This is a genomic window from Teichococcus vastitatis (genome assembly GCF_003604215.1).
Classification (GTDB): Bacteria; Pseudomonadota; Alphaproteobacteria; order Acetobacterales; family Acetobacteraceae; genus Pseudoroseomonas; species Pseudoroseomonas vastitatis.
This window is the reverse complement of record NZ_QXGS01000019.1, coordinates 1-51,467: the sequence shown is the minus strand read 5'-3', so window position 1 is coordinate 51,467 and position 51,467 is coordinate 1. Positions and strand designations below refer to the sequence as shown.

At 69.7% G+C, this 51,467-nt stretch carries 38 protein-coding genes and 2 pseudogenes; 26 read left to right on the top strand and 14 right to left on the bottom strand.

Annotation, left to right across the window (positions count from 1 at the left end; genetic code table 11):
* Window positions 1-634, top strand: a pseudogene (locus D2K64_RS25570) (IS5 family transposase); the annotation flags it as partial.
* 566 nt (window positions 635-1,200) lie between these two features.
* Here the strand turns inward: D2K64_RS25570 and D2K64_RS16945 are convergent.
* The 4 genes and pseudogenes from D2K64_RS16945 to D2K64_RS16930 all read right to left on the bottom strand — a co-directional run bounded on the left by D2K64_RS16945 (window position 1,201) and on the right by D2K64_RS16930 (window position 5,886).
* Window positions 1,201-1,641, bottom strand: a complete 441-nt coding sequence (locus D2K64_RS16945; RefSeq protein WP_157985899.1) for a Crp/Fnr family transcriptional regulator — start codon at window positions 1,639-1,641, stop codon at window positions 1,201-1,203.
* Between the two features lie 80 nt (window positions 1,642-1,721).
* Window positions 1,722-2,440, bottom strand: a pseudogene (locus D2K64_RS16940) (IS5 family transposase); the annotation flags it as partial.
* Window positions 2,441-2,949: 509 nt separating this feature from the next.
* Window positions 2,950-3,993 carry a blue-light-activated histidine kinase gene (lov, locus tag D2K64_RS16935; RefSeq protein ID WP_120009568.1) on the bottom strand — a complete coding sequence of 348 codons (1,044 nt, stop codon included), beginning with the start codon at window positions 3,991-3,993 and terminating at the stop codon, window positions 2,950-2,952.
* A 372-nt stretch (window positions 3,994-4,365) separates the two neighbouring features.
* Window positions 4,366-5,886, bottom strand: a complete 1,521-nt coding sequence (locus tag D2K64_RS16930) for a CYTH and CHAD domain-containing protein (RefSeq protein ID WP_120009567.1) — start codon at window positions 5,884-5,886, stop codon at window positions 4,366-4,368.
* A 556-nt stretch (window positions 5,887-6,442) separates the two neighbouring features.
* Between D2K64_RS16930 and D2K64_RS16925 the strand changes: the two genes are divergently transcribed.
* Both D2K64_RS16925 and D2K64_RS16920 read left to right on the top strand, forming a co-directional pair.
* Entirely contained in the window at window positions 6,443-6,622 is a 180-nt protein-coding gene (locus D2K64_RS16925) for a hypothetical protein (RefSeq protein WP_120009566.1), read from the top strand.
* Between the two features lie 91 nt (window positions 6,623-6,713).
* Window positions 6,714-6,944, top strand: a complete 231-nt coding sequence (locus tag D2K64_RS16920) for a hypothetical protein (RefSeq protein ID WP_120009565.1) — start codon at window positions 6,714-6,716, stop codon at window positions 6,942-6,944.
* Between the two features lie 305 nt (window positions 6,945-7,249).
* On the opposite strand, the gene D2K64_RS16915 is transcribed toward D2K64_RS16920, so the two are convergent.
* Complete coding sequence (locus D2K64_RS16915; RefSeq protein WP_120009576.1) at window positions 7,250-8,605, bottom strand: MmgE/PrpD family protein; 1,356 nt, start codon at window positions 8,603-8,605, stop codon at window positions 7,250-7,252.
* Window positions 8,606-8,607: 2 nt separating this feature from the next.
* Window positions 8,608-9,579: a Bug family tripartite tricarboxylate transporter substrate binding protein gene (locus D2K64_RS16910; protein WP_120009564.1), complete on the bottom strand. Its 972-nt coding sequence runs from the start codon at window positions 9,577-9,579 to the stop codon at window positions 8,608-8,610.
* 127 nt (window positions 9,580-9,706) lie between these two features.
* Here D2K64_RS16910 and D2K64_RS16905 point away from each other — a divergent pair, with 127 nt between their 5' ends.
* The gene (locus tag D2K64_RS16905; protein ID WP_120009563.1) at window positions 9,707-10,486 is read left to right on the top strand and encodes an SDR family oxidoreductase; all 780 of its coding nucleotides are present in this window, start codon (window positions 9,707-9,709) and stop codon (window positions 10,484-10,486) included.
* Window positions 10,487-10,514: 28 nt separating this feature from the next.
* Here D2K64_RS16905 and D2K64_RS16900 read toward each other — a convergent pair whose 3' ends face one another.
* Window positions 10,515-11,324: an N-acyl homoserine lactonase family protein gene (locus D2K64_RS16900; protein ID WP_120009562.1), complete on the bottom strand. Its 810-nt coding sequence runs from the start codon at window positions 11,322-11,324 to the stop codon at window positions 10,515-10,517.
* Here D2K64_RS16900 and D2K64_RS16895 point away from each other — a divergent pair.
* Both D2K64_RS16895 and D2K64_RS16890 read left to right on the top strand, forming a co-directional pair.
* Window positions 11,323-12,390, top strand: coding sequence for a LacI family DNA-binding transcriptional regulator (locus D2K64_RS16895; protein ID WP_202910719.1), 1,068 nt, complete (start codon window positions 11,323-11,325; stop codon window positions 12,388-12,390). The genes D2K64_RS16900 and D2K64_RS16895 overlap by 2 nt on opposite strands.
* A gap of 100 nt (window positions 12,391-12,490) precedes the next feature.
* Window positions 12,491-13,429, top strand: coding sequence for an NAD(P)-dependent oxidoreductase (locus tag D2K64_RS16890; RefSeq protein ID WP_120009561.1), 939 nt, complete (start codon window positions 12,491-12,493; stop codon window positions 13,427-13,429).
* Here D2K64_RS16890 and D2K64_RS16885 read toward each other — a convergent pair.
* On the bottom strand, window positions 13,410-14,378 hold the full coding sequence (locus D2K64_RS16885) for a Bug family tripartite tricarboxylate transporter substrate binding protein (protein WP_120009560.1): 969 nt from the start codon (window positions 14,376-14,378) through the stop codon (window positions 13,410-13,412). The two genes, D2K64_RS16890 and D2K64_RS16885, sit on opposite strands and share 20 nt — an antisense overlap.
* A 134-nt stretch (window positions 14,379-14,512) precedes the next feature.
* On the opposite strand from D2K64_RS16885, the gene D2K64_RS16880 reads away from it, so the two are divergent.
* Entirely contained in the window at window positions 14,513-15,013 is a 501-nt protein-coding gene (locus D2K64_RS16880) for an NIPSNAP family protein (RefSeq protein ID WP_238384248.1), read from the top strand.
* Window positions 15,014-15,017: 4 nt separating this feature from the next.
* On the opposite strand, the gene D2K64_RS16875 is transcribed toward D2K64_RS16880, so the two are convergent.
* Window positions 15,018-15,743 (bottom strand): GntR family transcriptional regulator, encoded by a 726-nt coding sequence (locus D2K64_RS16875; RefSeq protein ID WP_120009558.1) that lies wholly within the window; start codon window positions 15,741-15,743, stop codon window positions 15,018-15,020.
* A 159-nt stretch (window positions 15,744-15,902) separates the two neighbouring features.
* Between D2K64_RS16875 and D2K64_RS16870 the strand changes: the two genes are divergently transcribed.
* The 9 genes from D2K64_RS16870 (at window position 15,903) to D2K64_RS16830 (ending at window position 25,376) form a co-directional block, all read left to right on the top strand.
* The gene (locus tag D2K64_RS16870; protein WP_120009557.1) at window positions 15,903-16,313 is read left to right on the top strand and encodes a carboxymuconolactone decarboxylase family protein; all 411 of its coding nucleotides are present in this window, start codon (window positions 15,903-15,905) and stop codon (window positions 16,311-16,313) included.
* A complete protein-coding gene (locus D2K64_RS16865; RefSeq protein ID WP_120009556.1) occupies window positions 16,310-17,218 on the top strand; it encodes an NAD(P)-dependent oxidoreductase in 909 nt (302 codons plus the stop codon). Before D2K64_RS16870 ends, D2K64_RS16865 begins: the two co-directional genes overlap by 4 nt.
* A gap of 270 nt (window positions 17,219-17,488) precedes the next feature.
* Window positions 17,489-18,853 (top strand): MmgE/PrpD family protein, encoded by a 1,365-nt coding sequence (locus tag D2K64_RS16860; RefSeq protein ID WP_157985898.1) that lies wholly within the window; start codon window positions 17,489-17,491, stop codon window positions 18,851-18,853.
* Window positions 18,853-19,800, top strand: a complete 948-nt coding sequence (locus D2K64_RS16855) for a branched-chain amino acid ABC transporter permease (protein ID WP_120009554.1) — start codon at window positions 18,853-18,855, stop codon at window positions 19,798-19,800. Before D2K64_RS16860 ends, D2K64_RS16855 begins: the two co-directional genes overlap by 1 nt.
* 5 nt (window positions 19,801-19,805) lie before the next feature.
* Window positions 19,806-21,590 carry a branched-chain amino acid ABC transporter ATP-binding protein/permease gene (locus tag D2K64_RS16850; RefSeq protein ID WP_120009553.1) on the top strand — a complete coding sequence of 595 codons (1,785 nt, stop codon included), beginning with the start codon at window positions 19,806-19,808 and terminating at the stop codon, window positions 21,588-21,590.
* Window positions 21,577-22,284, top strand: a complete 708-nt coding sequence (locus D2K64_RS16845) for an ABC transporter ATP-binding protein (RefSeq protein WP_120009552.1) — start codon at window positions 21,577-21,579, stop codon at window positions 22,282-22,284. The genes D2K64_RS16850 and D2K64_RS16845 overlap by 14 nt, the downstream gene beginning before the upstream one ends.
* A gap of 48 nt (window positions 22,285-22,332) precedes the next feature.
* Complete coding sequence (locus D2K64_RS16840; protein ID WP_120009551.1) at window positions 22,333-23,589, top strand: ABC transporter substrate-binding protein; 1,257 nt, start codon at window positions 22,333-22,335, stop codon at window positions 23,587-23,589.
* A 45-nt stretch (window positions 23,590-23,634) separates the two neighbouring features.
* Complete coding sequence (locus tag D2K64_RS16835; protein WP_120009550.1) at window positions 23,635-24,351, top strand: SDR family NAD(P)-dependent oxidoreductase; 717 nt, start codon at window positions 23,635-23,637, stop codon at window positions 24,349-24,351.
* A 32-nt stretch (window positions 24,352-24,383) separates the two neighbouring features.
* Window positions 24,384-25,376, top strand: coding sequence for an Ldh family oxidoreductase (locus tag D2K64_RS16830; protein ID WP_120009549.1), 993 nt, complete (start codon window positions 24,384-24,386; stop codon window positions 25,374-25,376).
* A gap of 23 nt (window positions 25,377-25,399) precedes the next feature.
* Here D2K64_RS16830 and D2K64_RS16825 read toward each other — a convergent pair whose 3' ends face one another.
* Window positions 25,400-26,392, bottom strand: a complete 993-nt coding sequence (locus tag D2K64_RS16825; protein ID WP_202910718.1) for a Bug family tripartite tricarboxylate transporter substrate binding protein — start codon at window positions 26,390-26,392, stop codon at window positions 25,400-25,402.
* Between the two features lie 147 nt (window positions 26,393-26,539).
* Between D2K64_RS16825 and D2K64_RS16820 the strand changes: the two genes are divergently transcribed.
* The 7 genes from D2K64_RS16820 to D2K64_RS16790 all read left to right on the top strand — a co-directional run bounded on the left by D2K64_RS16820 (window position 26,540) and on the right by D2K64_RS16790 (window position 42,512).
* Window positions 26,540-26,875, top strand: a complete 336-nt coding sequence (locus tag D2K64_RS16820) for a carboxymuconolactone decarboxylase family protein (RefSeq protein WP_120009548.1) — start codon at window positions 26,540-26,542, stop codon at window positions 26,873-26,875.
* A 5-nt stretch (window positions 26,876-26,880) separates the two neighbouring features.
* Entirely contained in the window at window positions 26,881-27,816 is a 936-nt protein-coding gene (locus tag D2K64_RS16815) for an NAD(P)-dependent oxidoreductase (RefSeq protein WP_120009547.1), read from the top strand.
* Window positions 27,813-28,607: an N-acyl homoserine lactonase family protein gene (locus D2K64_RS16810; protein WP_120009546.1), complete on the top strand. Its 795-nt coding sequence runs from the start codon at window positions 27,813-27,815 to the stop codon at window positions 28,605-28,607. The genes D2K64_RS16815 and D2K64_RS16810 overlap by 4 nt, the downstream gene beginning before the upstream one ends.
* A 602-nt stretch (window positions 28,608-29,209) precedes the next feature.
* Entirely contained in the window at window positions 29,210-30,907 is a 1,698-nt protein-coding gene (locus tag D2K64_RS16805) for an ATP-binding cassette domain-containing protein (protein WP_120009545.1), read from the top strand.
* Window positions 30,908-30,935: 28 nt separating this feature from the next.
* Window positions 30,936-33,068 carry a peptidase domain-containing ABC transporter gene (locus D2K64_RS16800; RefSeq protein WP_162306213.1) on the top strand — a complete coding sequence of 711 codons (2,133 nt, stop codon included), beginning with the start codon at window positions 30,936-30,938 and terminating at the stop codon, window positions 33,066-33,068.
* Window positions 33,065-34,426 carry an HlyD family type I secretion periplasmic adaptor subunit gene (locus D2K64_RS16795; protein WP_120009543.1) on the top strand — a complete coding sequence of 454 codons (1,362 nt, stop codon included), beginning with the start codon at window positions 33,065-33,067 and terminating at the stop codon, window positions 34,424-34,426. The genes D2K64_RS16800 and D2K64_RS16795 overlap by 4 nt, the downstream gene beginning before the upstream one ends.
* A 7-nt stretch (window positions 34,427-34,433) precedes the next feature.
* Window positions 34,434-42,512, top strand: coding sequence for a hypothetical protein (locus tag D2K64_RS16790; RefSeq protein WP_120009542.1), 8,079 nt, complete (start codon window positions 34,434-34,436; stop codon window positions 42,510-42,512).
* Between the two features lie 311 nt (window positions 42,513-42,823).
* Here the strand turns inward: D2K64_RS16790 and D2K64_RS16785 are convergent, their stop codons facing one another.
* From D2K64_RS16785 to D2K64_RS16770, 4 genes are all read right to left on the bottom strand, one after another.
* A complete protein-coding gene (locus D2K64_RS16785) occupies window positions 42,824-44,143 on the bottom strand; it encodes a TRAP transporter large permease (protein ID WP_120009541.1) in 1,320 nt (439 codons plus the stop codon).
* A complete protein-coding gene (locus D2K64_RS16780; RefSeq protein WP_120009540.1) occupies window positions 44,140-44,646 on the bottom strand; it encodes a TRAP transporter small permease in 507 nt (168 codons plus the stop codon). Before D2K64_RS16780 ends, D2K64_RS16785 begins: the two co-directional genes overlap by 4 nt.
* Window positions 44,647-44,689: 43 nt before the next feature.
* Window positions 44,690-45,682: a TRAP transporter substrate-binding protein gene (locus D2K64_RS16775; protein WP_120009539.1), complete on the bottom strand. Its 993-nt coding sequence runs from the start codon at window positions 45,680-45,682 to the stop codon at window positions 44,690-44,692.
* Between the two features lie 329 nt (window positions 45,683-46,011).
* Window positions 46,012-47,052 carry a LacI family DNA-binding transcriptional regulator gene (locus D2K64_RS16770; RefSeq protein ID WP_120009538.1) on the bottom strand — a complete coding sequence of 347 codons (1,041 nt, stop codon included), beginning with the start codon at window positions 47,050-47,052 and terminating at the stop codon, window positions 46,012-46,014.
* A gap of 107 nt (window positions 47,053-47,159) precedes the next feature.
* Between D2K64_RS16770 and D2K64_RS25565 the strand changes: the two genes are divergently transcribed.
* The 3 genes from D2K64_RS25565 to D2K64_RS16750 form a co-directional block, all read left to right on the top strand.
* Window positions 47,160-50,030, top strand: coding sequence for a DctP family TRAP transporter solute-binding subunit (locus tag D2K64_RS25565; RefSeq protein WP_238384247.1), 2,871 nt, complete (start codon window positions 47,160-47,162; stop codon window positions 50,028-50,030).
* A 37-nt stretch (window positions 50,031-50,067) separates the two neighbouring features.
* Window positions 50,068-50,559 carry a VOC family protein gene (locus D2K64_RS16755; RefSeq protein ID WP_120009536.1) on the top strand — a complete coding sequence of 164 codons (492 nt, stop codon included), beginning with the start codon at window positions 50,068-50,070 and terminating at the stop codon, window positions 50,557-50,559.
* A gap of 52 nt (window positions 50,560-50,611) precedes the next feature.
* Window positions 50,612-51,467: RuBisCO large subunit C-terminal-like domain-containing protein (locus D2K64_RS16750; RefSeq protein WP_120009535.1), on the top strand; the 856-nt coding region annotated here is incomplete at its 3' end.

The following is a 51,467-nucleotide window of genomic DNA, read 5'->3' as shown; positions in this document are numbered from 1 at the left end:
GCTGCGACCAGGTGGACGCTGGATTGATGCGCCCGCCAACTACGGCTCGCGCAAGAGGCTGTATCATCGGTTTGTGCAATGGGCTGGCAGAGGCGTCTGGGTGAGGCTCTTCCAGGCCCTGGCCGCGGCAGGCGGGCTGCCTGCGGAGCTGCTGCTCGGCAGCACTCCCGTGAGGGCCCATCGCTGTGCCACCGGCGGCAAAGGGAGCAGAAGATCCAGGCGCCCGCCATCAGCCGGGGCGGCCGCACCACCAAAATCCAGGCTCTGAGTGAGGACCGGGGGGCGCCCGCTCGCCTTTGTCCTGACACCCGGTCAGGCGGCTGGCTGCCGCGCTGCTGAAGTGCTGTTGCGGAACCTGCCATCCGCTAGCCTGGTCATAGCCGACCGTGCCTGCGACACCCATGCCATCCGTCAGCAGATCCAGAGGCAGGGCGCCGTGTCGAACATTCCGCCGAAGCGGAACAGGCCCTGAAAGTGCTGTTTCAGCCCGGTCCCCTGCCGTGGCCGCAACGCCGTCGAGCGCATGTTCTGTTGTCTCAAAGATTTCCGTCGCGTCGCCACCCGCTACAACAGGCTGGCTACCAACCTCCTGGCTGCCGTCCATCTCGCCGCCATCGTCGGCGATTGGTTATGAAGCCTGGCCGTAGTCCACAGGTGCCGCAGGTCATGGGCATGACATCCAACAGCGGCACCGGGGGTGGCATTGGCGCGGCCTTCACTCCTGCGCCGGTCCACCGTGACGGAAGGGATGCTCGGACCCGTAGGCCAGCAAGACCGGCGTGCGTTGCGGCCTGGTGGTGTCCGTGCTCAGGGAGCATTCGCGGCACCTATATGCGGGATGCTCCGGCCACATCCCCGTTGGTTAATGAGCCGGGCCGCAGCGGGATCAAAGTAGCGCTGCCATGCCTGGTAGCCGGAGCTTGGCCCTCCATGCAGAACCAGCGCCGGTATGCCAACAGGATCGCCGCAGGCTTCCCAGGAGAGTGTGTGGTCATCTTCCACCGAAAGACGGCCTGATGCATAAGTCTCAAGTGCGGGATACAAGCCGAGCATCCTCGTTTGACCCGCTTACGCCGTCGCCTCCGGAAGTCATCGGCCGTGTTTCGGTAGGGATCGATGCATCTTGGGGTCGCGGCGTAATGCCTGCGTGGCGCGCTGCCGCATATCCTGCGTCGCATGGCGCGGGAGAGCCCTGGCGCTTCAGAGTGCAGCGTTAGTAGTCCGAAGCCGGTGGGCCAGCTCGCGCATCACCCACCACGCGAAATGCGGAACTTCATCGACGGCGAAGCGAAACTGACGCATATCGATCGCGGCGACTTCGCAAGGCGATTGAGCCTCGGCGGTGACGGTGCGGGGCTCCTCGTCAAGTAGGGAAAGGATCCCTAAGGCTTGCCCGGGCCCGATCCGCTCGATGACGTGGTTCCGCCGGCGAACTTCCACTTCCCCTTCCAGGAGGATGTACATGCAATGCGGCTTGTCGCCTTCCCGGAACAAAAAGTCACCCTGGGCAAAGCTCAGGACAACACCAAGGGAGCGGGAAATCTGCCGCATATCCAGATTTTGGGGGCCACCCTCCAGCATCGCCGCCTCTTTCTTGTCAGTATTCGCGAAAGGAGAATAGCGGTTAACAGCGCCTTTCAAAACCTACCCTGAAGCGCGTTGAGGCAGATGAGGGAGCAGGCGAGCGCGGTGAGGGCGTGGTGGATGTCGAGCCTGCGTTCGTAGCGGATGGCCAGACGGCGGAAGCGGTTGATCCAGGCGAAGGTGCGCTCGATGATCCACCGGTGCTTGCCCAGCCTCTGGCTGCTCTCGATGCCGCGGCGCGCGATCCGGTGTTTGATGCCGCGCCGGAGGCAGGCGCGGCGGCATCGGCGATGATCATAGGCCTTGTCGGCGTGCAGTTTGTCCGGCCTGCGGCGAGGCCTGCCCGGCTTGCCTGAGATGGACGGCACCGCGTCGAGCAGATCCTCGAAGGGCCTGCTGTCGTGCGTGTTGGCACCGCTCAGCAGGCAAGCGAGCGGGATGCCGCAGCGGTCCGTGACGAGGTGCCGCTTGGTGCCTGCCTTGCCGCGATCCGTCGGGTTCGGCCCCGTTCCGGCACCCCCTTTTTGGCTGCAATGGATGCGCTGTCCATGAAGGCCCGGCTCCAGTCGATCCGATCCGCCTGGCGTAGGCGTCGCAGCAACTCCCGATGCAGCCGGTCCCATACACCGGCCTCCTGCCAGTCTCGCAGTCGCCGCCAGCAGGTGACGCCGGATCCACAGCCCATCTCCTGCGGCAGCATCTCCCAGGGGATGCCGGAGCGCAGCACAAAGAGGATGCCGCTTAAGGCAGCCCGGGGCGATACAACGGGTCGTCCGCCTTTAGGCTTGGGCTGCTCCGGCGGCAACAGCGGCTCAATGACCGACCAGAGTTCATCAGAAATCAGGGGCTTCGCCATGCCCCTCAGATTGGTGCGGCCCTACCGTCCGTCCAGGTTTTGAAAGGCGCTGTAAATCGGGTTGAGCAGCAAGGTTGCTGAACCATAGTACTGGGACCGGAAGAACCAGCATTCGGAGGATACTACGGGCCTGCTCCCGGTCAAGCGGCCGCCTGCATTCAGGGCGTGGTCGCCTTGAGCGCAGCAAGCCGGGCCCCCATCGACACCTCATGGAGGATGCCCATTTCATCGCTCACCTGGCATATCGCCAACAGCGCCATGCAGGACTGGAGAAGATCGGGGCGGCAGCGATCAATCTGGCATTCGCAGCGGGCTCCAGGAACATTCCGATTTCGGCATGAACCCCGATGCGGTGAACGCCGCAGATGGTGATGCCTGTGCCTACTTTGCCGACACGCAACACGGTTCCTCGGCTTGCGGACCATGGTCCTGGGGCATGCATCCGAATCATCCAAGGGCTCGAACATCAGAAGATTGGGTTGACGGAGGCAGCCTCAGCCACCTGCCGCTCAGCGGGCACCACCGTTCATCGGGCCGTCATCGGTCCGATGATGGAGGGGCAGGCTGATTCCTATTCGCAGGCCCTGATCGGATCCCGTCATGGCGACGCTACCGTTCATCTGCTGTTCCACGAGGCCGAGAAGCATGCGCAGGCCGAAGCGCGGCTCCGGCGCGGAGCGCAGGCCAATCGCGCCGTTCTCTTGCCAGTCCAGAAGAAGCTGCCTTCCTGCCTCCTTCCACTGCACGATGACTTCGCCGTCTGAGCGCGACAACGCGCCGTGCTGGGCGGCGTTGGCCATCATCTCATGCAGAACCAGTGCGAGCGGTTGCACGCAGGCGGAAGGAAGCATGACCGAAGGTCCGCTGCCCGACACACGGCATGCGAAGGCTCCGGGGATTTCTTCCGCGAGAAGCGTTTCAAGATCGCCGCCGATCCAGCCCGTGCCGGCCAGAAGCCGGTGCGCGCGTGCGAGCGCTTCGATCCGGCCCTGGAGCGAAGCCGACAGGTCTGCGACCGTCTCGGCCTGGCTGAGACGGACGATGCTTTTGACGATGGCCAGGGCATTGATGGCGCGGTGGTCGATCTCCATCAGAAGGAGCCGCTCCGCAGCTTCCAGCTGCTTGATCCGGCGGGTTTCGGTCGCGTCCCGCTGCGAGGCGAAGTAGTAGATCAGTTCTCCGGATTCGCCCATCACGGGGCTGATGGCCAATTCGTTCCAGAAGGACGAGCCATCCTTGCGGTAATTGAGAAGCTCGGCCGAGACATGTTCACGGCCGGCATCCAGGCCCCGCCGCAGCTTCTCCACGGCCGTGGTATCCGTGTCCGGACCCTGAAGAAAGCGGCAGTTCCGCCCGACAACCTCATCCGCTTCATAACCGGTGAGATCCAGGAATGCCTGATTGGCGATCACGATGGGATTATCCGGTTGCCGCGGATCGGTGATCACCATCGGCATCCGCGTCCTCTCAACAGCGACCAGCGCGAGTTCCCTGCGATCCAGGAGTGCCTTCGGCGCCGCCGCGGTGGGAGGATCACCCTCGAATGATGCCATCGTAGCGCAGCCACTCTCGCGTTCTTGGAACCGGACCTGAGGAACGCCTCGCTTCGCAAGCAGGTTGCGCGGCTTCAAGGGAAGCCGAGGAAATCCGCTGAAGGAGCGTGCGTTCCTGGGCCGTGGCGGTGCAAGCCACCGGCCGGCCATCCATTGTTCATCGGCTGTCGTCCAGAACAAGGCCTCCGGCGCGCCGTTAAATCCTTCGAGGTGCCAATCGATGCTGAAGAGCCTGCCATTGCCGAAGCGAAGAGCGGGTCAGACCCTGCTGCTGTTCGGCAGGAACTAAAACCGGATCAGCAGGCGAAGGCCGGAATGCTGTGGGAAGAGGCGATCTGCTGCATGGGCCGCTTGTCAGCCGCCCCTACGTCATCATTCCCGCACGAAACGCGGCCGCGGCGCGGCCTTGAACATCCGCCACGCAGCATGGAGATGGCCGATTGCGGCAGTGCGCCGGGCCTCCGCCCAGCCCTCCAGGGTCTCCACCGCGGGTCGGAGGGCGGGATCCGCTTCGCCCAGACGTCTGGCCAGGGCCTCAGCCATGGCCGCGTCGTTAATCATTCCCAGCTCCTCCTGCAGTTCCTTGCAGGCGCGCAGATAAGGTTTCAGCCGCCGCCTCTTGAGCACGGGCACCAGGAACTCGATCGCGTAACGGAGCCGCTTCAGGGCCTTCCTCAGGTCGTGCAGCTCCTCCTCGGAACGATGGCGGATCCGCCGGCCGCGCTTCCTGACCTTGCGTCGCAGATGGCCCAGAAGATCCGGCGCAACATCAGCCACGGGGCTGGCAAGGGCCTCGCTTCCCCGAGCCGGCCATGCGGATGCATCCCGTGTCCAGGCCGAGAGGTCGAGCACCAGCCGGGTGAGGGATGGCTGATCCAGCTCCTCCTTCAGCCGCCCATGCGCGGCCTGCCGTTCCGCCTCGGCCGGCTTTCGCAGGGCGCGGATCAGGGGCGCCGGCAGGTCCTGTTTCTCGGCCTCCTCCAGCGTTTCCGAGCAGAACACGTCCCAGTCCCGCGCCTCGCCCAGGATGCGGCCAAGCCGTCGGAGCGCCTCGGTGAACCGAGCCTCCGTTTCCTGCGCTAGATGGGGACGGAACAGAACCAGTGCTGTCCGCAGGCGGCGCACCGCGATGCGCATCCGGTGCACGCCCTCGGCCGAGCCTGAGGAAGCGGCCGGCTGGTTCCCGACCAGGCTGGCCAGGAGAACGGCGACCAGATCCTGGAAGGCCGCGGACCCGCTGCCATCCGGCGAAACCGAGGGCGCCTTCTCATGGATCGGCTCCGCCAGAGAACCCGTGGCCAGGCGCCAGCCGCGCTGGGCCTTGCTTTCAGCGCTCAGGACCAAGTCCAGCGCCGCCTGGAGCGAGTTGGCTGCGGCGAGGAGTGCCGCCGGATCGCCCTCCTTGAGCTCGAGCTCCACTTCGCGGATCGGCTCGGTATGTTCTCCGGCCTGGAGCCAGCCCAGATCGGTGGCGATCTCCACCAGCCCGCCGGCCACACGCAGACAGCGCACGGTCCGCGTGACCTCGGTGGAAAAAACCGACCGAACGGCGCTTCCGGCAAGATCCCCGACAGGCGTATCGCTCAGCCGCGATAGATCCGGCTGGCCATCCCGCAGTTCCCATTCCCATTCACCGCGGGTAAAGACGCCATTTCCCTGGCGTTGCTTGAGGGTCTGAACAAACCGCCCGCCGGCCTCACGGACCCGCAGGGCGGCGCCTGCGGCGCGTAACGCGTGTTCCGCGGTGTCGTAGTAGGTCGTCATTTCCCGTCGGGGCGGCCGGGTTTCCGCGAAGCGCAGCAAGGTATGCGTCTCCAGGGCCGTGTGCGCACCATCAGGAAGAAGGAACTTGATCTCGATTTCGACGGGTCGGGTCTTGGGATCGTCAACCATGCACCCCCTAACGCGGGTGTTTTCCGCCCGTTGCCACGGGAGATGGCGTTGCGAGCCCTCGGGAAGTCATCCGAAACGCCGGTTCCCAACCTGCGTCAGGGGGGATGGTTGTTCTGTCAGCGAAGCCCATGATGCTGCACGGCTCCCGATCATCGGCACGTTCATTTGGGTGACGACGTGGGCCCGCATCGGACGCTGCTTCCGGGAGCTGCGAGTGCGAAAGGGAAGAGTGCCATCGAGGGGTTCCGATCAATCCGGGTGAAGCGGCTGAAACCCGATGCCCGCCGCAGTTCCGGCTGCCGGGCCTGGAACCACAACGAGATGCCGCCTAGTACCGCGCTGCTGTTGTCGCAGGACGCAGTTCCAGCTAGGCCCGGCTCATCGGCAACCGGTGTATTTCCCCGCGTCCGCCCCGTTGTCTTGAGTGAAACCGACCTTGGCAAGAGGTTACCGCACTTTCCTGTCATTGACTTGGCCGTGATAGCCATTTTCCGGCGGCTTGTGAGACAGTTTGCTCAGCCGCAGCATTGACCAAGCGGCTCCCGGAGCATCGATCGTGGACATCGACCTGATCATCATCGCCTTGATCATCCCTGCCGCAGCCATCTTTCTTTTCGAAAGGTTCATTGCCGGACCGGTGGTGAAAGAAGCCCTCGAAACGGCTGCCGCCGAGTATCGCGCTCTGCAGGATGGCGGCGCTCAATGGGGCCCTTCCAGGTTGCCCTACAGCTCCTGAAATCCGGCGTCGCCGGACATCCGGCTGAGCTCCCCCGGCGAGCCGGCCGCTCCAATATTTTCCTCCGCCTGCCATCCCCAGGATTGCATCGATGAGCCTTGTTCGCCTGTTTGCCTATGCTGCTGCCTGGATCTCTCTGATCGCCTGTACCGTGGTGATCAGCATGCTGGCCCTCGAAGAAACCAAGCAGCGCCAGCAGGATCGCGCGGCCTTTGATGCGAGTTGCCAGGCGACCATGACACGGTACGAGTGCCTTGCCCTCTGGCGCAACGGCACGGGCCGGGCCACCGCTCCTCGCATCTTCACGAATGCATCTTACTGAGCATCTGCGCGTCGGGCGGTTTGCGCCATCCTGATGTCCCCGGCGGCCTGCCTTCATGCCCAGACTCCGCGTGGCGCCCGCCACCGCCGGAGCCAGATTCGGGCCGGTCTCCCGGCGAAAACTGTGCAGAGCAAAGGAACTTCCGAAACAACACGGATTGCAGCGCCCATACTCTTTCGATGTCCTGATGCAGGTCCGCTCATATCGAGCGCCCAGGCTTCGATGCGACATGCATCGGGTGAGCCTTCTGCCGCATCCGGTCCTGCCGACGGCTTGGAGGCGAAGAAGCTCTCTCCGACATGCGATCATGCCGGTGCTGGGCGTCCCATCGAGCGCAGCAGGCGTGCCGGATCTGCTTCCGCTTCAAGGCCCCAGATGGCTTCCTGCCAGCGCCCGGCTTCCGTGCCCCGTCCCGCGCTGGCGCAGTTTTCGCGAAACTTGGTGTCCAGCTCGCTGTCGGCGAGAGGCCGCCCGGCGCTTCCACGGGCCTGAGTGACCAGCGCGGCAAACTCCCGGCCATCGGCACAGCGCAGGCTGACGCGCGCAGCACCCCGGGGCAGGCTTTCATCCAGCCCAGCCCGCACCTTCTCCCTCAAGGCCGCGATGGTGGGATCGTTCAGCGCGCTGGCCGAGAACTCCTCCACTCCCGCGGCTCCCCGCACTAGGGCCGCTGCGGCAGCATGATGGATGCTCACCCGGCAGTCGCGCGCGGTGCGGACCGGGCGGTTGCCCCGGTCCAGCAGCAATTGGTCGCCCTCGACGCTCACCTCGACGATGTTCTGCGACGCCACCTTTGTCCGGAGTTCCAGGCAGGCATCGATCACGGCGTGGAAGACGATGCCGGCGGGATAGGGCTTGTAGGTGTTCCGCGCGAATTCCCAGCTTCTGCCGAGCCCGCCAGCGATTCGTTCCTGATTCGGAACATCCCCCATGGCCCTGGCCCAGCCGAGCGGACCCTCAATGGCCGCCGGCGCCGCAGTGTAGCCTTCCCGGGCGAGAAGCGCGGCGAGCAGCCCGTTTCGCGCGGCGTTGCCCATGCCGACGTTCTTCGCGGCGGTGGACAGGTTCTCGACAAGGCCGGCTGACTGGCTGGCGGCGATCCCGAGGGCGTGTGCGGTCCGGACGGCACCCAGTCCGAGGAGCCTGGCGCAGCCCGCCGCCGCTCCGAAGACCCCGGCTGTGGAAGTGATGTGCCAGCCACGATCATAGTGGCCGGGCGAAACCGCGCATCCGATGCGGCACTCCACCTCCGCGCCCAGCACGAACGCGTGGAGCAGCTCCGCGCCGGTGTGCCCGTTCGCTTCGACCAGCGCCAGAAGCGGCGGGGCAACGGGCGCGGTCGGGTGGATCACCGTTTCCAGGTGGGTGTCGTCGTAGTCGAGCAGGTTTCCGGCCAGTGCGTTGACAAAGGATGCGCCCATCTCGTCCAGCCGCTCGGGCCGTCCGAGAACCGTGGCCCTCCCGCCTCCGGAAAACCGCGCCATGACCCGCGCGGCGGCCGCGACGGCGGGGTCCGAGGACACCCCCAGCGCGCAGCCCAGGAAGTTCAGGAGCGAGCGCTTCGCCTCGTGCCGCAGGGCAGGAGGGATCGCATCCCAGCGGGACCCGGCGACAAAGGCGCCCAGCGCCGCGGCGGCGGGAACGGATTCCGGTGGCGCCATGGTCATTGCGCCCGGGTGATCAGGCCATCGCGCGAGGCCCGCACCCAGCGCGCATCATCCTCGCGGAGAAACGACGCCAGCTCCGCGGGGGCGAGCACGCCGAGATCGGCACCGATGCCCGTGAGCCGTTCGCGCGTCCTCGGATCCTCCAGGGCGCGCAGCACCGCCGCGTGCAGGCGCCCGGCGACCGCGGCGGGAAGTCCGGCGGGGCCGAGCATCGCGTACCAGCCGGCGAAGTCGTACCCGGTCACGCCGGCTTCCTGCAGGGTCGGAACATCCGGCAGCAGGGGGGTCCGCGTCGCGGTGGTCACGCCGAGGGCGCGGATCCGGCCAGCCGCCAGATGCTGCGCAGCCGCGACCGTGCTGTTCCACGCGGTGGGCAGGTGACCCGCCACGAGGTCATTCAGGATCGGCGCGGCGCCGCGATAGGGAATTTCCACCATCTCCACTCCGACCAGCCGCGTGAACAGGTTTCCCGCATACGAGATCGCCGCATCCGAGGTTCCGAAGCCGATGGTCCTCGGCGCCGCCTTCGCCGCCGCCACGAGGCCCTGAACATCCCGGAACGGGGCATGACCGGAGGCCGTCAGCAACAGCGGGTAGCGCGACAGCAGGGCGACGGGGGAGAAATCCCGCAGCGGCTGGTAGGGCACGTTCGGCATGACGTAGCTGTTCATGACGTGGCTGCCCGTGTCGACCAGCAGCAGGTAGCCATCCGGCTCGGCACGCGCCACCGCTTCTGAGCCGATCGCGCCATTCGCGCCCGGTCTGTTCTCCACCAGCACCGTCTGCCCGAGGGCCTGCGCCAGGCCATCCGACATGGCGCGCACAAAGATGTCGGTGCCGCCGCCGGGCGCGTAGGGCACCACCAGCCGGACGGGCCGGGAGGGCCAGGCCTGCGCGCGGGCGACGCGGGGCGCCGCAAGGGCGGCGGAAAGGGCAGCCAGCGCCGCGCGGCGCGGAATTGCGGGCATGTGGTTCCTCCGGGCCCCGGCGTTCGGATGATGCTTGCAGGGCCTCCTTGTTATCGATACCACGATTGAAGCAGAAACGGGGGAGGGTCAATGCCATGGTGCAACGCTTTGCGAGCGGTTCCCCGGCGTGAGCGACGTTCTTCGCGGCCGTCAGGCCCTGGTCACCGGATCCACCGGCGGCATTGGGCTCGCGGTCGCCCGCCGGTTGGCGGCGGACGGGTGCGCCGTTGTGCTGCACGGCCTCGCCGGTGAGGCGGAGGGCGACGCGGCGACGGAAGCAATCGCCCGGGAGACCGGCTCGGCGGCCCGGTACCTGCGCGCCGACCTGTCGCGACCGGAGGAGATCGCCGGCCTGCTCGGGGCTGCCGGCGAGTTGGACATCCTGGTCAACAACGCGGCCAGCGTGCGGCATTTCGCGCCCGTGGACGCCATGCCGCCGGAACACTGGGACCTCGACGTCGCGGTGAATCTGTCGGCGGCCTTCCACACCATCCGCCTGGCGCTGCCGGGCATGCGGTCCCGCGGCTGGGGCCGGATCGTCAACATGTCCTCGATCTACGGCCTTGTCGGGGCGGCGGACCGGATCGGCTACGTGGTCACGAAAACGGGGCTGATCGGCATGACGCGCGCCGTGGCCCTGGAGACGGTGCGGCAGGGCATCACCTGCAACGCCCTTTGCCCGGGCACCACCCTGACGCCGGGCATTGAGGAACGGATCGCGGGGCTGGTCGCCGGCGGGCTGGACCCTGCGGCGGCCACCGAGGCGGTGCTCCGCGGCAAGCAGCCGACAGGCCGCTTCGTGGAGGCCGGCGCCGTGGCGGATCTGGTGGCGTTCCTGTGCGGGCCCGCGGCCCGGGATGTCACGGGCGCGGCCTTTCCGGTGGATGGCGGCTGGTCGGCAGCCTGAGGCGGCACCGAACCACGCCCGCCACGCCTCAGCCAGGCAGGGGATCGGCGTCGAGCCGCACGGAAATGCCCTCCAGGCCGGAGGCGGAGGCCGGGTAGCGCTCCAGCACGATCGGGTCGTGGCCCGGGATGATGTGGTCGGGCGAACTGGCCAGCCGGTGGAGGGTGTCGTAGCCCTCCAGCATCTGGGCCACGTCCGCGACGATGGGAAAGGGCCGGCGTTGCCGGAGGTTGGCGTAGAAATGCGTGGCGTCGGAGGCCAGCACCACCCAGCCCCGCCGCGTCCGGACCCGCGCCACCTGAAGGCCCAGCGAGTGGCCACCGACATGGTGCAGGCTCAGGCCCGGAGCCAGTTCGGAACTGCCGTCGTGGAAGCGGGCGCGTCCGGCGAAGACCCGGCCGACCATCGCCTGCACGTCGGACACCTCGAAGGGCTGGCGCAGGATGCCGTGGCACATGCAGCGCCCCGTGCAATATGCCATCTCCCGGTCCTGGACGTGGTAGCAGGCGGCGGGAAACATGGAGTGATTGCCGGCATGGTCGTAATGCATGTGGGACAGGATGACGTCCGGCACGGAGGCGGCGTCGACGCCGATGGTGGCGAGGCCCTCGGCCGGGCTGCGGAGCAGCTGGCGGCCCCGCCGCCGCGCCACCTCCGCGTCGAAGCCCGTGTCGAGCACAAAGGTCCGGCCGCCGCCCCGGATCGCCCAGACGAAGTAATCCAGCGGCATGGGCGCATTGTCGTGCGGGTCGCCGCCGATGAAGTTCTCATGCGCCGGCCGGTCGTGCCGGGCGTAGCGCACCGCGTGGATCTCGTAGGTCGCCTCGTCAGCCGCCATGGTTGTTTCCTTTCCCGTGATGTTTCCCAGCCCGTCCGTCGCCATGCCGGATGATGCCGGTGCGCAGGGCGCGGCAACCCGCATGCGCGACGTCGCGCAGCGGGCTGGTGTCTCGCCCATGACCGTGTCCCGTGCCTTGCGCGATCCGTCCAAGGTGTCCCCCGCCGTGCTGCGGCGTGTGGAGGAAGCCGTGCGGGCCGTCGGCTACGTGCCGAACCGCCTGGCCGGCGGCCTGTCCTCGATGCGGACCAATGTGGTCGGCATGGTGGTCCCGAGCCTCGACAACTCGCTCTACTCGCCGACGATCCAGGGCGTGTCCGCGGTGCTGCACGCTGCCGGCTACCAGTTGATGATCGGCGAGTGCGGGCACAGCCCGCAGGGCGAGGAGGCGCTGGTCGCCGCCTTTCTGGCCCAGCGGGTCGCGGGGCTGATGCTGCACGGCGTGCACCACACGGAGGCTGCGGCCGCGATGCTGCGCCGCGCCGGGATTCCCGTGGTGGAAACCGGCAGCCTGTCCGCGAAGCCGCTCGACATGGTGGTGAGCTACTCCAATGAGGCGGCGGCCCAGGCCATGACGCTGCACCTGCACCGCCTGGGCTACCGCCGCATCGCTTGTGTCACGCTGCCCTCCGCCGGCAATGAGCGGAGCCGGGACCGGCAGAGGGGCTATCGCGCGGCGCTCGCCTCCGTGGGCCTGGAGGCCGATCCGGCGCTGCTGATGGAGATGCCGCCCGGCCTCGCCTCGGGCGCCGAGGCGGTGGTCCGCCTGCTGCAATCTCCTGCGCCGCCGGATGCCGTGTTCTTCGCCGGCGATGTTCTGGCGGCGGGGGCGCTGTTCGAATGCCAGCGTCGTGGCTGGGCGGTTCCCGCCCGGGTGGCGCTGGCCGCCTTCGATGACATCGACATCCTGCGCCACGTCGTGCCGCCAGTGAGCACGCTGCGCCTGCCCCGGGCCGAGATCGGGCGGCGGGGGGCCGAGGTGCTGCTGGACCGGATCGAGGGCCGCGCCGCCGGAACCGTGGCGGTCGATCTGGGCTTCGAGATCGTGCAGCGCGGCAGCACCTGAGCAGGCAATTTCTGGTATCGATACCATGTTTCGCCTTGTGCCGCCCGGCCACCCTGCATAGACCCGAACCCAGGCCCGGCCTGGGCCAGGGAGGGAAACAATGGCGCAAGAGGTGGTCGGGTTCATCGGGCTCGGGCAGATGGGCAGTCGCATGGCGGCACGCCTGCTCGATGCCGGGCATGGGCTGGTGGTGTTTGACCGATCGGACGCCGCCATGCGGCCCCTGGTCGCCCGCGGCGCCCGCGCGGCCGCCAGCCCCGCCGAGGTGGCCGAACTAGCCGGCACTGTGATGGCCAGCCTGCCGACACCGGAGGTGGTGCGGAGCGTGGCGCTCGGCCCGGACGGCGCGATCCATGGCAAGCGGATGACGCGCTTCGTGGATTTCTCCACCACGGGTCCCCGCGTCGCGCGGGATGTCGCCGCGGCGCTCGCCGATGCCGGCAAGGCCTCGGTAGACGCGCCGGTCAGCGGCGGCATCACGGGGGCGGAGAAGGGAACCCTCGCCATCATGGTGTCGGGGCCCCGCGGCGAGTTCGAGGCCGTCGAGCCGATGCTGCGCCGCCTGGGAAACCCGTTCTTCTGCGGCGAAGGCGCGGGCCAGGCGCAGGTTCTGAAGCTCTGCAACAACCTGCTCGCCGCCACGGCGCTGGCGATTTCCTCCGAGGCCATCGCCATGGGCGTCAAGGCGGGCCTCGATCCGTCCCTGATGTGCGAGGTCATCAACAACAGCAGCGGCCGCAATAGCGCGACACAGGACAAATTCCCGCGCGCCGTGATCCCGCGCAGCTTCGATTTCGGCTTCACCACGGGGCTGTCGCACAAGGATGTGCGGCTCTGCGTGGATGAGGCGGAGGCGATGGGCGTGCCGATGGTGGTCGGCAGCGCGGTGCGGCAGATGCTGGCGGTAACCAGCGCGGCATTCGGTGCTGACAGCGATTTCACCTCCATCGCGAAGGTGGTCGAGCAGTGGGCAGGGGTGGAGGTGCGCGGCGCCTCGCCCGCCGCACCGGCCGGCGGCCTCACTCCAGCCGGATGTTGAGGTCGCGCAGTACCTCCGCCCAGGATGCGCGGTCCTCGGCGATGAAGGAGCGCATGGCGTCCGGCGAGGTGGTGACGGGCAGCGCAGCCTGGGCGCGGAACACCTCCCGCACGGCGGGATCTTCCACCCCCTCGGCCGCCACCGCGGCGAGGCGCTCCGCCGCCGCCGCCGGCATGCGGGCGGGGCCGAGCAGGCCGAACCAGTTGCCGGCATTCACCGGCATGCCGAGTTCGGCGAGGGTCGGCGTGTCCGGCAGCAGCGGGATGCGCGCCGGCGCCCCGACGCCCAGGATCCGCACCTTGCCGTCGCGCGCCACCGCCTCGGCCGGGCCCGCATTGAGGAACATGGCGTCGATCTGCCCCGCGATCAGGGCCGTACTGGCGGGAGCGGCGCCGGTGTAGGGTACGTGGAGCATCCGCAGCCCGGCGCGCTTCGCCAGCGCTTCCATGGCGAGGTGGGACGTGCTGCCGATACCCCAGGAGCCGAAGCTCACCCGGCCGGGGTCGGCGCGCACCCGGGCGAGGAACGCATCGAGGTCGGCCGTGCCGAAGCCCGGGCGCGTCAGCAGCACGAAGGGGCCACGGGCGAACAGCGTCACCGGCATGAAATCGGCAACGGGGTCGTAGGGCAGCCGGGGGTAGATCAGCGGGTTGATGGCATGGGTCTCGGCATTGGCCAGGATCAGCGTGTGCCCATCCGGCGCGGCGCGCGCCACCGCCTGCGTGCCGACCGCGCCATTGGCGCCCGGCCTGTTCTCGATCACCACGGCCTGGCCGAGGCGTGCCGACATGGCAGGCGCCATGGCGCGGATCACCACGTCCGCGAGGCCGCCCGCATTCCACGGAACGATGACCCGCACCGCCTGGTCCGGGTAGGCCGCGAGCGCGGAGGTGGCGAGGGGGAGGGCGGCGGCCGCCCCGAGAAGCCGACGCCGTGTCAGCTGGGCCATGTCTGTTGTTCCTGTGTCTTGCCGCCGTGCGCCGCGCGCCCGGCCGTCGCGCGGGCTGCGGGCGCGGGGGTTCGGGTGCGCACGGGATGTTTCCTCCGGCCAGCCACAGGGCCGCGGCGCCGGGCGGCGGTCCCATGCTCTGGATCCAGGTGGAAACGTTCCGCCTCAGCAGAGAGCTGTCAAGGATTGCTGATTGCCATACAATTATTTTGATGCTTGCCTGGGCCGGCAGTCGGACCAGGAATGGCACGGCTGGGGATTGCAAGGCAGAACAGGCCGGCCGTGCCGGCCGGACGGAGGAAACAACGGTGATCCACGAGCTTCGAATCTACCACTGCGTGTCTGGGCGCCTGCCGGACCTGCTGAAGCGTTTCGAAACCATCACCCTGGGCATTTGGCAGAAGCACGGCATCCGGCAGGCCGGCTTCTGGACCGTCGCCGTCGGCGATTCGAACCAGGACCTGTATTATCTGCTGGAATGGGATTCCCTTGGCGAGCGCGAAGCGAAGTGGAACGCCTTCCAGGCCGACCCGGAATGGATCGCCCGGCGCGCGGAAACCGAGGCCAACGGCGCCATCGTCGCCAGCATCAGCAACCTGATCCTGCAGCCGACGGCCTTCTCCTCGGTGCGCTAGGGCTTTATTCGGCGGCGCCGGCCTCGATGGCCCGGGCGCGCCCCGCCTCCGCCTTTTCGCGGGCCTGGTGGTTCAGGATGCGCAACGCAACGCGCGCCGCCTGGCGGACATGCTCGCGGCAGGCTTCCCAGGTGCCCTCGCCGTCGCGGCGCTCGATGGCCTCGACGATGCGGCGGATCTCCTCGATGGTGCGGGGCAGCCGGTCCGGATCGGCGAGGGTGGTGGCGCGCAGCTGGGTGTTGCGGTTGAGGAGCTGGTCCAGCATCCGGGCCACATAGGCGTTGCGGCAGCCGCGCAGCAGGACGTCGTAGAAGCGCCTCTTCAGCCCCAGGAGGGCGACCCGGTCGGTGCTGCTGTGCGACGCGGCGATCTCCTCGAACACCGCGCGCAACTCGGCCGTCTCCGCCTCGGAAGCACGCTCGGCGAAGCCCTGACCCGCCAGCGCCTCCAGCACGCCTCGGACCTCGTAGACCTGCATCGCGTCGGCCGGCGAGAGGTAGGACACGAAGGGTCCCCGGTTGGGCACCACCTCCACCAGCCCCTCCGCCTCCATCAGGCGCACGGCTTCCCGGATCACGCTGCGGCTGACGCCGAACAGGTCGCACAGCTTGCGGTCCGAGAGATGCTCGCCGGGGGCGAAGCGGCCGCTGGCGATGGCGTCGCGCAGCCGGTCCTCGACCTGCCGCCGCACGGGCTGCGGCGTGACGCGCAGGGTTCCGTCGTTGGGCATCTCTCCTCCGTGTCTCCGCGCGGCCCGCGCCATGATGCACTGCAATGTGGTTGCTGCGCCGGTTCCCGTCCAGCCGAAAAGCCTGCATTACGTCAACAATCACATTGACCGACAATCATACAGGAGCATACGGTCTCCTGTCCATTCGGGAGGAACGGCATGTCCGACGACAACTGGTTCGACAAGGGTCTCGAGGTCCGCAGGGCCGTACTCGGCGCGGAATACGTCGACGGCAGCATCGCCAAGGCCGATGATTTCATGATGGCCTTCCAGCGCATCACCACCGAATGGTGCTGGGGCTATGCATGGAGCCGCCCCGGCCTCGACCGCAAGACGCGCAGCATCATGAATCTGGCCATGCTCACGGCCCTCGGTCGCACGCCCGAGATCAAGCTGCATGTGAAGGGTGCCCTGAACAACGGCGTCACCGTGGAGGAGATCAAGGAGATCCTCCTCCATGCCACGGTGTATTGCGGCATCCCCGCCGGCCTGGACGCCTTCAAGGCGGCGCATGAGGTGCTGGTGAAGGAGGGCGCGCTCAGCGGCGAGCCCGCGCGTCCCGCGGAATGAGCGCCCGGGACCTGCGCCGGGTCGCCTTTGTCGGCGTCGGCAACATGGGCTGGCCGATGGCCGCCCGCTTGGTCGAGGCCGGGTTCGAGGTGGTCGCCTGCGACGCTGCGCCCGGACGTGCACAATCCTTTGCCGCGGAGGTGGGCGGCGTGGCCGCGGCGGACGCGGCGGCCGCGGTCCGCGGCGCGGACGCCGTGATCACCATCCTGCCCACGTCGAAGCACGTGGGACAGGCGCTGGAGGCGATGGGCGACGCCATCGCGCCGGGTGCCCTGGTGATCGAGATGAGTTCCGGCGTGCCAACGGCGACGCGGGGCTTCGCGGCCGCGCTCGCCTCGCGCGGCATCGCCATGATCGACGCTCCTGTATCGGGCGGCGTTCCGCGCGCCCGCACCGGCGAACTGGCCATCATGCTTGGCGGGGAGGCGGAACAGGTGGAGCGCGCCAGACCGCTCCTGCAGGCCATGGGAACCACCCTGACCCATGTGGGCGGCACCGGCGCGGGACAGGCGATGAAGGCGCTGAACAACCTGATGGGGGCGGCCGGCTTCCTGATCGGCGTCGAGGCCCTGCTGATCGGGCAGCGCTTCGGGCTGGACCCGGCCGTCATGGTGGACGTGCTGAACAACTCGACGGGCATGAACAACAGCACGCAGAAGAAGTTCAAGCAGTTCGTCCTGTCGCGCAGCTTCGATGCGGGGTTCGGCCTCGACCTGATGGCCAAGGATGTTTCGGTGGCGCTCGAAGTAGGCCGCGAAACCAACACGCCCACACCCTTCGCGGCGCTGTGCCGCGAGATGTGGGCCAGCGCGCAGGGCCTCCTGGGCCCGGGACAGGACCACACCGCCATGGCGCAGTTCTCGGAGCGCCTCGCCGGCGAGACGCTCGGCAGCAGGCCGGCCTGACCACGCGGCGCGGCGGGCCAGGTTTCCGCCGCGCCAGGCACCATCACTCCCCCGGAACTGGCCCGGGCCAAGCTCCGGCGCGTGCCCATGCCGTTCCACGGCGCGTCCGCCGCCTCACCACCACAAAATTTTTTGTCAGACAATATGGGAATTATTGACAAGTTCCGGATCGGGAACGACGGTTTGGGCATCGTCCGGGAACAGGACGGATGGGAGGGCGCCAGTGCCACAGGAAACCACGGTTCCCCGCTCGCCGCCGGAAGGGCGGGCATGAGCGCGGCCGCCGCGAACCCGCCGCTGGCCTTGCGCGCCGCGCGGGCCGCGCTGGAGCCGCGGCAGGTTGCGTCCGACACCGTCGCAAAGGTGCAGACCTGCCTGCTCGACGTCATCGGCGCCGCGCTGGAATCGCGGGACCTGCCCTGGGGGCGGCAGGCCACCGCCCTGGCCCATCCGGTGCCGGACGGCGCGCAGGTCATCGGCGCCGCGCACCGCGCCCCGGCCGGCGACGCGGCCTTCGCCAACGCCGTTCTCGCGCATGGCCTGGTGCGGGAGGACATGCATGCGGGCGCCATCAGCCACCTGGGCGTGGTGGTGTTCCCGGCCCTTCTGGCCCTGGCCCAGCTGCGCAGGCCGGCCGGCGAAGCCTTCGTCTCGGCGGCTGTGGCCGGCTACGAGGTAGGCGCCACCATCGGCGCCGCCCTGTTCGACACGGAACTGGCGAGGCTGTTCCGGCCAACCGGGATCACCGGGCCGATCGGTGCCGCCGCCGCCGCCGCCGTGCTGCTCGGCCTCAGTCCGGAGCGGGCCGCCAGCGCCATCGGCCTGGCGGCCAACGCCACGGGCGGCCTCAACGAGTGGCCCGCCACGGGAGGCACCGAGATGTTCTTCCACCCGGGTTTCGCCGCGCGTTCCGCCGTCACCGCCGCGCGGCTGGCGGAACTGGGTGCCGAGGCGTCCACCACGGCGCTCGACGGCCCGGCCGGGCTCTTCGCCGGGTTTCGCCGCGCCGCCGCGCCGCGCGACCTCCGCTTCTTCGAAGAACCGCCGGAGATCATGGCCGTCTACAACAAACCCGTTCCTGCCTGCAATTTCGCCCAGACCCCCTGCCAGGCGGCGCTTCGGCTGCTCCGCGTGCATGGCTTCCGGTCGGAGGAGATCAGCGACATCCGCATCCGCGTCACCAGGGCGGCCGCCCGCTATCCGGGCTGCGACAGCACCGGCCCGTTCGACCGCCTGCTGCAGGCCAAGATGAGCATCCAGTTCGGCGTCTGCGCCGCGCTTCTGCGCGGCACGGTCGACGAATCCAACTACGCGCTGCCCCCGGATGCCGGGCTGGCCCGCCTGCTGGCCTGCGCGAGCCTTGAGGAGGATCCGGCGCTGACCGCGGCCTTTCCGGCGCGCCAGGGGGCGACGGTGGAGGTCACGGCCGGAGGGCGCAGGGTCGCCGTGACACTCGGCGACGTGGTGCCCGCGACGGCGGAGGAGGTGCGGGAACGCTGCGCCCGGGCGGCGACCGACGCGCTCGGCGCGGCGCGGGCGGCCGCCATCCTGCGCTTCGTCGACGGCCTCCCCGCGGCGGAGGATGCCGGGGCCATCGGCGACCTGCTGGCTGCTCCGGCGGAGGGATCGGCGTGATGCTGCAGCTCGAGGGCTTCCTTCAGGCGCTCAATGCGGGCCTCCTGCTCGGCGCCCATTACGGCCTGATGTGCGTCGGCCTCAGCCTGATCTTCGGGGTGATGCGCGTCATCAACTTCGCCCATGGCGACTTCATGATGGTCGGCATGTACGCCGCCTTCCACATCTTCACGCTGCTCGGGCTGGGGGCGCTGCTGGGCGAGGGCGCCGGGCCCTATGTGGCGGCGCTGCTCGCCGCGCCGGTGCTCTTCGTGCTCGGCTACCTGGCGCAGCGCTTCCTGGTCTCGCGGGTTACCGGCACCCGCGTCGGCAACCTGGAAGGGGAGGGGCACTACGCCCAGCTGATCCTGACCCTCGGCCTGTCGCTGATCCTGCAGAGCGGCGGCCAGATCCTGTTCGGCAGCGTCCCGGTTTCGGTGCCGAGCGAGCTGTCCTCCGAAGCCTGGGAACTGGAGTTCGCGGGCGGGGCGCTGGTGGTGTTCGTGAATCAGGCCCGCGCCTGGGGCGCCGTCGTCGCCGTGGCGATCGTCACCCTGCTCGTGCTGCTCATCACCCGCTCGCGCACCGGCAAATCCCTGCGGGCGGCCGCGGACAACGTCCAGGCCGCCCTCTACATGGGCATCGACGTCGACCGGGCGCACCGCCTCACCTTCGGCCTCGGCGTCGCCATCACCGCGGTGGCGGGCGGCCTGCTCGCCTCCAGCTACCCGTTCACGCCCTATGTCGGGCTGGAATTCGTCATCATCATGTATGCCGGGGTGGTGCTGGGCGGCCTCGGCTCCACGGTGGGCGCCTTCTGGGGTGGCCTGCTGATCGGCGTGATCCAGCAATGCTCGGCCCTGCTGCTGCCTACCCAGCTGCAGAACACCGCGATCTTCGCCGTGTTCCTGCTGGTGGTGTTCCTGCGGCCCCAGGGCCTGCTCGGCCGCGTGTCGGAAAGGACCTGAGCGCCATGTTCCGGCCCCTGGGCGCGCCGCGCATCCTGCTCCCCATCCTGGCCTTCTGCGCCGTCTACGCGCTGCTCGCCGTGACGGTGGAGAATTCTTATCACCAGCTCACCCTGACGCTGGTTCCGGTCTGGGCCATCTTCGGCCTGTCGTGGAACCTGCTGTCCGGCATGACAGGGCTGATCTCCTTCGGCCATGCGGCCTTCTTCGGCCTCGGCGCCTACACGGTCGCGCTGCTCTTCGTGAAGGCGGGGCTGACGCCCTGGCTCGGCATCCCGGTGGCGGGGCTGGTCGGCGGGCTGTCGGGGCTGCTGATCGGCCTGCCGACCTTCCGCCTGCGCGGGCACTACTTCGCGCTGGCCATGCTGGCCTATCCGTTGGCGCTGCTGAACGTGTTCCTGTGGCTCGGCTACCAGGAAGTGTCGCTGCCGCTGATGCGGGACAGCGGCTGGGCGTTCATGCAGTTCGCCGACCACCGCGTGTACATCCTCATCGCCCTCGGCCTGCTGCTCGCGGCCATGCTGGCGATGCGGCTGGTGGAGCGGTCCCGCTACGGCATGGCGCTGATGGCCATCAAGCAGAACGAGGCGGCCGCGGAAGCGGTGGGCATCGACACGCGGCGGCTCAAGCTGGTGACCATCGCGCTGAGCGGCGCGCTGGCGGGCGCCATCGGCGGCTTCCACGCGGTGATCCTGCTGGTGGTCACGCCCGAGGCGGTGTTCGGGATGCTGATCTCCGCCCAGGCCCTGACGGTGGCCATGTTCGGCGGCGTCGGCACGGTCTGGGGGCCCGTGCTCGGCGCCCTGGTGCTGATTCCCCTGGGCGAGACGCTGCACGCCCGGTTCGGCGCCGTGCTGCCCGGCATCCAGGGCGTGGTGTTCGGCACCGCCATCATCGCCGTCATTCTTCTGGCGCCCGAGGGCCTCTACTGGAAGGCGGCCGACCTGCTGCGCCGGCGCCGCGCGGGCAGCGGGCCGGAGGCCGTTCCGCAGGGACGCGAGGGCCCCGCGGCGCCACCCACGCCGGCGGCGCGCACCGCCCCGGGCCCGGAAGCACCGGCCATCCTCCGGGCGGAAGGCGTCTCGAAATCCTTCGGCGGTGTGCGGGCCGTGCGCGAGGTGAGCTTCACGGTGCGACGGGGCGAGATCCTGGGCGTGATCGGCCCGAATGGCGCGGGCAAGACCACCTTGTTCAACCTGCTCAACGGCTTTGTGCGGCCCGACGCCGGGCGTGTCCTGCTCGATGGCCGCGATGTCACGGGCGTCGCGCCCAACCGCCTCTGCCGGGCCGGGGTCGGGCGCACCTTCCAGGTGGTGCGCCCCTTCGCCCGCATGTCGGTGGCGGACAACGTCATGAGCGGCGCCCAGGTCCACGCCGCTTCCGCGGAGGAGGCGCGGGAGATGGCCCGCCGGGCCATGCGGCGCGTCGGCCTCGGCGGCATGGAGGATGCCCGGGCGGGCGCGCTGAGCAACCTCGACCTGCGGCTGATGGAGCTGGCGCGCGCCCTGGCGGGCAATCCCCGCCTGCTGCTGCTGGACGAAACCTTCGCGGGGCTCGGGGCACCCGAGGTCGAGCAGCTGCTCGGCGTCATCCGCGGCGTCGCCGCGGAGGGTGTCACGGTGGTCATCATCGAGCACACGCTGCACGCCATGGTCCGGCTGGTGGACCGCTTCGTGGTGCTCGACAACGGCGCCGTGCTGGCGGAGGGCCTCCCGCAGGAGGTCACCGGCAACCGGGCGGTGGTCGAGGCCTATCTCGGAAGCAAGTGGATAGCCCATGCTGGAGATTGAGGAGCTGCACGCCGGCTATGGCGGCACCCCGGTGCTGAAGGGCGTGAGCCTGCGCGTCGGGCAGGGCGAGTTCGTGGCCGTGGTCGGCCCGAACGGCGCCGGCAAGACGACGCTGTTCAAGGCGATCTCCGGCACGGTGGCCACGCGCTCGGGCCGCATCCGGTTCCAGGGAACCGACCTCGCGGCCGTTCCGGCCTCGCGGCGGGCGCATCTCGGCATTGCCCATGTGCCGGAAGGCCGCCAGCTTTTTCCCTCGCTGACGGTGATGGAGAACCTGGAGATGGGCGCCAGCACCGAGGCGGGGCGGCGCGACTGGGCACGGAACCTGGACCGGGTGCTCGCATGGTTCCCGATCCTGGCCGAGCGCCGGAGCCAGCTGGCCGGGACGCTGTCCGGCGGCCAGCAGCAGATGGTGGCGGTGGCGCGGGGGCTCGCCTCCTCGCCGCACCTCCTCATGCTCGACGAGCCGTCCATGGGCCTGGCACCGGCCGTGGCGGAGTTCATCTTCGAGCGCCTGGCGGAGATCCACCGCGAGGCGGGGCTGACCATCCTGCTGGTGGAGCAGCGCGTCGCCGAGGCGCTGGAATCCGCCGACCGCGGCTACGTGCTGGAGGCGGGCCGCATCGCGCTGGAGGGAACCCACGCCGAGCTGCGCAGGGACGATCGCGTTCGGCAGGCCTATCTCGGCATGTAGCAACACAGGGCGCCCGGAAAGCGGCGCCGGCAAGGGGAGGACACCACAATGCAAGGCATCGGGGTCGTGGAACGGGGAACAACCCGGCGGCGCCTCATGGCGGGCGCCGCGGCGGTGGCGGGTGCGGCGCTGGCGCCGGGGTCCGGCCGCGCCCAGGCACCGGGCACGGTGAAGGTCGGCCTGCTGGTGCCGCTGTCCGGCATCTATGCCCGCTTCGGGCAGCTGATGCGCATGGGCGCCGAGATCGGGGTGCGGCACATCAACGAGCAGGGTGGCGTGCCCTCGCTCGGCGGCGCGAAGCTCGATCTCCACCTGTTCGACGCCGGCGATTCCACGGAGAAGGCCAAGAACGCGGCGCAGCGCATGGTGGCCGACCACCCCGACCTCGTCGCCTGTTCCGGCGCCTATCTGTCGTCCTTCACCTTGTCGGCGACGGAGGTGACCGAGCGGGCCGAGCTGCCCATGCTGACCCTCAGCTACTCGGACCTCATCACCACGCGCGGCTTCCGCTACGTGTTCCAGACCTCGGCGCGGGCCGGCGACCAGGCGAAGGTGACCCTGCCCATCATGCTCGACCTGGCCGAAAAGGCCACGGGCAAGCGGCCCGCAACGGTCGCCATCCTGACCGACAACACGGCCTCCTCGCTGTCCTTCGTCCAGCCCATCCGGGAAGGCTCGGCGGGGTTCGGCGTGAAGATCGTGATGGACGAAACCTTCACCCCCCCACTCTCGGACGCCACCCAGCTGATCCAGAAGGTGCGCTCCTCACGGCCCGAGATGCTGATCATGCCGATCACCGTGATCTCGGACGTGAAGCTGCTGATCGAGAAGATGAACGAGTTCGGCCTCGGCCGCGGGCGGGTGCCCACCATCGGCAGCGGCATCGCCATGGCGCAGTCCGACCTCCTGCAGAACATCCGGCCCGCCCAGATGGAGGGCTTCATCACGGTGGTCGGCAACTGGGACGCCAAGGGCCAGGACAAGATCATCGAGGAATTCAAGGCGGCCACGGGCGAGCCCTGGATGGGGCAGAACGGCATCGCGACCTATGGCGACATGTGGATCATGCGCGACGCGCTGGAGAAGGCGGGCAAGTCCGACCGACGGGCAGTGGCCGAGGCGCTGCGCACCATCGACATCACGGAGGGCGCCGCCCTGTACTATCCGGGCCGCCGCGTGAAGTTCGATGCCAACGGCCTGCGCGAAACGGCGGGGCCGGTCGTGGTGCAGTGGCAGAACAACAAGCCGCTCACCGTGTATCCGCAGGATTCGGCAATGGCCGAGATCACCTGGCTCAAGCGCTGAGGCAGGCCCGGCCCGACGGCCGGGCCCATTCCGGAGGTCCATGACATGCGCATCGCCATCACCGGCGCCGGGAGCGGCATCGGCGCCGCCACGGCGCGCCTTCTCATCAGCCGCGGCCACCGGGTCGCCTGCCTCGACCGCAACACGGACGCCGCCGCCGCCGTGGCGGGACCGGACAACCCCGTCATCCCGGTGGACGTGGCGGACGAGGCGGCGGTGGCCCGCGCCTTCGCCGCGGTGCGGGAGGCGCTGGGCGGGCTGGATGCCCTCGCGACCTGCGCCGGCATCTTCGACACCACGCCCTTCGAGGCTGCGACGGCCGACACCTTCCGCCGCGTGCACGAGGTGAACGTCATCGGTACCTTCCTGTGCATGCGCGAGGCCGCGGCCATGATGGAGCGGGGCGCGCGGATCTGCACCGTCGCCAGCATCGCCGGGCTGCGCGGCGGCGGGCTGGCCGGGACGGTGGCCTACGCCACCAGCAAGGGGGCGGTGCTGGCGATGACCAAGAACGCCGCCCGGATGCTCGGCCCCAGAGGCATCGCCGTGAACACGGTGGCCCCCGGCATGATCGACACGCCCTTCGCCGCCGAACCCCTGGCCGACCAGGCGTTCCGGGCGCGGATCGAGGGCATGACCACGATGAACCGCCTCGGCACCGCCGGGGAGATCGCGGCCGCCATCGCCTGGCTGCTCTCGCCGGAGGCTGCCTACGTGCACGGTGCCACCCTGGTCGCCGATGGCGGCATGGTCATGCACTGAGAAACGGCCAGGCCAGCCAGCGGAGGAACGGGATGAGGATAGCCATCGAAGACGCGCGGCAACTCGCCGAGCGCGGCCTCCGCGGCCAGGGCCTGCCGGAGGCGGATGCGGCGCTGGTCGCCGAGCACCTGCTCGATTGCGAGCTTCGCGGGCTGGGCTATGCGGGGCTCGCACGGGTAGTGAGCATCGCCGAGCGGTTCGAACGGCTGCGCCGCCAGGAGCGCCCGGTCGAGGTGCTGTCGGAGACGGCGGTGTCGGCCAGCATCTCGGGCGGCGACAATGTCGGCTACGTGGTCGGCCACCGCGCCACCCGCCTGGCCATCGCCAAGGCGCGGGAAAGCGGCATCGCCTTGGTCGGGGCGCAGGACACCTGGTACACGGGCATGCTGTCCTTCTACGCCGAGATGGCGACGGCCGCGGATCTCGCGGTCATGATCGCCTCGAACGCCACGCCCTGGGTCGCCCCGGCCGGCGGCACGGAGGCGCGGTTCGGCACCAATCCCATCTGCTTCGGCTTTCCCGGGGAGAAGGGGCCGGTCATCTGGGACATCGGCATCTCCGACGTCATCCACGCCCAGGCGGTGATGGCGCGCCGCCTCGGGCGGAAGCTGCCGCCGGGCACCGCCTATGATGCGGCCGGGAACCCGACCACCGATCCCGGCGCCGCGCTGGAGGGGGCCTTCGTGGCCTGGGGCGGCCACCGCGGCAGCGGGTTGGGCATCGCCGTCCAGCTCCTCGGCATGATCGCCGGATCCCCCGCCATGCCGGACCACCTGTCCGGCTTCGGCTTCCTGATCATCGCCTTCAGGCCGGACCTGCTGGGGCCGGTCGACATCTTCAAGCAGAAGGCCTCGGACTATGCGGACCTTGTCCGCGCCACGCGTCCCGTGCCGGGCGGCCCGCCGGTGCGCATGCCCTTCGACCGGTCGGCCGCCCTGCGCGCCGAGCGCTTGGCCGAGGGGGCGATCGAGGTTTCAGAGGTGATCCTGGAGCGCCTGCGCGGAATGGCGCAGGCGCCCGGGTGATCCTCCCGGCGCTTCGGCCGGCGCTAGCGCGGCGCCAGGCCTGCCTGGCCGACCACCTTGGTCCAGTGCTCCACATCGGCCGCGATGCGGGCGCGCATCGCGGCCGGCCCGCGCTCGGCGGGCGGCGGCACCTGCGCGGCCAGGCCGGCGAGGCGCTCGGCCACGGCCGGGTTGGCCAGCGCCGCCTCGATGGCCACGCGCAGTCGCTCCACCCGTGCCTCCGGCAGGCCGCGCGGCCCGGCGATGGCATTCCAGATCACCATGTCGAAGGCCGGAACCCCGGCCTCGGCAAAGGTCGGCACGTCGGGCAGCTGCGGGATGCGCGCGGTTCCCGTCACCGCCAGGGCCCTCGCGGTGCCGCCCAGATGCGCCGGGATCATGGTCACCGTCTGGTCGATCACCGCCTCGACCGTTCCCGCGGCCAGGTCGCTCATGGCCGGCCCCGCGCCCCGGTAAGGCACCAGCATGGCCTTGGCCCCCAGGATGGAAAGGAGGTAGGCGGGCGCCAGGTGACCGGTGGTGTTGGTGCCGGGCGTGCCGAAGGTCACCTCCTCGCCACGGGAGCGGATCCGGCCGACCAGCCCGCCCAGGTCCCGCACCGTTGATGTCGGGCTCACCGCCAGCACCATCGGCACATTGGCGACGAGGCTGATCGGCGCCAGGTCGCGGCGCGGATCGAAACTCGGGTCGGTGCCCAAGGCCGCGGCCGCCGCCATCGATCCCATGTTGCCGAAGCCGATGGTGTAGCCATCGGCTTCCGACCGCACCAGGCGCTGCGTGCCGACGACGCTGCCCGCGCCGCTGACGTTCTCCACGACGACGTTGCGCCCGAGATCCGTGGCCATGCCCTGCGCCATGAGCCGGGCCAGGGCATCCAGGGTTCCCCCGGGCGCGGACGGCACGATGAGGGTGACGGGGCGCGAGGGAAACTCCTCCGCCCGCGCCGGAGCGTGGGCCGTGAGGAAGAAGGCGATCCCGAGCAGAAGGGCCGGGCGCAATCCTGCGCGGCGCATCATGGTTCCTCCGGATGGTTTCGTTGCCGGGGCAGGTAACCACAGGCACTCAGGTGCCTCAAGAATTTTGTCCGACAATCTGCTGATATCTTGATGATGCGGGAAAACTGGGTCTAAGCTCGGCCTTCAACAAGGCACGGGAGCCACGCCATGACCGATCCGAAAATCCCGCAATCCGCTCAGCGGGACCGTGTCCGCAAAACGGTGCCGGCCCTCGTCGCCTACACGGAGGGCGTGGTTTATGGCGACCTGTGGGAGCGCACCGACCTTGGGAAGCGGGACCGCAGTCTGGTGACGGTGGCGGCGCTTGTCGCCACCTACCGCCCGGAGCAGCTTGCCGTGCATGTCGGGCGCGCCCTCGACAACGGGGTGACCAAGGAGGAATTGGCCGGACTGATCACGCATCTGGCGTTCTATGCCGGCTGGCCCGCCGCGATGTCCGGCGCGCAGGTGTTGACCGAGGTTCTCGAGAAGCGGGAGGCCTGACCGCCATGCGTGTCGGATTCATCGGCCTGGGCACCATGGGCGCCAGCATGGCCGCGAACCTGGCCAGGGCGCCGGGCGTCGAACTGGTGGTGCACGACGTGCGGCGCGAGGCGGCGGAAGCGCTGCTCTCCGGCGGGGCGGAATGGGCATCCTCGCCCGCGGAGATGGGCGCATCCTGCGAGGTGGTCTTCACCTCGCTGCCGGGTCCGGCGGAGGTGAGGGCGGTGGCTGCCCAGTTGATGGACACCATGCGCCGGGATGCCGTTCTGGTGGACATCTCCACCAATGCCGTCTCCACCGTCCGGGAGATCCACGCCGCCGGCGCGGCCCGGGGGATCCACGTTCTCGATGCGCCGATCAGCGGCGGGCCGCGTGGCGCCGCCAGCGGAAAGCTCGCCTTCTTCGTCGGCGGCGACGCGGAGGTGTTTGGGCGCTGCCGCCCGCTGCTCGATGCCATGGGCGACAGGGCCGTGCTGGTCGGCGACATCGGCGCCGGCAGCATCGCGAAGCTGGCACACAACCTGTCCGGCTACGCGCTGAACGTCATCATGGCCGAGGTCTTCGCCATGGGTGCCAAGGCGGGCCTCGAGCCGCTCGCGCTGTTCGCCGCGATCCGCCAGGGCGTGCATGGCCGGCGGCGCACCTATGACGGCGTGACCGAACAATTCCTGCCCAACACCTATGATCCCCCCGCCTTTCAGCTGCGCCTGGCCCACAAGGACGTGTCTCTTGCCTGCGCGCTCGGCCGCGAGGTCGGCGTGCCGATGCGGATGGCGGCGCTGACGCTGGAGGAGATGACCGAGGCCCTGAACCGCGGCTGGGGGCAGCGGGATTCCCGTTCCGCCATGCTGCTCGAACTCGAGCGGGCCGGGGTGGAGATCGCCGTCGGCCGCGGCGAGCTGCAGGCGGTGCTCGACGCGGACGGGGCGGACCGGTCATGACTTGGTCCCTCTACGCCATCCGCTACGCGAGGCGCGATGCGCAGCGGGCGCAACACTTCATCGGAGGCGACCCGCATGACGGGCCCATGCCCATGGATTACTTCTCCTGGGTTGCCGTCCGGGACGGACGCGCCATCGTCATCGACACCGGCTTCACCGCCGCGATGGCCCGGAAGCGTGGACGGGAGTTTCTGCGCTGCCCGGTCGATGCGCTGCGGCTTGTCGGCGTGGAGCCGGAGCGGGTCGAGGATGTTGTCCTGACGCATCTGCACTACGATCATGTGGGCAATTTCGACCGCTTCCCGAATGCGCGCTTCCATCTGCGCGAGGAGGAGATCCATTACGCCTGCGGCCGCTACATGCGTCACCGCCATCTGTCCCATTCCTTCGAGGTCGAGGATGTGGTGGGCATTGTCAGGATGAACTATGCCAACCGGGTGATCTTCCATGACGGCCTGCAGGAGCCCTGGCCGGGCCTCCGCCTGCACCCCTGCGGAGGGCATTCGGCGGGCCTGCAATTTGTTTCCGTGGATACGGCGAGGGGGCGGGTGGTGCTCGCGTCGGACGTCACCCATTTCTACGAGAACATGGAGTCCGGCCGGCCCTTCAGCACCGCGTTTCATGTCGGCGAGATGCTGGAAGGTTTCGACCGGCTGCGGGCCGCCGCCGAAAGCCCGGCGCACATTGTTCCGGGACATGATCCTCTGGTGATGGCGCGGTATCCGGCGCCCACGGCAGATCTCGAGGGCGTTGTGGCGCGCCTCGATGTGCCGCCGCGCGAAGGAACTTGATCCAGCCCTTAGCCGCAGCACGGCAGCGGCGGCACGGCGGCCGGCTGCTTCATGCCGGCGGCTGCGGAGGTTAGTCGCGCCAGCTTCGATCCGGCTGCGCAGGAACGCGGCCCCCAACATCCTCCACCATCCCGGACGCACCCGTCCTTCTGCCAAAGCCTTTCCAGGGTGATCCTCTCGATCCACCCATTGCCTCCGCGCGCGGCGCTGCGCCGTCCGCCACGGGCAGGATGCCGCAGCGAACCCGGTGACCGATGGCCGGAACCTGCGCCCCGGCGGCGCGCCCCGGCGGGCAGGACCGGCGATGGCCAGCGAACCCCGGTGCGACATCGTGTCTCCGGCGCACCTGCGGGCCCGCTTCCTTGTCTCCACGCAAGGCGACGCTGGTCCAGAACAGGCCTCAGGCACCGCGCCTCCGCAGCCAGGCTGCCACCCGGAAAACCTGCCCGCCGCGATTTTGAGGCACCGCCGCCGCACAATGCCCGCCTCGGCCGCCCTAATCTGCCCCTGCCGCTGGCCGACAGGCATGAGCATCCCGCTCGCCCCGATTCCTGCGGCTGATCGTGGTCGCCAAGGCCAGCCGGAGGAGGTGTGAGAGCAACATGGCCGATGTCGCACATCCTCTGCCCGACCGGGTGAGCAAGGCCCGGTTGTGGCTGACGGGGCCTTTCGCAAAGGTCGTGAGCCGCTTCGGCCTGGTGTTCCTACCGCCCGTGCTGACCGCCACGCTGCTGGTCACGCTTCTCGCGCTGGCGCTGCCGATCGCGTTGCTTCAGGTCTATGACAGGATCCTGCCCAACGGGGCGACGGGCACCCTGGCTGCGCTGGCGGCAGCCGTGGCTGTTGCCGTGTTGCTGGAAGCGGTGCTCCGCCAGGTGCGCGGCCGCATTCTGGCCCGGGTGGCCGCGACGGCGGAAGCGCGGGCGCACAGGCAGGCCATGCAATGCCTGCTCAGTGCGCCTCTTGCGGCCCTTGAGGCGCACGGCAATGGTTACTACGCGGAAAGGCTCTCGGCGATCGGCACCCTGCGGGAGGCCTGGTCCGGCCCCGCGCTGCAGGCGATGCTCGATCTTCCATTCGCCCTGCTCTACCTGCTGGGCGTCTGGTATCTCGCCGGTCCGCTGGTGCTGGTGCCCCTGGGCCTGCTCGGCGGAATCGCGCTGCTGGCCGCCCTGACCGGCGCGCGCGTGCGGCGCGCGGCGCAGAACCTGGCCCTCGCCGAGGAAAGACGCTTCAACTTCCTGTTCGACGCGCTGCACGGCATCAATGCCATGAAGCTGCTGGGTGCCGAGCCGCTGCTGGAACGGCGCTACGAGCGCCTGCAGGGCGGATCGGCGCAGATGCGACGGGTGCAGGGCCAGGTCACCACGGCGGGCCAGGAGGGTGGATTGCTGCTGGCGCAGGTGGCGACCATTGCTGTGGCCGCCTTCGGCTGCCGCATGGTGCTCGACGGCCAGCTCAGCGTGGGCGGCCTTGGTGCCTGCACCATGCTGGTCGGCCGCACCATGCAGCCGCTCCTGGGCGGCATCGCCGTCTGGTCCCGCCTCCAATCGGTGGCGGAAAGCCGCCGCCGCGTGGGCGAGATCGGCGCTCTTCCCGATGAGCGCCAGCCTGCGCGCCCGGTGCTGGAGGTTTCGGCCGGCCATGTGGTGCTGCGCGATGTGCGCGTTCGGCTGCACGGCCAAGCCGGCTGGCTGTTCGACGGATTGTCGCTGGAATGCCGGCCGGGCGAGGTGATCGGCATTACCGGTGCGAACGGGGCCGGCCGGTCAACCCTGCTGCGGATCGTCTCCGGGGAGGTGCAGCCAGATGAAGGTCGGGTCTGCATCGACGGGCAGGATCTTGCCCTCGTCGATCCGGTGCCGGCGTGCGGCGTCGTCGCACTGGTGCCGCCGGATCCCATGCTGGTGCGCGGAACCCTGTTGCAGAACCTGACCCTGCATCAGCCGCATCGGGAGGCCGCGGCCCTGCGCCTCGCGACCGAGCTGGGCCTGGATCAGGTGGCCAGCACCCTTCCCGGCGGCTGGCACACGCCGGTCGGCATGGCGGGCATGCCGCTGCCTCGCGGCGCGGCGCAGCGCATCGGCGTGGTGCGGGCGCTGGTGGAAGCGCCGCGCATTCTGCTGCTGGACGACATCTCCGCCCAGATCGACGCGGATGGCGATGCGCGGCTCGCTCAGCTGCTGGCGGGACTGCGGGGCAACGTCACGGTGCTCGTGGTCACCCATCGCCGATCCACCCTCGGCATCGCCGACCGCGTCCTGGCGATCCGGGACGGCCGCCTGGAGGCGCAGGGATGACGCCGCTCACCGCCTGGCGGGTCCTGACATGAGCATCATCGATGACCCGCGGTTCCGTGCGCCGATCAGCATGCCGCCCTCCCTGCTGGCGCCGTCGGATCTCTCGCGCTGCCTCTGCGCCCTGTTGTGGTTGCTGGAATGGCCGGGTGGCGCGGACGATCTCCTCGCCGCCCTGCCGCATGCGAAGCCAGAGATCGACGTGACCGATTTCCGCAACTCGCTGGCCATCCTCGGCTATCCCACGGTGGTGTCTCGGTTGCGCCGGGGCGGGCTGGATGTGCGCCAGCTTCCGGCTGTGCTGCTGGCGCCCGGCCAGCCGGCGGCCGTCCTGTACTGCAATGAGTTCGACCAGTTGCTGCGGCTGGACGGCGCCACCGGAGAGGCGGTGCCCTGTGCCGCCGCCGGCCTCTGCGGCACCCTGTTGCTGCTGCGCGGCGAAACGGCCGCGCCGGTGCGGCAGAACTGGTTCGCCAGCGTGGCGCGGCGCTTCCGGGGCCAGCTGCCGGGCCTGCTGGGCGCCAGCGCTGTGATGGCGCTGGCGGCGCTCGGCGTGCCTGCCTTCACCATGGTGGTGTTCGACACCGTGATCGCCGGCCACAGCCCGGACACGCTGATGATGCTGGCGACCGGCGCGGCCGGCGCCGTGCTGACGGAGGCGGCGTTCCGCGCCATGCGCCAGCGGGCCCTGCTCTCGCTGGGCGAACGGCTGGACTGGCTGGTGTCGGGCGCCGTGTTCAGCCACCTGATGTCCCTGCCTACGGCGCTGGTGGAGCGGGCAGGCACCGCCGCGCAGGTGTCTCGGCTGCGGGATTTCGCCGCCATCCGGGAATTTCTGACCGGCAGCTTCGCGGTGGCGGTGCTGGATCTTCCTTTCACGCTGCTGGTGATGGCACTGATGCTGGCGCTTGGCGGCTGGATCGCGGTTGTGCCGCTCGGCACCGCGGTGGGGCTCGCGGGATTGTTTCTGCTCACCCGTGCGCCAATGCGCCACGCGATCGCCGAGGCCGCGCGGGCCACCCAGGGGCGCGAAGTGCTGGCCGTGGAAGCGCTGGAAGCCGTGCGCACCATCAAGCTGGCGGGGGCGCAGAGCCGCTGGATCGAACGCTACGCCGCCGCCGCCGCCGCCGCCGCCTCCGCCTCCGCACGCGTCAGCACGCTGTCCGGTGCGGTGTTGGCGACTAGCCAGGCGCTGGTCACGCTGTCCGGCCTGGCCGCCGTCGTGGTGGGGATGCTGGCGGTGTTTGCCGGCAGCATGAGCGCCGGCGCCCTGATCGCGGGCATGATGCTGATCTGGCGCGTGCTGGGCCCGCTGCAGACCGGCTTCATGATGCTGTCCCGGTGGGAGCAGACCCAGGCTTCCATCCAGCAGGTGGATTCCCTGATGGCACTGGAAACCGAGCGTCCCAGGCCGCTGGAAGCCCGCATGGCGCCGCCGGAGAAGGGCGGCATCGTGTTCCACCGCGTCACGCTGCGCTACCTGCAGCAGGCGGAACCGGTGGTTGCCGGCGCAACCTTTGTTATTCATCCGGGTGAAGTGGTGGCGGTGGTCGGCGCGGAAGGTTCGGGCAAGTCCAGCCTGCTGAAGCTGGTGGCCGGACTCTACCGCCCGCAGGGTGGCGTGGTGCGCATCGATGGCCATGATGTGCGGGCCTTCGATCCCGCCGTGCTCCGGCGCAACATCGGCTGGGTTCCGCAGGCCCCGGAGCTGCTCTACGGAACGGTCGCCCAGAACCTGCGGCTGGCCCAAGCCACCGCATCCGATGAGGATCTGCGCGCCGCGACGGCGGAGGCGGGTGTGCTGGAGGCCATCGAGGCGCTGCCGGACGGCTTTCATACGCGGGTAGGAGACAATCAGAGCGGCCGCCTGCCACGCAGCATCCTGCTGCGCATTGCCCTCGCCAGCGCCCTGCTGCGGAACGCGCCCATCCTGTTGCTGGACGAGCCGGTGGCGGGCCTGGACGATGCCTGCGCCGACGCCTTCACCCGCGTGATCGCCGCCCGGCGCGGGCGCTGCACCATCATCATGGCGACCCACCGGCCCAGCCATGTGCGCCTGGCGGATCGCGTGCTGCGCCTGAGGGATGGCGTGGTGGAGGAACTCGCATCCGCCGCCGCCCCGGCGCCGGCCCGTTTGCCCGTGTTCAGCCAGAGATCCCGATGACCCTTTCCGTTGCGCCGGCGCAGCCGGCTCCCTCGGTCCTGCCGCCGCTTCCCCGTGCCAGCCGCCAGCCGCGGCCGGAAAGCCATGTGCTGGCGCTGGAGGAGGTGAAGGTGCATGGGCTGGAGCGCATGGTGGTGCTCGGCACGGCCGTGGCGTTCCTGGCCTTGCTGGTCTGGGCCTTCCTGACCCGGGTGCCGGAAATTGCCGTCGGCCTGGGTGAGATGGCGCCCGCCGCCGCGCCCGCGCCTGTGCAGCACCTGGAAGGCGGCATTGTCAGCGCCGTGCTGGTCGAGGAGGGCGATCTGGTCACGCCGGGACAGCCCATCCTGCGCATGAGCGGCGCCACGGCGGACACGGAACTGCGGCAGGCACGGCTGCGGCTGGAATCCCTCCAGCTGCAGGCCCAACGCCTCGCCGCCGCCGCAGAGGGTAGTGCCGTGGCCATGCCGCTCCCCAGCACCGGCGTCTTCGTGGCGCCGCAGCGCGCCGCGCTGGAAGCCCGCCTGCGCGCGCTCGCGGACAAGCGGGCGGTGTTGCGGGAACAGGCGGCGCAGCGGCGCAACGACCTCACCACCCTGGAAGGGCAGGTGCGGGCGCTGGACCGGCAGGTGGCGCTGCACAGCCGGGAACTCGTGACGCGCGAGGAGCTGGCGCGCCGCGGCCTGACCACCCGGATCGCGGTGCTGGAAGCGCGGCGCATGCTGATGGCCGCGGCGGCTGAGCGGGACCGGCTGGCCGGGCAGCACGTCTCCACCCAGCGCGCCCTGGCGGAAGTGGATGCGCGCATCGTCGAGCTGCAATCCACCGCCGCGGACGAGGCCCGCCAGGAAGCCGCCCGGGTGGCGCTTGAAACGGCGGAAACCGCTGAGGCAGTGCGCCGCCTGGAGGACCGGGCGGAGCGCACGGTGCTGCGCGCGCCCATCGGCGGCATCCTGCGCGGCTTGGCGGTGCATCGGGCGGGCACGGTGGTGCCGCCCGGCGGAGTGGTGGCGGAGATCATGCCGCAGGACGCACCGCTGGTCGCGGATGTGCGGCTCTCGCCGCGCGACATCGGCTTCATTGCCGCGGGCCAGCCGGTGAACCTCAAGGTGCAGGCCTTCGATTATGCCCGTTTCGGCACCGTGTCCGGCCAGGTGGAGCGGATCTCCGCCGGCACCTTCCTGGATGAGCAGAAGCAGCCGCACTACCGCGCGCGCATCGCGCTGAGCCAGCAGCATGTGGGGCAGGACCCGCGCCTGGCGCGCCTCACGGCCGGCATGACCGTGCAGGCGGATATCACGACGGGTGCCAAGACGGTGCTCCAGTACCTGCTGAAGCCGATCTACTCGGCGATGGCAGCGTCCTTCCACGAGCGCTGAGACCCCCATGACAGATCCGGCCCCTTCCGCCTCGCTGCCTCTCGAATCCTCGGCGGTGGACGAGGAAGCGTTGCGCGCCTTGCGCGCGGTGCAGCGCATGCTCGTGCCCGGCGACGGCGCGGGCAGCAGCACCCTGGCGGGCGGCACCGTGGCGGCGGATGGCCTGGCGGGGGCCCAGGGCCGCGCGGGCGGTGCCCCGAACAGCGGTGCCGATCTGGCCGCTGCGCCCGATGCCGCAATCGCCGCGGCCCTCCCGCTGGTGGAACCGGAGATGGCCGCACAGCCCGTTTCCACTCCGGAACTGGCGGAGCCGGGTGGCAGCGCGGTTCCGGCCAGGGCGCGAACATCCCCTCCTCCCCTCATCCTGCCCGTTGCCGCGGACACCGTGACGGGCTCGGCCGACGCACCGGCCGACAATGGCGGGGAAACGACTCTCCCCGATCGTCATCCGGCCACGCTGCCGGACATGCCTCCGCCGGTAAGCCGGGTGAGCGGGAATGGCCGCCGCGAAGGCCGGGGCGATCAGCAGAACGGCGATGCCGCGGCGGCAGCGGCTCCGCCCGGACCTGCTGCCGCGCCCGCGCCAGCCATTCCGGCGATGCCAGAGCCGGAGGGTGCGCCTCCCCTGAAGACACCGGTTCCGGAGGACGCCTCCGGCGAGCCTGTGGATATCGCCGAGCCGGAACCTGCGGTGCCACCACCGGCACCAGAGCCACCGGCACCAGAGCCACCCGCATCGGGGCCGCCCCCGGAAGTGGCTGCCGGGTCGGTATCCGGGCGCGAGGACATGGCCATCGCGCTGGACCTGTCCGTCTCGCTGGCCGCGGAACAACAGGGCGAGGCGGTCACGATCAGCATCCTCGGCCTGCCCGAGGGCGCCACATTGTCCGCCGGCTCCGCCCAGGCGGATGGCTCGTGGCAGCTGGCCCTGGGGGAGCTGGCCGGGCTCAGCATCACGCCGCCGCAGGATTTCTCGGGCAGCCTGGAACTTACGCTTCGCGCCACCGCCCAGGACAGCAGTGGCGGCATCGTCGCCAGCGACGCGCGTTTCTCCGTGCAGGTGGCGCCCGTGGTGGACGGCGCGGTTCTGGCCGGCCTCGCGGCGGGCAGCGAGGACCAGTGGATCACCTTGCAGGCTGCATTCGGCACACCGTTGGACCCCTCGGAATTCTGGGACGGTCAGGTGCTGGTGCATGGCGTGCCCGCGGATGCCATGCTGTCCCAGGGGCGGGCGCTGGGCAACGGCAGCTGGGCGGTGGATCAGGCCGAGTTGGCCGCCGGGCGTGTGGCCATCCGCCCCCCCGTCAACAGCGACGCCACAATCCATCTGCGGCTGGAAGCCGCGGTGCGGGACGGCCCCGATGCGCTCGCGGTGGTGGCGGAACCGCTGCAGGTGCGAGTGGCGGCGGTGGCCGATGCTCCCTCGGCATCGGCCACCGACGCCGCCGGGCTGGAGGACCAGCCCGTTATCCTCGACCTTTCCGCCGCCCTGCGGGACACGGACGGATCGGAATCCTTGTCCGTGCAGCTGCTCGGGGTGCCGGCCGGCGCCACGCTCTCGGCCGGTGCACGCCAGGTGGACGGCTCCTGGCTGCTGTCCTCCGCCCAACTCTCCGGCCTGAGCCTGGCCGCTCCCGCCGATCAGGCCGGCATGCTGCAGCTGACCCTGCGCGCCGCCGCGCGGGAGGCCAATGGCGACATCGCCGTCACGGAGGTGCCGTTTTCCGTGCAGCTGCGCGCGGTGGCCGACCCGGTGGCGCTGGTCGCCGACGGCGAGGGTGCCGAGGACAGCTGGATCCCGTTGCGCGGCACCTTGGCACTGACCGACATCGATGGTTCCGAGCGCTTCGCTCCCGTGCTGACCGTGCGGGGCCTGCCGTCAGGAGCGCTGCTCTCGCACGGATCGGAAACCGCCCCGGGCGTGTGGGAGGTGCCGCTGGAAGCGTTCCGCTCCGGCACGCTCTCCGTGCGGCCGCCGCCTGACAGCGGCGCCACTCTCCGCCTGACCTTCGCCGTCACCAGCATGGACGGCACCGAGGACAGCCGCGTCACCGAGGCGGATGTGGTTGTCCCGGTGCGCGCCGTGGCGGACACGCCGCTGCTCACCGTTCAGGCCTTGCACGGCCGGGAAGACACGCCGCTGCCGCTGACGGGGATCGGTGGCGCGTTGCGGGACGATGATGGGTCCGAAACGCTCGGCTTCGTGCTGAGCGGCCTTCCCGCCGGTGCCAGCCTCAGCGCCGGCAGCCATCAGGCGGATGGCAGCTGGGTGCTGAGCCCGGCCGAACTGGCGGGGGCGTCGCTGCTTCCGCCGCGGGATTTCGCCGGCAGCTTCACGCTGACACTGCGTGGCACGGCCACGGAGCCGGCGAATGGCGACAGCAGTACGCAGGCGGCCAGCTTCAGCGTCAGCTTCGAAGCGGCGGTGGATGCGGCCATCAACAGCGGACCGACCGCAGGCCGGGAGGATGGCTGGATCGGCCTCTCCCCGGCCTTTCTCGACATGGATGCCGACGGTTCCGAAACCTGGGCGGCGGTCACCACCATCTCGGGCCTGCCCGCCGGCGCGCTGCTGAACATGGGCAGCGAAACCTCGCCGGGCGTGTGGCAGGTGCCCACCACCGCGCTGCAGGCAGGGCAGATCAGCATCCGCCCGCCGGCCAACAGCGACGATGATTTCACTGTCACCTTCGGCACCCTTGTCACGGACGAGGCGGGCATGCTTTCCGTGAGCCGCCTGGTGACCGGCACCCAGGGGATCGAGGTGGCCGCCGTGGCGGATGCCCCCGCGGTGACGGTGCGGAACTTCGAAGGCCGGGAGGACACGCTGTTGCCGCTGAGCGGGCTGGGTGGCGCCCTGCGGGACACCGATGGCTCGGAAAGCCTGAGCTTCGTGCTCAGCGGCGTGCCGGCAGGCGCCAGTTTCAGCGCCGGCACGCGCCAGGCGGACGGCACCTGGCTGTTCACGCCCGCGCAGCTCGGCAGCGCGTCGATGGCGCCGCCGGCACAGTTCTCCGGCAGCTTCACCATGACGCTGAGCGCCATCGCCACCGAGGGGCGGGACGGCAAGCCCGCCGCGTCCAGCGCTGCCAGCTTCACCGTCAGCCTCAATCCGGTGGTGGATGGCGGCACCATCACCGGTACCTCGACCGGTGCGGAAGACACCGCCATCGTGCTGCGCCCCGATTGCTTCAACCCGGATGGGGACGGCTCGGAAACCTTTGGCGCCATCGTGGAGGTTTCCGGCGTTCCGGTCGGGGCCGTGCTGAGCAGCGGCACGATGATCGCGCCGGGCATCTGGCGCGTGGCGACCGATGACCTGCGCAACGGCCGGATCACCATCACCCCGCCGGCCAACAGCGATGCCGACATCGCGCTCACCATCTCCGGCGTGGTGACCGACCGCGGCAACGGCGCCGAAGACAGCAAGACCGTGATTGGCAGCCACATGGTTGTCGTCACCGCCGTGGCGGATGCCCCCGCGGTGACGGTGCGGAACCTCCAGGGCCGGGAGGACACGCTGTTGCCGCTGAGCGGGCTGGGTGGCGCCCTGCGGGACACCGATGGCTCGGAAAGCCTGAGCTTCGTGCTCAGCGGCGTGCCGGCAGGCGCCAGCTTCAGCGCCGGCACGCGCCAGGCGGACGGCACCTGGCTGTTCACGCCCGCGCAGCTCGGTAGCGCGTCGATGGCGCCGCCGGCACAGTTCTCCGGCAGCTTCACCATGACGCTGAGCGCCATCGCCACCGAAGGACGGGACGGCAAGCCCGCCGCGTCCAGCGCCGCCAGCTTCACCGTCAGCCTCAATCCGGTGGCGGACCCTGGCAGCATCACCGGCCGTGCCAGCGGAACGGAAGACACCGTCATCGTGCTGCGCCCGAGCTTCTCCACGCCGGATGCGGACGGTTCCGAGCAATGGTCGGCGGTGACGCAGATCGCCGGCGTGCCGGCCGGCGCCATGCTCACCGCGGGCACGCAGATCGCTCCGGGCTGCTGGGAAGTCTCGACCAGCGATCTCAGGGCTGGGCGGATCAGCATCATCCCGCCGCACAACAGCGACAAGGACTTCGCCCTCACCCTGACCGCAACGCTGACGGACACCGGCAACGGCGTCACCGTCAGCCGGGTGGTCACCGGCTCCAACAGCGTGGCGGTGAACGCACGGGCCGATGCTCCCGCGGTCACGGCGGCCAGGGCGGCCGGGCTGGAGGACGCCGTCATTCCGCTCAACCTTTCTGCCGCCCTGACCGATCTGGACGGCTCGGAAACGCTGACCCTCAAGGTGCTGGGAGTTCCGCCTGGCGCGAGCCTCTCGCATGGCAAGCGCCAGACGGATGGAAGCTGGACCGTGAACCCCGCGGACCTGCCCGGCCTCGCTTTCACGCCGACGCCGGATTTCGCGGGCAGCCTGACCTTGAAGCTGCAGGCCACCGCACATGACAACAACAACAGCACCTCGACGGTGACCCGCAGCTTCACCGTCGAAGTCGCGGCGGTGGCCGACGCGCCGCTGGTGAAGGCGGTGGCCGCGATCGGCAATGAAGACACCGCGATCCCGCTCAACATCACCGCCTTGCCGACCGATACCGACGGGTCCGAGCGCATCTCCGCGCTGCGGCTGTCCGATGTGCCGGCCGGCGCCATGGTGCGCGCGGGCGGCCTCGTGCTGGCGCGGCAGGCCGATGGCAGCATCCTCGTGCAGCCCGGACAGATCGCCGGCCTCACCATCACGCCGCCGGCGCAGTCCGATGACGACATCATCCTGCGCGTCTCCGCCATCAGCGTGGAAGTCAATGGCAGCAAGGCCGAGAGCACGCCGGTGGACCTGCCGGTGACGGTGCGGGGCGTGGCCGATGCGCCGCTGCCCGCCAACCTCACGGCAGCCGGGGCGGAGGACGGAAGCATTCCGCTGCGGATCGGCGCCATCATGCCGGACGCGGATGGCTCGGAGCGGCTGAGCTTCCTGGTCTCCGGCCTGCCGCCCGGCGCCACCCTTTCCACCGGCACCTATCATGGGCCGGGAGCCTGGTCCCTCACCGCGGCGGAAGCCGCGGTGGCCGTGCTCCGCCCGCCTCCGGATTTCGCCGGCAGCATCCTGCTCACCGTCACGGCCGTGACCCAGGAACAGCGCGGCGGCAGCCAGGCACGCGGCACCGCCACCCTGGCGGTGCAGGTCGGGGCCGTGGTGGACATGCCGGCCGTGGGCGGGCTGGACGGCAGCTCGGGCAACTGGGGCACCATGGGCGGCTCCGAGGATCGGCCGGTGCTCCTCCGTCTCGATCCCGGCCTGACCGACCGCGACGGGTCCGAGCGCCTGACGGGCGAGATCCTGATCCGCGGCGTGCCGCCGGGGGCGGTGCTGCGCCTGGCCGACACCAGCGTGGTGACCGCCGCGGAAGATGGCACGTACCATGTCAGCGTCGCCCGGATGCACGGCGTGACCCTGCAACTCCCGGCAAATGACGACGCGGCCGTGACGCTGCGCCTCAGCATGACCGTCGAGGACACCGGCGGCGTGCGGCGGCAGATCGGTGGCGTGGTCACGGTGGATCCCGCCGGCATTGCGGACATGCCGGTTCTCACGCTCACCGACTCCATCGGCGTCGGGCGCAGCGGTACCGAGGCGTCGCCGGCCGGCATCCCGCTGCACATCGCCGCGTCCCTCGCCGACGGGGACGGATCGGAAACGCTGCACGTCTGGGTGCGGGACGTGCCGGCGGGCGCCGTGCTGTCCTCCGGCGTGCCGGCCGGTGAGGGGGTCTGGCGCGTGCCCGTGGCAGCCTTGGCGGGCCTTTCCATCCTGCCGCCCGCGGGCTTCGCCGGCAGCTTCGCCCTGCGCGTCACGGCCAAGGCCAGCGAACATGACGGAGACGCCGCCCTGCGGACGGAAAGCCTCGTCGTGACGGTGGCCGAAGCGGCCGGAGGCGGCGGTGCGGCAGATCCGGGCTCGGGTCCCGCCACCGCCCAGATCCCGCTGCTGGGCGTGGTGGATGCCGCCACCCGCGAGGACGCCGGCGTGCCGCTGGTCATCACCCTGACCAGCGCCAATGATGACGGCGGCTTCGAAGCGCTAGGCATCCGCATCGCGGGGGTACCGCCGGGCGCCACCCTTTCCGCCGGGCAGCAGGATCCGCTGACCGGCGATTGGGTGCTCAGCCCCGATGAGCTGGCCGGCCTGCGCCTGATGCCGCCCGCCGATCTCAGCGGCGTCATCAGCCTCACCGTGCACGGCATCGCCGCCGAGGCAACGGGCGGCATGGCGGAAGCGGCCCCGGCCACTCTGCGCATCGAGGTGGCCGCCGTCGCGGACGAGGCCATCATTGCCGCCGCGCCGGGTGCGGCCGCGGAGGACGCGGCCGTGCCGCTGCGGCTGAGCATCGCCCTGGGCGACACGGATGGCAGCGAATCCCTCCTGGGCGTGGTGCTCACCCTGTCGCCCGGGGCGAGCCTCGCGGGGACGGGCATCACGGCGCTGGGTGGCAACCGCTGGGCGGCGGACCCGGCGCGGCTAGCGGATCTGGCCATGGTGCCGCCCGCCGACTCCGATGCGGCGCTGCAGGTGACGGTGGAAGCCACGGTGCGGGAAGCCGCCAATGGCGACACCCGCACCACCACGCGCACGCTGGTGCTGCCGGTGGCCGCGGTGGCGGATGCGCCCATGGTCAGCGTGGCGGACGCCGCCACGCCGGAAGACCAGCCCGTGCGGCTCGACCTCGCCGCCGCCCTGGCGGATACCGATGGGTCCGAAGTGCTGTCCGTGGTGCTGCAAGGGCTGCCGACGGGCGCCCGCCTGTCCGCCGGTCTCAACAATGGCGATGGCAGCTGGACGTTGACCGCCGCTCAGCTCCCGGGCCTGACCCTGATGCCGCCGGCCGACTGGGACGGCACCATGGCGCTGACGCTGCTGGCCTATGCCCGGGAAACCGGCAATGGCGCGGTGGCCACCAGCCGGGCCAGCTTCCAGGTCAGCGTGACCGGCGTGGCCGACACGCCGCTGCTGGTGGTGAAGGACCTCGCGGGCACCGAGGATGTTCGCCTGCCGCTCGACCTCCGGGCCATGCTGGTGGATCTCGACGGCTCGGAGCATCTGTCCGTCACGCTCGGCGGCCTGCCGGAGGGCTTCAGCCTGAATCGCGGCGAAGCGCTGGGGAACGGTCAGTGGCGCGTGTCGGGTGAGGACCTGCCGGGCCTCGAGATCATGCCCGCCGCCCACTGGAACGGCAGCGTGATCCTTTCCGCCCAGGCCACGGCACAGGAAGCCGGATCGGGCGGCGTGGCCGGCGTCTCCGCTTCCTTCAGGCTGACCATGACGGCCGTGAGCGATGCGCCGGTGCTGGAGCTTGCCACGGCGATTCATGGCGCGGCGGGCAGTGATTCCACTCCCGCGCTGGGTGGCGCCCAGGCGTCGGACGTCGACAGCACGGTGCTCGCGGGGGCCACCATCATCCTTGCTGGCGCGTTGGAGGGAGACCAGCTGGATCTCGCGGGCTTCGCCCTCGCCAGCCAGAACGGCCGCCTGATGATCGGCGATACGGGCATCGAGGTGGTGGGGGGTGCCTATGACGCCGGCACCGGCATCCTTCGGCTCAGCGGTCCTGCCACTCCCGGCGTCTATGCCGCCGTTCTGCAGGCCCTGGTGCTGGAGAACAGCACCGGCGCCTTGTCCGCAGGCACGCGCACCATCAGTGTCACGCTCACGGATGGTGGCGGCGCTGCATCGGCGCAGCAGAGCGTGGCGCTGGCGGTGGGCGCCGCCAATCCGGACGAGGTGGAAGGTCACAGTTTTGTCGGCACGGCAGCCTCCGAAACCATGACCGGCGGCACCGGCGCGGATCTGTTCCTGATCTCCGCGGGCGGCGGGCACGACATCATCGATGGCGGCACCGGCGCCTGGACGGACCAGATCGAGCTGGTCGCCGCCGGTGCGCCGGGTGCCGGCACCTGGACCCTGGAGATCGAGACGCCGGCCGCGGTGACCCTGAGCCAGGACCAGGCCATGGCCTTCGACCAGCCCGTGTCCGGCCACATCCATTTCGCGGACGGCACGGAGGTCGATTTCTCGCGGATCGACCGGATCGCGTGGTCGTGAGACGGCGCGGCGTTGCCGGATGGGGGCGCATCAGGCGGGATCGATCTGGGTGGCGATCCGTCGGCCTCCGCCTGTTCCAGGCGGGCCGCCGGCATCACACCTACACCTTCGCCGCCGCATGGCTGCCGCCCGGCATGCTCCGCTACCAGGGGCAGTCACGGACCGGGGGGAGCCCCGGCGGGCCAGTGTGCTTGGCTGGCCGCGGCCGCATCCGCCTGCCCTGCTCGGCTTCGATGTTGGTGAGGGCGGGCGTGATGGCGGAAGAAGGGCGGCATCCGGTACCGCCGTTCAGGCAGGTACCGAGGCCAGGTTCAGTTCAGGAATTCCGGTGACACCAGGCTCGGCAGGAACAACACCACTGCTGGCCAGACAATGATGAGCAGCAACACCGCCAGCATCGGCATCAGCATGATGAAAGTGTCCTTGAGGGCATCCGCCATGCGCATCCCTGCGACGGAACAAGCGATCATCAGGCAAAGACCATAGGGTGGCGTGACCAGGCCGAAGGCCAGGGACACGATGCCGATCATGGCGAACTGAACGGGATCGATCCCGGCCGAGACGGTGAGCGGCTGCAGGATGCTGCCGACGATGATGATGGCGGGGATGGCGTCCAGGAAGCAGCCGGTGATCAGGAACACCGCGGCGATGAACAGGCCGACGCCGACCGGTCCCAGGCCCCAGGCCTCAACCCCCGCCAGCAACACCTTCGGGATCTCGTAATAGGCGAGAAGCCAGCCAAAGGCGCTGGCCGTGCCGACGCAGAACAGGGCCACCGCGGCCAGACGCCCGGAATCGAGCAGCGCCTCCCACAGTCCCTTCATGTCCATCTCGCGGTAAACCAGGAGAGAGAGCGCGCCGGCATACAGCACCGCGATGCAGGCTGATTCCGTGGCGGTGAACCAGCCGAACAGCTTGCCGCCGATGATGATGAACGGCGTGGTCAAGGCAGGAACGGAAACGAACAACGCCTTGCCCAGCTCCCGCAGCGTGGCGCGCGGATAGGTGGGGTAGCCGCGCAGCTTGGCATAGGCATGCACCGTGGCCATCTGCACTCCGGCGATCAGGAGGCCTGGCACCACGCCAGCCAGGAACAGCGCGCCGATCGATACGCTGAGCACGCCGCCCCACACGATCATCAGGATGGATGGCGGGATGATCACGGCGAGCACCGCCGACACGGCGGTGATGGCAACGGAGAAGCTGTCGTCGTAGCCCTCCTTGCGTTGCGCCTCGATGAACACCTTGCTCTGGCTGGCGGCATCGGCGGTGGAACTGCCGGAGATGCCGGCGAAGAAAAAGGAAAGAACAACGTTGATCTGCGCCAGCCCGCCCGGGAAGTGTCCCACCATGGCGCGCGCCAGCCGCATCAGCCGGTCGGTGATGCCGCCGATATTCATCAGATTGGCGGTGAGCAGGAAGAACGGCACGGCCAGCAGGATGAAGCTGTTGTAGGCGTTAAAGGTTTCCTGCACCAGGATGGAAGGCGACAGGTGCGGCTCGATCAGCATGATCGGCAGGCAGGCGAGCCCGAGGCAGAAGGCCACGGGCACGCGCAGCGCCATTAATCCGAAGAAAACACCGAACATCATGGCTGCCGCCGTGCCGGCGGACAGAACAGCACCGCTCATGCGGTGCGCTCCCGCAGCAGGACCACCGCATCGGCCATGCGCTGCCCCATGAACAGCAGCCATGACAGGCCGGCGAGTGGCCAGGCGATATGGATCAGCCAAAGTGGCAGCTCCGCCATCTCGCTGATGCGGTAGAAGGCGAACTCGGTGAACTCCCATCCCCAGAACAGGAACACCACGGCCATCACCAGCACAAAGGCGCCGGAGACCAGTTCCATCACCGCGGTCGAGCGCGGCGACAGCACGGGAAAGACGTCCACGATGAAGTGGGTACCTTCGCGCACCGCCAGGATGGCGCCCAGCATCACCATCCATACCAAAGCGAAGCGCGCCATTTCCTCGGTCCAGATGTAGTGCGGGATTACGGCGGTGTAGCGCGAGAAAACCTGCAGGCTGACGGGAAACACCAGCACCAGCACGCTGAAGCCCAGCAGGCCCCGCAGCAGCGCCGCATAGGCGTCGGCGAGGCGCCGCAGCGGCCCCGCTCGTTGAGGTTCGATCATGGTCTCGTCCGGCTCAGGGGTGGGGGTCGCTGCAACCGTCCCTTCAGCTCGTGGCCTCGCCGATGCGACGCATGATGGCCTCCGCATCGATCTCCCGCGCATAGGTGTCGAGCACCGGTGCGACCTTCTGCTGCAATGCGTCCCGGTCGGTGAAAGCAACCCGCTTCAGCCGGCCGGCGCTCTCCAGCGCCGCGATCTTCTGCCCGTCCTCGGTGGATTCGATCTGACGGCCATAGGCCGAGGCCTCCGTTCCGGCGCGGCGGATGGCCGCCTGCAGGTCGGCCGGGAGGCGGGAGAAGGTGGCGGAGGAGAAGCAGAGCGGCCGGATCGTGATGGCGTGCTGCGTCATTGAAAGGTGCGGCGCCACCTCATAGAAGCGCATCTGCTCGACGCCCGCGGCCTCGTTTTCCCCCGCTTCGATCACGTTGTTCTGGATGGCGTTGTAGACCTCGTTATAGGCGATCACGGTGGGCGACATGCCGGCGGCGGCGAAGGTGCGGCTCCAGATCGGCGCGCCCTGAACACGAACCTTCATGCCGCGCAAGGCTTCCAGGTTGCCGGCGGGGCGGCTGGCGAAGATGTTGCGCACGCCACCCCCGGCATAGCCGATCAGCATGACCCGGGCCCGCTTCTCCACCTCGTCGGCGATCGGCTTCAGCATGTCCTGATCCAGCACCCGGTTCCAATGCGCCAAGTCGCGGAACAGGAACGGAGCGTCGATGAAGGGGGCGGCACGCGAGAAGGTGGACATATGCGCCGGCGAGACGATGCCGTAATCCACCGCCCGGCCCTGCGCCATGTACTCGAAGTACTGCTTCTCCAGCCCCAGGCTGCTGTTCTTGTGGAGTGTGAAGTTAATCGGCTTGCCGTAGTATTGCTTCACCAGTTCCTCGAAGCGGACCAAGCAGCGCGTGAAGGCATGCTCGTCGTTGAATTGCGACGCGCCGTTGAGCGTGATGGCCTGCGCCTGCGCTCGTCCCGTGATGGCGAAGCCGGTAAGGCCCAGACCGGCGCCCAGCAACATCCTGCGATTCATGATCGTCTCCCCGGTTATCCGATAGCCATACGTCCGATGGCTTAGCCGTGGAGACTAGACCGGTGTTGAAGGGAAACGAAACCACAGAAACGCGCGGTAACCCCGCAGCATCGAGGATCCCGCTCCATGGCGATCCGGGGCTTGTCGCCTGCGCGACGCGCGGATGGCCTCCGCTCTCCCTTGAGGCTCCGGAGGAACATGCCGGAAAACCCGCATTCGCTCCCTGATTGCCCGGGGCGGCGATCGGCCGTGCAGGCGCGGAAAGGTCCGGCGCCGCGGCCTCATTCAGGCCGGGCCGGGCCTCCCGCCTGATCGGGCGTCCGTCGAGGTCATGGCAGGTTCTCGCGCAGGATGATCTCGCTGATGGAGCGCCCGACGCCGCCCATGGCCTCCCTGCCGGCCCGCAGGTTGTCGAAGATCGTGGCGCAATCCATCAGGATGGTGCGCGGGTTCTGCGTGATCACCGCATCCATCGTGCCATCGATCAGCAGGGCGCGCGTGTCGGGCGTCAGCCCATGCCCGATGAACACGGTTTCCGCTTCGCGCCGGGCTTCCCGCAGGGCGCGGGCGATGCCGGCCGCACCGCCGCCGATGTTGTAGATCCCGGCGAGGTCGGGGTGACGGGCCAGGAGGGTCCTCGCCTGGCGGTGATTCTTCGCCTCGTCGTCATGCCCCTCCCGCAGCCCGACCACCTCGATCATCGGGAACAACTCGGCGAAGAGGTGCAGGAAGCCCATCTCCCGCTCCTCATGCGCGCGGTAGCTGAGGCTGCCGGCGATCATCGCCACCTTGGCTGGCCGTCGCCCGATGAAGCGCGCCATCAGGTAGCCTGCCGTGCGGCCGGTGGAGCGGTTGTCCAGGCCGACATAGGCGGCGCGCCGGGTGTTCGCGATGTCCGAGATCAGCGTCACGGTCGGCGTGCCTGCCTCGGCCAGCGCGTTCACCGCCTCGCGCACGGCGGGATGCTCCAGCGCCATGAAGGCGATCCCGTCCGCCTCCCGCGCGGCATCGCGCAGCGCGCGGGCCAGCAGCTCGGGATTGAAGCTGCGGATGAACTCGCTCCGCGCCGTCATGCCGAAGGCCTCGAACCGCGCCCGCGTTTCCCCCACCAGCTGGCCCAGCATAGAGAGGAAGCGGTTGGATCCTTCCGGCAGCAGAAAGACCAGCCGCATCGGGCGGCGCGCCTGCGCGGCGTAGGGGCTGGTGTCCAGGATGTAGCCCAGGGCGGCGGCGGCACGCACCACGCGCTCCACCGTCACCGGGCGGACGCCCGGGCGGCCATGCAGCACCCGGTCCACGGTGGCGGTGGAAACGCCGGCTTCTCGGGCGACGTCGGGCACGCGAATGCGCGAAGGGGGCAACAAATCCATCAGAATCCATCATGAAACATGTTTGACGCTACCGGAACCTCTGACATAGCGTGCCGGTACCTCGAAAAACATCATTTCGCATCAAGAATCTGAGGGAGGACGCCATCATGACGACCATCACGCGCCGAACCGCCCTGCACGCCGCCGCAGGGCTTCCCGCGGCAGCCCTGATCGGTGCGCCCGGCCTGGCCCGCGCCGCCGAGTTCGAGTGGAAGTACGGCCACAACCTGCCCGTCACCCACCTCCTGCACCTGCGCGCGCAGGAAGCGGTGGACCGCATCGCGCGTGAGACGAACGGGCGGGTGGAGATCAAGATCTTCCCCAACAACCAGCTCGGCGGCGACACGGACATGCTGTCCCAGGTGCGCAGCGGCGGCATCACCTTCTTCACGCCCTCCGCGCTGGTGATCGCGACGCTGGTGCCGGTGGCGGCCATCAACGCGCTGGGCTTCGTGTTCACCGATTACAACCATGTCTGGAAGGCCATGGATGGCGGTGTCGGCGCCGCGGTGCGCCAGGCGATCTCCCGCGTGAACCTCCATGCCTTCGAGAAGATGTGGGACAACGGCTTCCGTCAGATGACCACCAGCGGCCGCGCCATCACGGACGCGTCCGCGATGGACGGGCTGAAGATCCGCGTGCCCGTCAGCCCGCTCTCGATCTCCATGTTCCGCGGCCTCGGCGCGGCGCCGGCCAGCCTGCAGTTCAGCGAGGTGTATTCCGCGTTGCAGACCAGGATCGTGGACGCGCAGGAAAACCCGCTGCCGATCATCCAGGTCGCCAAGCTCTACGAGGTGCAGAAGAGCTGCGCACTGAGCAACCATATCTGGGACGGCTACTGGTTCATCGCCAATGGCCGCGCCTGGCGCGGGCTGCCGGCCGACCTGCAGCGGATCGTCTCCAACGCCATCAACGAGGCCGGGCTGCAGCAGCGCGGCGACATCGCCGGGCTGAACGCCACGGTGCAGGCGGATCTGCAATCCAAGGGCCTCGCCTTCAACCCGACGGAGCCCGACAGCTTCCGTGCCAAGCTGCGCGCCCCCGCTTCTACAATGAATGGAAGGGCCGCTTCGGGGACGAGGCCTGGAGCCTGCTCAAGGCCTCCGTCGGCAAGCTGGCCTGAGGGGAGGGGGATCATGGCCGGTCACGCATCGACGCTCGATCCCGTCGCTCTGCCGCATGGCACGGCGGCGCGCCTGGCCATCGGCGCCGACCGCCTGCTGGGCGGCGCGCTGGAGCCTGTGGCGGCGGCGCTGGTGCTGGCCGAGATCCTGATCCTCGGCGCGGGCGTCACCGCCCGCTACGTCTTCTACGCGCCGATCATCTGGACGGATGAGCTGGCCTCGATCCTGTTCCTGTGGCTCTCCATGCTTGGCGCCGTGGTCGCGCTGCGGCGCGGCGAGCACATGCGGATGACCGGCCTCGTCACCCGCGTCGAGCCGCGCCCGCGCGCGCTGCTGGAGGCGCTGGCGCTGACCGCCTCGCTCGCCTTCGTCCTGCTGGTCCTGCACCACGCCCTGGAATACGCGCAGGAGGAAGCCTTCATCGTCACCCCCGCGCTGGAGATCAGCAATGCTTGGCGCGCCTCGGCGCTGCCGGTCGGCCTCGCGCTGATGGTGCCGGTGGGGCTGGTGCGGCTGCTGCGGCTTGGTCAGCCCGTCGCGGTGGCGCTGGCTGCGGTGCTGACGGCGGCGCTGGTACTGGCCTTCTGGTGGGCCGGGCCGGTGCTGAGGCCGCTGGGGCAGGTGAACCTGCTGGTCTTCTTCGTCGGCGTGGTGGCGGTGAACGTCTTCGCCGGTGTGCCGATCGCCTTCTCCTTCGCCCTGGCCACCTTCGGTTATCTCGCCTGCACCACCTCCACGCCGCTGCTGGTGGTGGTGGGGCGGCTGGATGAGGGCATGTCGCACCTCATCCTCCTCGCCGTGCCGCTCTTCGTGTTTCTCGGCGCGCTGATCGAGATGACAGGGATGGCGCGCGCCATGATCGGCTTCCTGGCCAGCCTGCTCGGCCATGTGCGCGGCGGGCTGTCCTACGTGCTGATCGGCGCCATGTACCTCGTCTCCGGCATCTCCGGCTCCAAGATCGCCGACATGGCGGCCATCGCCCCCGTGTTGTTCCCCGAGATGAAGGCGCGCGGCGCCAAGCCCGGCGACCTCGTGGCGCTGCTGTCGGCGACCGGCGCGCAGACCGAGACGATCCCGCCCTCCATCGTGCTCATCACCATCGGCTCCGTCACCGGCGTTTCCATTGCCGCCCTGTTCACCGGCGGCATGGTGCCCGCCCTGGTGCTCGGCCTGTGCCTCTGCTTTGTCGTCTGGCGGCGCTACCGGCACGAGGATCTGAGCCATATCACGCGCCCGTCCTGGGCGCAGGTCGCGCGCCTCGCCGTGGTGGCGCTGCCGGCGATCGCGCTGCCCTTCATCATCCGCGCCGCCGTGGTGGAAGGCGTCGCCACGGCCACCGAGGTCTCAACCATCGGCATCGGCTACGCCGTGCTGATGGGCCTGCTCGTCTACCGCCAGTTCGACTGGCGCCGGATCGGCCCGATGCTGGCCGACACGGCCTCCCTCACGGGCGCCATCATCTTCATCGTCGGCTGCGCCACCGCCATGGCCTGGGGTCTGACGCAATCCGGCTTCTCGCAGGATCTGGCGCGGCTGATGGCGGCGATCCCGGGCGGCGCCTACGGCTTCCTGGCCGTGTCCATCGTCGCCTTCATCGTCCTCTTCGGTCCGCTGTTGTTTCCGCTGGCCCGGGACGCCGGCGTGCACGAGGTGCACTACGCCATGGTGGTGATCTTCGCGATGGGCATCGGCCTTTTCGCCCCGCCCTTCGGCGTCGGCTATTACGGCGCCTGCGCGACCAGCAAGGTGAATCCGGACGAAGGCCTCCGCTACATCTGGGGCTATGTCGCGGCCCTGCTGGTCGGCCTCGTGCTCGTCGCCGCCATACCCTGGTTCTCCATCGGCTTCCTCTGAGCCGCTCCCCGACCTTCTCCCAAGCAGGATACGAACGATGAGCCGCTTTCTCGGCCAGATCCGCCAGCTCGGCTACGTGGTGCCCAACATCGAGGCCGCCATGGATTATTGGAGCAGCAGCCTCGGCGTCGGGCCGTTCTTCTACAACCCGCGCGTGCCCATCCGGAACTACCGCTACAAGGGCGAGAGCTTTGAGCCGCACAACTCCGTGGCGCTCGCCAATCCGGGCCCCGTACAGGTCGAGCTGATCCAGTGCCGCAACGACGGGCCCTCCATGTACAAGGACTTCACCGATGCCGGGCACAGCGGGCTGCAGCACGTCGCCTACTGGACCGACAGCTACGATGCCGACCTGGAGCGCCTGACCGCGCGAGGCTTCAAGCCCGTGATGAGCGGCGAAGTCGGCGAGCGCGGTCGCTTCGTATATTTCGACACCCACTACCACCCCGGCACGGTGATCGAGCTGTCGGAGGTGGCGGGGCCCAAGGGCGAGATGTTCCGCCTGATCCGCGAAGCCTCCGAGAACTGAGACGGCAGCAATCCCGTCCGTCCGTTTCCCGACCTGTCGAAGCTCTGAGCCCATGCGCGACGATCGCTTCCGCGCCACCTACCTGATCGAGACGCCGCTCGACCCCGCGAAGGTCGCGGAGGTCATGGCGGGCGAGCAGTCCTGCGGCACCTTCACCCGGGTGGAAGGCGAGACCGACGCGCTGCGCGAGCGCGCCCGCGCCGTGGTGGTCTCGGTAGAGCAACGGGACGAGGCGGGCGTGCCCTCGCTGCCGAACGCTTGGCTGACCCGCCGCGAGGTGCCGGGGCCCTGGCACCTCGCCCGGATCACGCTGGATTTTCCCGTGGCGAATGTGGGCGCCAACCTGCCGACGCTGGCCTCGGTCGTCGCCGGCAACCTGTTCGACCTTGGCGAGGTCACAGGGCTGCGGCTGGAGGCCATCGAACTGCCGGCGGCCTATCGCCGCCGCTTCGCCATGCCGGCGCAGGGACTGGCCGGTACGCGGCGCTTGGCCGGAGTGAAGGACGGCGTGCTGGTCGGCTCCATCATCAAGCCGAATGTGGGGCTGAGCGCGGAAGACACCGCCGCCTTGGTCATGCGCCTCTGCGAGGCCGGGCTCGACTTCATCAAGGACGATGAGATCAGCGCGAACCCGGACCACGCGCCGCTGGCGCAGCGCATCCCCGCCGTCATGGCCGCGGTACACCGCCACCGGGACCGCACGGGCAAGAACGTGATGGTGGCCTTCAACATCACGGACGAGACGGACGCCATGCGCCGCCACGCCGACCTCGTGGCGAGGGAAGGCGGCAGCTGCGTCATGGCCAGCCTCAACTGGTGCGGCTTCTCCGACATCGAGAGCCTGCGCCGAAGCACGGATCTCGCGCTGCACGGGCACCGCAACGGCTACGGTGCCTTGTCCCGCCACC

Bases quoted from the DNA above. Each gene is read 5' to 3' on its own strand.
- lov (WP_120009568.1), bottom strand. From the start codon at position 3,993: ATGGCATCATTCGAGGGTGATCCTCCCACCGCGGCGGCGCCGAAGGCA.
- D2K64_RS16930 (WP_120009567.1), bottom strand. From the start codon at position 5,886: ATGGTTGACGATCCCAAGACCCGACCCGTCGAAATCGAGATCAAGTTC.
- D2K64_RS16920 (WP_120009565.1), top strand. From the start codon at position 6,714: ATGAGCCTTGTTCGCCTGTTTGCCTATGCTGCTGCCTGGATCTCTCTG.
- D2K64_RS16915 (WP_120009576.1), bottom strand. From the start codon at position 8,605: ATGGCGCCACCGGAATCCGTTCCCGCCGCCGCGGCGCTGGGCGCCTTT.
- D2K64_RS16910 (WP_120009564.1), bottom strand. From the start codon at position 9,579: ATGCCCGCAATTCCGCGCCGCGCGGCGCTGGCTGCCCTTTCCGCCGCC.
- D2K64_RS16895 (WP_202910719.1), top strand. From the start codon at position 11,323: ATGGTTGTTTCCTTTCCCGTGATGTTTCCCAGCCCGTCCGTCGCCATG.
- D2K64_RS16900 (WP_120009562.1), bottom strand. From the start codon at position 11,324: ATGGCGGCTGACGAGGCGACCTACGAGATCCACGCGGTGCGCTACGCC.
- D2K64_RS16890 (WP_120009561.1), top strand. From the start codon at position 12,491: ATGGCGCAAGAGGTGGTCGGGTTCATCGGGCTCGGGCAGATGGGCAGT.
- D2K64_RS16885 (WP_120009560.1), bottom strand. From the start codon at position 14,378: ATGGCCCAGCTGACACGGCGTCGGCTTCTCGGGGCGGCCGCCGCCCTC.
- D2K64_RS16880 (WP_238384248.1), top strand. From the start codon at position 14,513: ATGCTCTGGATCCAGGTGGAAACGTTCCGCCTCAGCAGAGAGCTGTCA.
- D2K64_RS16875 (WP_120009558.1), bottom strand. From the start codon at position 15,743: ATGCCCAACGACGGAACCCTGCGCGTCACGCCGCAGCCCGTGCGGCGG.
- D2K64_RS16870 (WP_120009557.1), top strand. From the start codon at position 15,903: ATGTCCGACGACAACTGGTTCGACAAGGGTCTCGAGGTCCGCAGGGCC.
- D2K64_RS16865 (WP_120009556.1), top strand. From the start codon at position 16,310: ATGAGCGCCCGGGACCTGCGCCGGGTCGCCTTTGTCGGCGTCGGCAAC.
- D2K64_RS16860 (WP_157985898.1), top strand. From the start codon at position 17,489: ATGAGCGCGGCCGCCGCGAACCCGCCGCTGGCCTTGCGCGCCGCGCGG.
- D2K64_RS16855 (WP_120009554.1), top strand. From the start codon at position 18,853: ATGCTGCAGCTCGAGGGCTTCCTTCAGGCGCTCAATGCGGGCCTCCTG.
- D2K64_RS16850 (WP_120009553.1), top strand. From the start codon at position 19,806: ATGTTCCGGCCCCTGGGCGCGCCGCGCATCCTGCTCCCCATCCTGGCC.
- D2K64_RS16845 (WP_120009552.1), top strand. From the start codon at position 21,577: ATGCTGGAGATTGAGGAGCTGCACGCCGGCTATGGCGGCACCCCGGTG.
- D2K64_RS16840 (WP_120009551.1), top strand. From the start codon at position 22,333: ATGCAAGGCATCGGGGTCGTGGAACGGGGAACAACCCGGCGGCGCCTC.
- D2K64_RS16835 (WP_120009550.1), top strand. From the start codon at position 23,635: ATGCGCATCGCCATCACCGGCGCCGGGAGCGGCATCGGCGCCGCCACG.
- D2K64_RS16830 (WP_120009549.1), top strand. From the start codon at position 24,384: ATGAGGATAGCCATCGAAGACGCGCGGCAACTCGCCGAGCGCGGCCTC.
- D2K64_RS16825 (WP_202910718.1), bottom strand. From the start codon at position 26,392: ATGATGCGCCGCGCAGGATTGCGCCCGGCCCTTCTGCTCGGGATCGCC.
- D2K64_RS16820 (WP_120009548.1), top strand. From the start codon at position 26,540: ATGACCGATCCGAAAATCCCGCAATCCGCTCAGCGGGACCGTGTCCGC.
- D2K64_RS16815 (WP_120009547.1), top strand. From the start codon at position 26,881: ATGCGTGTCGGATTCATCGGCCTGGGCACCATGGGCGCCAGCATGGCC.
- D2K64_RS16810 (WP_120009546.1), top strand. From the start codon at position 27,813: ATGACTTGGTCCCTCTACGCCATCCGCTACGCGAGGCGCGATGCGCAG.
- D2K64_RS16805 (WP_120009545.1), top strand. From the start codon at position 29,210: ATGGCCGATGTCGCACATCCTCTGCCCGACCGGGTGAGCAAGGCCCGG.
- D2K64_RS16800 (WP_162306213.1), top strand. From the start codon at position 30,936: ATGAGCATCATCGATGACCCGCGGTTCCGTGCGCCGATCAGCATGCCG.
- D2K64_RS16795 (WP_120009543.1), top strand. From the start codon at position 33,065: ATGACCCTTTCCGTTGCGCCGGCGCAGCCGGCTCCCTCGGTCCTGCCG.
- D2K64_RS16790 (WP_120009542.1), top strand. From the start codon at position 34,434: ATGACAGATCCGGCCCCTTCCGCCTCGCTGCCTCTCGAATCCTCGGCG.
- D2K64_RS16785 (WP_120009541.1), bottom strand. From the start codon at position 44,143: ATGAGCGGTGCTGTTCTGTCCGCCGGCACGGCGGCAGCCATGATGTTC.
- D2K64_RS16780 (WP_120009540.1), bottom strand. From the start codon at position 44,646: ATGATCGAACCTCAACGAGCGGGGCCGCTGCGGCGCCTCGCCGACGCC.
- D2K64_RS16775 (WP_120009539.1), bottom strand. From the start codon at position 45,682: ATGAATCGCAGGATGTTGCTGGGCGCCGGTCTGGGCCTTACCGGCTTC.
- D2K64_RS16770 (WP_120009538.1), bottom strand. From the start codon at position 47,052: ATGGATTTGTTGCCCCCTTCGCGCATTCGCGTGCCCGACGTCGCCCGA.
- D2K64_RS25565 (WP_238384247.1), top strand. From the start codon at position 47,160: ATGACGACCATCACGCGCCGAACCGCCCTGCACGCCGCCGCAGGGCTT.
- D2K64_RS16755 (WP_120009536.1), top strand. From the start codon at position 50,068: ATGAGCCGCTTTCTCGGCCAGATCCGCCAGCTCGGCTACGTGGTGCCC.